Origin of the sequence: Shewanella pneumatophori, from assembly GCF_023283895.1 — a bacterium.
Classification (GTDB): Bacteria; Pseudomonadota; Gammaproteobacteria; order Enterobacterales; family Shewanellaceae; genus Shewanella; species Shewanella pneumatophori.
The window spans coordinates 288,357-346,027 of sequence record NZ_JAKILB010000003.1; the positions used below are offsets into that span (position 1 = coordinate 288,357).

The window sequence follows — 57,671 nt, forward strand, 5'->3', positions numbered from 1 at the left end:
GGGCTATTATCTGCAGCAATGCGCTCATTGGTTATGGGCACATCAAAACGCTTAGTCACACTTACTATCGTATTTGCAGGTATCGTTTCTAATACTGCTGCAGAGCTCGGATACGTGGTGCTAATCCCGATGGCGGCGATGATTTTCCACTCGTTAGGGCGTCATCCTCTAGCGGGTTTAGCTGCAGCCTTTGCCGGCGTGTCGGGTGGTTACAGTGCCAACTTACTTCTGGGCACGGTTGATCCATTGCTATCAGGGATCACCGAAGCTGCCGCGCAAATGATTGATCCAAACTACACCGTTGGCCCAGAAGCAAACTGGTATTTTATGTTTGCTTCTACCTTCATCATTACCTTTTTAGGTGCTTTTGTTACCGAAAAAATCGTTGAACCTAAGCTCGGAAAATACGATCCGACTCAAGCGGCCAATGACCTCGGCGAAGCCAAAATGGAGCAAATTAGTGCGCTTGAAAAGCGTGGCTTAAAAGCTGCTGGGATCGCAATCTTAGTGATGTCAGTGCTATTAGCGCTGACTGTTGTGCCTGAGGGGGCTCCTCTTAGAGATCCAAAAACCGGATTAGTCTCTGGCTCGCCATTTTTAAAGGGCATTGTCGCCTTTATCTTTATCTGCTTTGCCATTCCAGGCTTAGTTTATGGCCGTATCGTTGGCACGATGAAGCGTGATATCGATGTGATTAATGCCATGTCTCACAGCATGAGCAGCATGGGCATGTATATCGTGTTGGTATTCTTTGCCTCACAATTTGTGGCTTTCTTTACTTGGACCAACCTAGGCTCAGTCTTTGCTGTCGCAGGTGCTGATGCGTTGCAAGCAATCGGCCTAACGGGGCCACTCGTATTTGTTATCTTCATCGCTATGTGTGGCTTTATTAACTTAATGCTTGGCAGTGCTTCAGCACAGTGGGCGGTAACGGCACCCGTATTTGTACCTATGCTAATGCTCGTCGGTTATGCACCAGAAACCATTCAGGCGGCATACCGGATTGGTGACTCGGTAACTAACCTTATCACGCCGATGATGAGCTACTTTGGCCTCATTTTGGCTGTTGCAACCCAATACAATAAGAACCTAGGTATTGGCACATTAATCGCGACTATGTTGCCATACACTATTGTGTTCTTTATCGGCTGGACTAGCTTCTTCTTTATCTGGGTATTTGGTTTTGGCTTACCTGTAGGCCCTGGCGCAGCAACCTATTACACACCTTAATTTTTAAGTTGTGAACAAAAGGCTTAGCTATTTAGCTAAGCCTTTTTCCTGATTGGTACTAGCCTTACTTCACAGCCACGCAAACCTTTACAGACTATAATAAGCTCAATACTCATCGAACATGCTCTGATAGTAATCAAAGCTATTACCTGTAGAACAAGTCCTCGCTTATGAAACTATTTATCGCTTCCGATTTACACGGCTGCTTATTGGCAACCGAAACTATGCTAGCTCGCTTTGAAGAGTCTAATGCTAATCATCTTATTCTCTTAGGCGATCTGTTAAACCACGGCCCGCGTAACGCCATTCCTGACGGCTATAATCCCGTTGCAACCGCTGAAGCACTTAATGCTTATAGCAAAATGATTATTGCTGTGCGTGGTAACTGCGATAGCGAAGTCGACCAAGCCTTGCTGCAGTTTCCCATCACAGCTAGCTACGCTCATGTGCTGCTACCGCAGATGCGTTTATTCTTAACCCATGGCCATATTTATCACCCAGACAACCTACCACCACTGCAAAGCGGCGATGGTTTACTCTATGGTCATAGTCATATTCCCGTGGCTGAATATCGCGATGATATTTTGCTATTTAACCCCGGCTCAACCACTATCCCTCGCGATAATGGCCGAGCTTCATACGGTTTGATTACTGCCACAGAATGTCAGGTTCACGCTTTAGATAGCGACGAGATTTTACTAAGCTGCTCGATACGCCTTAAAAGATAGGTGCTAGGAAAAGCAAAACATAGATCCTAGGGGAAAGCTAAGACAGAAAAGCAACAGTCAAAAATATCAGGCTCAACGAGTCCTTTATGACGTTGCTTTTTGGCTTTAATCTTTTCCTCGCAGGCGCGCAGCACCATCCTCGTAGTGAGCCTGCGAACGCCCTAGAATCTAGGTCCTATCTTTAACAACAAAAAGCCCAGCATTTGCTGGGCTTTTTAGTGTTAGCGAATGAACTAAGTTACCTTGAGGTTACTTGTTCGCTTTCGCGGCTTTGGCTTCTGCCTTAGCTGCTTTCGCTGCATCTCGTTCGCGCTTACTGAACATACGCTCAACAATGACGAAGAAGATTGGGATAAAGAAGATCCCCATAAAGGTCGAGCTCATCATACCGCCGAGTACCGCCGTACCGATGGCGTTCTGGCTACCAGAACCTACACCGCTACTAATCGCTAACGGCACAACACCTAGACCGAATGCTAGTGACGTCATTAGAATCGGACGTAAACGCACTCGAACCGCGTGTAGCGTTGCTTCAACTAGGCCAGCGCCTTTCTCATAGAACTCTTTGGCGAATTCCACAATCAAGATGGCGTTCTTGGTTGCCAGACCCACAGTGGTTAGTAGACCTACTTGGAAGAATACGTCGTTTGGCAAACCACGACCATTCATCGCAATCAAGGCACCGATAATACCTAGTGGCACAACTAAGATAACCGCAAATGGTACAGACCAGCTTTCATATAACGCCGCTAGAACCAAGAATACTACTACGATAGACAAGGCATATAGCATAGGCGCTTGGTTGCCCGATAGACGTTCTTCATAAGAAAGACCGTTCCACTCGATACCAAATCCTGGTGGCAGTTTCTTAACCATAGCTTCGATGTCATCCATCGCTGCACCGGTACTGTAACCTGGCGCCGTACCACCTTGAATGTTCATCGCTGGCAAGCCACCGAAACGTTCTAGACGTGGAGAACCGTATTCCCAAGTTCCTGATGCAAATGCAGAGAAAGGTACCATTTCACCCTTATCATTACGCACATACCAAGAATCGAGATCCTCTGGTTGCATACGGTATTCAGCTTCACCTTGTACGTAAACTTTCTTCACACGACCGCGGTCGATAAAGTCATTTACATAGTTACCACCCCAAGCTGTGCCCAGTACGCTATTCACTGAGTCAATATCAACACCTAAAGCACGTAGCTTACCGTGGTCGATATGAACTTGATACATTGGCGCATCTTCCTGACCGTTAGGGCGTACACCCACAAGGTTTGGATTCTGCGCTGCCATACCTAGCAACATGTTACGTGCTTCAACTAGCTTGTCATGGCCTTGACCATTCTTATCCTGCAAGTAGAAGTCGAAACCGTTAGCCGTACCTAGCTCAATAACCGCTGGCGGTACAAAGGCGAATACAAAGGCTTCTTTCATCCCCATAAACATGCCCATTGCACGGTTAGCCACAGATTGTACGTCTTGACCTGGTTCGCTACGCTCTGCCCAGTCTTTTAGACCAACGAAGGCGATACCCATGTTTTGACCGTTACCCGCGAAACTAAAGCCCGATACGCTAAATACAGACTTAACGTTAGCCGCTTCATCGTTCAGGTAAAAGTCTGTCACACGCTCAAGTACTTGTTTAGTCTCTTGCTGGGTCGAGTTCACTGGCAAAATAGCCTGTGTAAACAAGATCCCTTGGTCTTCGTCTGGTAAGAATGCGGTTGGCATACGCATAAAGATCCAACCCACAGCAACAGTAATCGCTAGGTACACCATCATAGTGCGACCTGTGCGCTTAATCATTGCAGCAACGCTAGCTTCGTAACGTGATGTTAGTGAGTCAAACTTGCGGTTAAACCAACCAAAGAAACCCGTTTTTGCATGGCTTTCGCCTTTAGCAATTGGCTTTAACATGGTCGCACAAAGTGCAGGCGTTAGAATAATCGCCACCATTACCGATAGCGCCATCGCTGACACAATCGTAATCGAGAACTGGCGGTAAATAACACCGGTTGAACCAGACATAAATGCCATTGGCACGAATACAGCAGAAAGTGTTAAACCAATACCGACTAGTGCACCAGTGATTTGGTCCATCGACTTCTTGGTCGCTTCAATGGGGCTTAGCCCCTCTTCTTGCATAACACGTTCAACGTTCTCTACCACAACAATCGCGTCATCTACCAGAAGACCAATTGCCAGTACCATTGCAAACATGGTTAGCGTGTTAATTGAGAAGCCGGCAGCGGCCAAAATGGCAAACGTACCCAGTAGAACCACTGGCACCGCAATCGTAGGGATTAGCGTTGCACGGAAGTTCTGCAAGAACAGGTACATGATCAAGAATACTAAAACAACCGCTTCAAGCAGTGTATGCACAACACCTTCAATTGATTTCTCAACGAATGGGGTTGTGTCGTATGGATAAACAACTTCCATACCGTCTGGGAAGAAAGGCTTAAGCTCTGCAATTTTAGCGCGTACACCTTCAGCTGTAGCCAAGGCGTTCGCACCTGTTGCTAACTGAATACCAATACCTGCAGCAGGCTTACCGTTGTAAAACGATTCAACCGCATAGCTTTCAGCACCAAGCTCAACACGCGCGACATCTTCTAGGAATACTTTCGCACCAGAAGTGTCAGCCTTAATGATGATCTTTTTAAACTGCTCAGCTGTTTGTAAACGGCTTTGAGCCGATACCGTAGCATTGAGCTCTTGGCCTGCTAAAGATGGCGCGCCACCTAACTGACCTGCTGAAACTTGAGCGTTTTGCTCACGGATTGAGGCAATAATATCTTGGCTTGTTAGGTTATATTGCGTCAGTTTTAATGGATCTAGCCATATACGCATCGCATATTGCGCGCCAAACAGCTCAATCGTACCCACACCAGGAACACGACTTAACGGGTCCTGAATGTTAGAGCCTACATAATCGGCAATATCGTTTTTATCAAGTGAACCATCTTGTGATACGAAACCCGCTACCATCAAGAAACCTGCACTCGACTTACTTACGTTAACACCTTGCGCCTGAACTTCTTGCGGTAACAGTGGCATTGCAAGCTGTAGCTTGTTTTGCACCTGTACCTGCGCGATATCAGGATCCGCCTCAGCGTTAAACGTTAGCGTAATTTGCGCATTACCAAAGCTATCACTGGTCGATGAAATGTAACGTAAGTGGTCAAGACCTGTCATACGTTGCTCAATAACCTGAGTTACTGAGTCTTCCATCGTCTTAGCCGAAGCACCAGGATATACAGCACTGATCACCACCGATGGCGGTGCAATGCTCGGGTATTGCGATACCGGTAAGCCCACAATTGAGAGCACACCTGCCAGCATCACAATAATAGCGATCACCCATGCAAAAATAGGGCGATCGATAAAGAAACGTGCCATAACTCTGCCCTATTTCTGTTGTGTTTCTGGTTTCTTATCAGCGACCAAAGGACCCGCCTTTACTGGTGCGCCTGGACGAATTTTTTGTAGGCCTTCAACAATTAGCTGATCGCCAACTTTCAAACCATCAAGAATACGCCATTGATTATCAATCACTTCTGCTGTGGTTACGATACGTGCGGCAACTTTGCCGTCTTCAATCACCATGGCAACCGCTTGGCCTTTAGTGTTACGAGTAATCGCTTTTTGCGGTACTAGAATCGCTTCAGGATCGGTGCCAGTATTTAGCACTGCACGTACATACATACCAGGCATTAATGTACCATCCGGGTTAGGGAACTCTGCACGAATAATCACTGAACCTGTATTTTCATTTACAGTCACTTCCGCGAACTGTAATACACCTGTATGGCCGTATGGTGTTCCGTCTTCAAGGATCAATTCAACATTCGCATTGGCAGCCGCTTCAATTTGACCACGCTTTAACTGAGACTTAAGGCGTAACATTTGTGCGCTTGACTGAGCGATATCAATATTGATTGGATCTAACTGCTGAATTGTTGCCAATGTTTGACTTTGATTTGCAGTAACCAATGCGCCCGGAGTGACATCTGACTTACCGATGCGACCAGAGATAGGCGCAGTAACTTTAGTGTACTCAAGATTAATCGAGGCAGTGTTAATCGCCGCTTTAGCAACCGTTACACGCGCCATTGCTTCTTTGTAAGCCGCATCAGCTTCGTCATAATCTTGCTGACTGATTGAATTTAGCTTTATTAGTTTGGCAAAACGTAATGCCTTAGCTTTAGCAGAAACTAATGCCGCTTCTGCACTGGTTAGATCCGCTTTTGCAGAAACCAATGCCGCTTCATAGGTAGATGGTTCGATCTGATATAAAGATTGTCCTTTTTCGACATCTCTACCTTCAGTGAAACCACGGGTCATAATAATACCACTCACCTGAGGACGCACTTCTGCCTCTAGGTATGCCTTACTACGACCTGGTAATTCAACCATAATAGACTGTGGTTTGGCAGCAATGGTGATAGCGCCAACTTCCATAGGTCCACGCTGCTGCGGTCCCTGCTCTGGTTTTTGCTCACAACCACTTATCCATAACGCCACACTTAAAACAGAGGCAATTTTCACTATTTGCCGCATGAGAACTCCTAATAAAAGCCATCTACTCGGTAATATTTTTTTTGAAAGCAGAAAGTGCCGTCAAACCCACCTTTGGAAGCATATTTTTTTGTCGAATATTTAACGCACCTTTATCTCATAATGGGCGCATGCCAACAAGAAAAATGCCCGTAAAAATTGTAAGCTAATGAAAATTTACGCACAAAATCAGTTATATATGTTTATAAATTGTTAACACAACAGGCTTCAACTCAAACATGTTAGTCTCGAGTTTATGCGCAACCTATTAAGATATAGACTATTAACATTGACTTAGCATTAATTTAAAACCCACTAAAAATGTTAATTAGTATAGGGATAAGCTAGGTACTTTATGGGTTAAATCCTATTATCGCCCACACTACAAGCCAGTATTCGACTTATATCTGCCAAGCTTCTGCCTGACTCCTGTTGCCAATGATTAAACACCTCTTGTACCTGCTGCATACCTGCTTTTGAACTAAAGCCATAGTCCACTAGACCGTGCGTTTTTAAATAACCTTGCACATCATTGGTTAGTAAGAAGGTATCTTTGCCCATTGAGCGTAAAAAATAAGGCCCGGTATTACCACCTAACCGTGTGCCTTTACGTTTTAACTCAGCCCACAAGCCCGTTATGTTGTTACTTGGCCAAGCCGCTATAAACTGGGCAAAACTGCCATGCTCGCGAGCAATATCATTGACCATATGCGCATTATCATAGATAGCCATGGTCTTTTTCAGATGGCGAATAAGTTTTGGATCACTCGCACGATCTTGTAGTTGCTCAGGCGATAACATCAACACTTTGAAAGGCTCAAAGCCAAAGAAAGCTTTTTCGTATTCAGGCCATTTCGCTTCGACAATCCGCCACACAAAACCACTCTGAAATACCTTTTTACTGATCTCCGATAATAATTGAGCGTCGCTATATTGGGTTAACTCTTGAGAGCTCAAGCCTGCTGGTAACAAACTTTCTAAGCCTTCATCCCCCCCTTTACGTTGGGAGGCTCGAGCGTAAATAGCTGCAAATTTTTCAATATGATTCATAGTATTTCTCGTTATTTACATCTTGTGTTGTCGCGGCTAAGCATTTGAAGCTAAGAGTGATTACCCCAATCCTGGTTACCTTCGCTGAAACCCCTATGATTTGTAGCATTGAGAGACCTCATGTTAGCGACTAGAGTTAATATTAATCAATCCTTTTACGAACCGACGTAGGCTATGGATCTGTACTACCACCCACTGGCACGCCAGTCACAAAAAACCCTGATTGCGCTTTATGAAAAGCAGGCTAATTTCTATCCCCATGAGATAGATTTAAACAACGCATTCAGTAGGCGTAATTTACAGCAACTATCTCGCTCGCAACGCCTACCGCTATTACAGTTACAAACTGGCGAGTCATTTAACGATGCCACCATTATTATTGAGTACCTAGATAACTACATTAGTTCTGGCACGCAACTTATCCCCATAGAAAAGACCCAAGCGCTTTACGTAAGGCTCTATGACAGATTAAGTGACAATGTATTAGATAAAGCAATCGATGCTTGGCTTGCCTCACAAGCTCAATCTAATCAGCTAAAAACCAAGCAATTTGAAAAAGACTTGTTAAGTATTTTAGCTGACTTTGACCAACGCTTAGCTGATAACCATTGGGTATGTGGCGACAGTTTTACCTTAGCTGACTGCGCTTTTATTCCTTGCCTAAAAGCTTTAGAAGATAAGCTACACTTGTTGGATTATCAAAACATTGGTCGCTACTGGATCCAATCTAAATTGCGTGGCTCAGTAAACCAAGTAATAGAAGAAGTCGAGCTCACTTTAGCCACAGCAGGCCAAAGTGAACAACTAGCACAAACTTAACTCGCTGACTTAAACGCTATCGGTTCGTTGGCCGATGGCGGCAAGTTTTGCTCTTTCTTAAGCTGTAAAAACGCTTTCCACTTAATGACTTCCGCAGGCATTTCTGGCGCAGCTTGCTCAAAACCAACCTCAGCTAACATAGTCGGAATAGGTACTTGCTTACGCTTACAGACAAACACACCGCGAACATGGGCGATGCAGTGCAAACCACGCTCACTAACAAAACGCTGCTCGATATAGAAATATTTTTCGTCCCAACCCACCAGCTTGGTTTCAATATCAAACTTAGCAAACGGCTTAATATCACGAATATAGGTAAATTCTGCCGCATTGACTATCGGCATCCAGCCTAGCTTAATAAAACGCTTCAAAAAGCCCATTTCAGCCATCATATAGGTGCGAGCGAGATCCATAAAAGCCGGATAACGGGAGTTAGTCAGGTGGAAGTTAATATCGCAATCGCTAGGCAGCGCGCGATAGGTAATTTTGCTTGTACCTAGAAAATCGATTTTGTTGCAATGGCGCACACGCCATAAAAATAGCCACACCAGCCTAAAATACAGATTCATTTACAATACTACCTAGCATCCTTGAAAAGAATCGAAAGGCTAACAAAGGTCATACCAGATCACAAGTGAGAAACAGATCAACTACAAACGCCCACGATTACTGTAGGTGGTTCAAAACAAAAAAGGCGCCTAAAGCGCCTTTTCAATATGAGCTCACAAAATGGATTAGCCAGTAATACCACTGTGACGCAACAGTGCATCAGTTTGCGGCTCACGACCACGGAAACGCTTGAAAAGCTCCATAGGTTCTTCACTGCCGCCCATTTCTAAGATGTTTTCTAAGAAACGTTGGCCAGTCTCACGGTTGAAAATACCTTGCTCTTCAAACAGCGAGAATGCATCGGCAGATAACACCTCAGCCCACTTATAGCTGTAGTAACCCGCTGCGTAACCACCAGCAAAGATATGAGCAAAACTGTGTTGGAAGCGATTAAAGTCAGCAGCTTTAATTACCGCAACTTGCTCGCGCACTTCATCAAGCTTTTGCTGGATCTCAGCGCCTTTAGCTGGGTCATATTCAAGGTGCATTTTGAAATCAAAGAGCGAGAATTCAAGCTGACGCAACATCATCATGCCTGATTGGAAGTTCTTTGCCGCTAGCATTTTATCTAGAAGTGCTTTTGGTAACGGCTCGCCAGTTTCATAATGACCAGAGATCTCTGCTAGTGCTTCTTCCTCATAGCACCAGTTTTCCATAAACTGACTTGGTAGCTCTACCGCATCCCAAGGTACACCGCTAATGCCAGACACGCCGCCCACATCGATTTTGGTCAACATGTGGTGAATACCATGACCAAACTCGTGGAACAGGGTCGTCACTTCATCGTGAGTGAATAGTGCAGGCTTGCCTGCTACTGGCGCGTTGAAGTTACAGGTTAGGTAAGCAACCGGATCTTGTAAGCCGTTTGGCGTTGCGCGGCGAGCACGACAATCATCCATCCATGCACCACCACGCTTACCTTCACGAGCATACAAATCTAGGTAAAAACTACCACGGTGTTCGTTGTTGGCATCGGTAATATCGAAGAAGCGCACATCTTTATGGTAAGTGTCGAACGCTTTACGCTCAGTGACGGTTAAACCAAATAGACGCGATACGGTATAAAACAGACCCGATAGCACTTTGTCTTCAGGGAAGTATGGACGCAAGATCTCTTGTGAGATCTCATATCTGTGATGCTTAAGTTTTTCTGCGTAGAAACTCAAGTCCCAAGGCTCAAGCTCAGTCACACCACACTCTTTTTCAGCAAACTCGGTTAGCTCCGCAAGCTCTGTTTCACCCTGTGATTTTGAACGAGCAGCCAACTCAGTTAAAAAGTCTAAAACTTGTGCTGGTGATTCTGCCATCTTAGTTGCTAATGACTTATCGGCGAAACTGTCAAAGCCAAGCAGATTGGCTAACTCATGGCGTACAGCTAAAATTTCGTCCATTAGTGGGCCGTTATCAAACTCACCGGCATTTGGCCCTTGGTCAGATGCACGAGTCACAAACGCGCGGTAGCATTCTTCACGTAACTGACGGTTTTCGCTGTAAGTCATGACTGGTAGATAAGACGGGAAGTCCAACGTAAACAACCAGCCCTCTAATTCTTTAGCTTCTGCCATCGCTTTGGCTGCAGCAACTGCAGACTCTGGTAAACCAGCAAGCTCAGCTTCATCAGTAATTAACTTAGTCCAGGCTTGAGTTGCATCTAATAGTTGGTTTGAAAAGTTGCTGGTTAGCTCTGACATGCGCTTAACTAACTCGCCATAGCGTAATTTGTCGCTATCGCTTAAACCAATGCCTGACAGCTCAAAGTCACGTAGGCTGTTTTCAATCAGCTTTTTCTTGGCTTGTGAGTAAGTTGCAAATTCGGCAGATTCGGCAAGCGACTTATAGGCTTCATATAAGCCTTGGTGCTGACCGACAAATGTGCCGTACTCAGATAATAGTGGTAAACACGCATCGTGTGCCTGACGCCACTCTTCGCTACTCACTACTGAGTTCATATGTGAGATTGGCGACCAGATCTTGCCAAGTTCATCATCAACCTCTTCTAGAGGTGCGACTAAGTTGTCCCAAGTAAATTGACCTTGATGCTTTAGCACCTCTTCAATCTTGGTGCGACAATTAGCGATACCTTGCTCAACAGCAGGCTGAATGTGTTCCGGTTGAATACTTGAAAAAGGGGGAAGCTTGTTGCTGTTTAACAAAGGATTGCTCATCGATGATTCCTTAACATTCTATGTTGTTAGTTAAAGAGATAGGGGCTATTACGCCGATATTCAATGCAGTCTGCAGAATTCTTTGCAAAGTAAATATTAGCTATCAGCTCAAGCAGGGCATTTCTATGATAGATATCAAACTTTTCCAGTACAAACTTTATACAGAATGAGTATTGCAAACCATGTCGCAAACAAGAGTTGTTATCATTTACATTTCTTTACTAAAAACTACTATGTGACTGTAAACTTCCTTTCGCCAAAATTTCGAGCTATACCATGAAAAAAACTAGTCAATGTAGTGCTGTTATAGCGTTGCTAATGAGTGCTTCAGCATTTGCTGATACAGCGCCCAATATCGATGACTCCCACAACACCAAGGTTATTGAAACACCCGCCACGGATAATAGCGGTGAGATACAAGCGCTTGTCGACCTAGGTTGGGACTCTAAATATATCTCTGAGGGCCGTAATAACTTAGACAAAGGTGGGATCTATTGGGCAACTGCTGCCATTCAGAAAAACAACGTCAATGTTTATGCCACGGTGGGGCGTGGTGATAGTCAACATTATACTGAATGGAACTTTGGCATAGAGTACGGTTTCAATCTCACCGACAACTTGAGCGGTAGCGTCGGCTATCAACGACTTGAGTTTTATGGTGATGAGCGCGCCCACGATAACGAACTATTTAGCTGCCTAGAGTACAGCGCGGTTGACTGGCTAGTGCCATCGTTGAGCTACACCTACTCGACAGAAGCTAATGGTTACTTTGTTGAGCTTAGCGTACACAGTAACTGGGAATTAGCCCAGGGCTTAACGGTCAGCCCTTATATTACCCAAGCATTTGACTTTAAATACGCAACTGAACAACACGATGGCGCTAATCACTTTCAATTTGGTGTTGAAGCAGAGTATTTGCTGCCAAGCAACTTAGTGCTATCAGGCCATATCAGCCACACCATAGCCCAAGAAGATATCAAGCTAGAAGCGCGTAATAACGGCGTGACCGGCAGTTTAGACGAGACTTTTGCAGGGTTACACCTGAGCTGGAGCTTTTAATCGACTATAGTTAATAACTATTAGTGAAGTATCTACCGTGAAGAACTATCGTTAACCAATATCAGCAGATAACACGGAATGTTATCTGTAGTTAGAGGAACAAGGAATGTTGCATCTCAGCCTTTGCCTGCTTATCAGTCTCGCCCTGTTTTCTGTCAGTTCGGCCAGCCTTGCCAATGAACAAACTAGCAATCCCCTCCCCTTAGGCAGCATGCTCGATGATAAAGGCCGGCCGATTATTCATAGCAATAAAAGCTATACCGACTTACAGTTTTCAGTGCAAAAAGCCAAGTCAAAGACTCCAGCTCAGCCATTAAAAGCCAGCAGCAAAAAGCCTAAAACCACAAGCCGCAAACAACAACTTGCCAGCCGAAGCTCGGTAGCTAATAGTCCAAGCTGCCGCTGGCTCAATAGTCGTATGTCCTCACTAGAGCGTCAATTAGCCGTAGGAGTCAACGTTCGCAACTTGCATTATCAGCAAGAGCTGGATATTCGCCAAGGTGAATGGGAATGCATGAAATGCGGCGCCGAAGGCCCTGCCCAAGCCGACCACGCGACTTGCCAATATCGACGCTAATGCCATAACGATATAGCAATCATAAAGTACATCTTGCGAATAATCTGGCCGACATGAAAAGCAATCAACTAACTTGAAGTCCGGCGCTTCCATCTCCATCTGAATCATAGGCAAAGCGATTTGATTCAAGTGATAACCCATAATTTATTAGGCTGGATGGATTAAAAAATTCCCTCTACAATGGCTTGTTCTTGAACTGGCTAAAGCCGATTCTGTTAATTCGGCATTGATTGCTCGTCTTTTTAAGGCAAGCAACGTCTTAACCATAATTATCGTAATAAAGGCAGCCTTACTTTTAGCCTTTGTTGCACAGTTCGTAACTTATTGGAGATACACATGGCTCAACATTTTGATTATATCTGTCTTGGCGCGGGTAGCGGCGGTATTGCATCAGCAAACAGAGCAGCCATGCGCGGCGCAAAAGTGTTACTTATTGAAGCAAAAGAGCTTGGTGGTACTTGTGTAAACGTGGGCTGTGTTCCGAAAAAAGTCATGTGGTATGGCGCGCAGGTTGCCGAAGCTATGCACTTGTACGCTAAAGATTATGGTTTTGACGTTACCGTTAATAAGTTCGACTGGAGCACACTAGTTGCTAGCCGCGAAGCCTATATTGACCGCATTCACGGTGCATATGACCGCGGCTTAGAAAGCAATGGTGTTACTTTAGTGCGTGGTTATGGTCGCTTTGTTGATAGCCGCACAATTGAAGTCAATGGTAAACACTACACTGCAGACAATATCTTAATTGCCACTGGTGGCGCAGCAACGATTCCAAATATTCCAGGTGCTGAATACGGTATCGATTCTGACGGTTTCTTTGCGTTGAACGAGCAACCTAAGCGTGTTGCCGTGGTTGGCGCAGGCTATATTGCTGTTGAAGTTGCAGGCGTACTGCAAACACTAGGTAGCGAGACTCACCTATTTGTACGTAAGCACTCGCCACTACGTAACTTTGACCCAATGCTGAGTGAAGCTTTAGTGGAAGCAATGGCAATTGACGGCCCAACATTGCATACCAACAGCACGCCAGAGTCTGTTACTAAAAATGACGATGGTAGCTTAACCCTTAAAATTGAAAATGGTGAAAGCTACGATGTTGACTGCCTAATTTGGGCAATTGGACGTCATCCATCTACAGGTAACATTGGCCTTGAAAACACTAAGGTTGAGCTAAACGCAAACGGCTACGTGATCACTGATGACCAGCAAAATACCACTGACGCAGGCATTTACTGTGTTGGCGATATTATGGCGGGCGGCGTAGAACTAACACCAGTTGCAGTTAAAGCTGGTCGTTTATTGTCAGAGCGTTTATTTAACGGCATGACCGAAGCAAGAATGGATTACAACTGCATTCCAACGGTGGTATTTAGCCACCCAGCTATTGGCACTATGGGCTTAACAGAGCCAGAAGCTATCGCACAATACGGCGAAGAGAACGTCACTGTTTACACTTCAGGTTTTACCTCTATGTATACAGCGGTAACAGCTCATCGCCAAGCTTGTAAAATGAAGCTAGTTTGCGCTGGCGATAACCAAAAAGTTGTCGGTATTCACGGCATAGGTTTCGGTATGGACGAGATCTTACAAGGCTTTGGTGTGGCAATTAAGATGGGCGCAACTAAAGCTGATTTTGATGCCGTTGTGGCGATTCACCCAACTGGCGCCGAAGAGTTTGTTACCATGAGATAATCTACTGATTATTATAAAAAAGCCGCTTAATTAGCGGCTTTTTTTGTATCTAGCGTTTGTCGATGAATGCCTGAACCCCAGGCATTCATCGTTAGCATTAGCTCGGAGTATTTAATCTAGCTTGAATAGCCAGTTTAACTTCTTCTTGCGCTAATAATGCTTCTTCCTCTTCTTTGCTACGCATTAGCGCATCAAAGGCTACACGCGCTTCTTGAGCAAGCGTTGACGCCGCAAGTTTAGCTTCTTTCGCCTTCATCGAGTCATCTTCTAGCTGACGTAGCTTTTCAATAATTTCATCAGGCGCATCGCCTAAATCGATACTTGATTCGCCGCGTGATAGCGCCTCTTTACGTAGTTGCTTTTTCAGCATCCAAATCGCGTCGTTAGCTTCACGCTCAAGCTCTGCAGCTTCGATTGCGTTATCACGTAACTGCTCAAAACGAGCTAGCGCCTGACCTTCTTTGCTCCAAGGGTCCACATCTGGTAGATCAGAGATATTGATCACTGGATCCACATAATCATCTTGGTGTGCTAAGTCTAAGGTCGCCGCTTTAACACCAGAGATCATTAACATCACCGCGATAATCAATAGCGGTAAACCACCAACAATCGCTGCGGTTTGCAGTGTTGCTAGGCCGCCCATAAACATCAATGCTGAAGGCATAAATGATAGCGTGAAAGCCCAGAACAGACGGTTCCAACGCATTGGATCTTCTGTCACGTTAGTTTGTACAACTGACGCTAGGATGTAAGAGATAGAGTCAAAAGTCGTTGCCGTGAAAATGACACATAGCAAGGTAAACAGTGCGATGATCAAAGTGCTAAATGGTAGCTGCTCTAAAATAGCGAAGATTGCACGAGTTGCGCCCTCTGCATTAAGAATGCTTACCACATCTAATTGGCCAGACAACTGCAAAGATAGACCGTAGTTACCCAAGATGATGAAGTACATAGAGCAACCTAGTGAACCGAAGAATACGGCACCAGATACCATCTGCTTAATCGTTCTACCACGTGAAATACGTGCGACGAATAGACCCATACTTGGCGCAAACACTAACCACCACGCCCAGTAGAAAATCGTCCAATCTTGCGGGAAGTGAGTATCAGCAAATGTACCCATACCACCGAAAGGCTCAGCCCAAGTCGCCATCACAAAGAAGTTAGATAACATACGACCGATTGAGTCTAAACCGGTTTCCAACATAAAGATTGTTGGGCCACAAACTAATACAAACAGCAGTAAACCTAAAGCACCCCAGAAGTTAATATTACTTAAAATCTTAATGCCTTTGTCCATGCCCATGTAAGACGAGTAAGCAAAGATACCAGTACATACCATTAGTACTAGAATTTGACTGCCTGTCGTTGCTGGGATACCAAATAAGTAACTAATACCTTCGTTGATCAGTGGTGCTGCTAAACCTAGTGTGGTTGCCGCGCCGCCTAAAAGACCAAAGATAAATAGTACGTCAATCACTTTACCTAACTTACCAAAGCTGTTTGCTTCACCAATAACAGGCATAAGTGCAGCAGATACTTTAAGTACAGGTTGTTTACGTACATAGAAGAAGTAAGCAATTGGAATTGCAGGGATCATATAGATACACCAAGCAATTGGTCCCCAGTGGAACAAACCGTAAGTTGCAGCCCAACGAACTGCTTCTTCGCTACCGGCTTCTAATTGGAATGGTGGGTTTTGGTAGTAATAAGCCCACTCGATCGTGCCCCAATAAAGAATACTTGCACCAATACCACCACAAAATAACATCGCCGCCCAAGACGCTAATGCAAACTCAGGTTTTTCATCAGGATCGCCCAGTTTGATCTGACCAATATCAGAGAAAACGATATAAATCATGAAGAAAAATGCCGCTAAACCTAGGCCTAAATATGCAAAGCCTAGTTTGTCCGTCATAAATGTTTTAGCAACTGCAATCCATTCAGCCCCTTCAGCTGGAAATAGCAATAACGGGATCACTACTGCACAGAGCAGTAATAGCGCGCCGAAAAATGTCGGCTTGTCGATAAGCTCGAAGTGTTTTTTCATTTTTATTATCCGCAACAACCTAAAAACAGATTTAATTAAGTGCACGCCACAGACTGCTCCCCGTGCTGAAAAAGGTCAGACGGGTTTTCTACTGAGAGAAAGAGTATGAATTATGTGTGTGAACGGTTTTTTTTGTGAGTCTTATAACACTCGAAAGTTATCCAGATTACGATTAATTTGGACTAAGGATAAAATAATGTTAATTCAACTTGCTGTCGACAAACTTATGTCGCGAATAGACGTAATTTGTGACGTAGTTCTCATATATTCTAAGCCATTTAAAAACTACTGAATAATAAACAGTCGAATGTTAACAAAAGCCCGCCACAGCTTGATATGGGGATAGATGAAAACGATAAAAGCTACTAAGAAGAACATATGAAACACCTATAAATAAGCATTTCACTTAAATATAGGTCGAAGCTAATATAATTAACAAACTTATGATGGGAAAACTGAAGATTGCAGCTAGCTTATGCGGAAATCCCCAAGTAAAACCACAAGCAAAATTTGGTAATGAGTAGCAATACTCTCAGGAGGAGTTGACGCCAATTAGTTATAATTAGCATCAACATTATCTATTTGTTAGCGCTTTTTATATACCACGCAGAAATTGCCACGCTTGGTACGGCATTTTGAGCAGCGCTCACAATCCACCTCAGCCAAGCTGCCCTCTTGCCAGCGCTTGATTAAGTGCGGCTCGGCTAATAAGGGGCGAGACAGTGCAAAAAACTCAATACCGCTGGTTTTAGCAATCTCTTCAATCCCACAGATATCAGCAAGGCCGCCAACAGTGATCACCGGAATATCAAGCTCTTGGCTAACCACGGCGCCATACTCGCGGAAGTACCCCTGACTTTGAATGGTATAACCATCAAATGACTCACCTACCACTGTGTTAGCATTGCCATGGATATTGCCAGAGACAATAATCGCATCGACTCCCACTGATTCTAGCTTCTTACAGATGCTGCGAGTCTCAGCAAAAGTTAAACCACCATCGAAAAACTCAGATGCAGTTAACTTGACTAAAATTGGGTAATCATCACCAACTAGTTTGCGGATCTCAGCATAGATCTCCAGCAAAAAACGCATACGATTTTCAAGGCTACCACCGTATTCATCGTCACGCTGATTGTAATAAGGGCTTAAGAATTGGTTAATCAGGTAAGTGTGTGCCGCATGGATCTCAACCCCGTCAAAGCCTGACTCTTGAGCGCGGCGACTCGCCTCGGCAAACGCTTTAACTATGTAATCAATTTCGTCTTTAGTCATTGCCTTACCCATGGTTTGGGTACCACGCTCAGCAACAGCACTTGGCGCGAATATCACTCGCTCGCCAACATTGTAAGTCGTCTTAGTACCGCCATAAGCTAGCTGCATAACAATCTTGGAGTCATAGCCATGCACTAACTCGGTCAACTGTTGGTATTCAACAATAAACGAATCGTCATACATGCCCATCATGCCGGCGTTTGGTTTTTCTTCGGCAACGATATTGGCGTAACCCGTCACAATCAGTCCAACCTCGCCTTTGGCAAGCTCTTCATACACTGAGTACAACTTGTCTGTCATATGGCCTGTTTCGGTTGCCATATTTTCCCAGGTCGCACTTCTTACAAAGCGATTTTTCAGTGTCATGTTGCCAATACGGGCGGGTGAAAACAAAGTGCTCACGTGCAATCCTCTTAAATCATATTCAGTGCTACTCACAACCTTGCTAAACAGCAAGGACGCAGCAGGCGCCGGATAATACGCGCAAAATATAAGAATTACCTTAAGCTAGGTTCAGCTTTTGAGAATTAAGCTACTGAACAGTTTTTTTAGAGTAAAAGCCAATCTACTTTTTGTGTTATTATTAACCAGTCATTAGCATAAGTGAGGAATGGCATGGACACACAAACCTTTATTGGCGTTGCGATAACAACCTATATCGTTTTAGGCAGCATCATTACTATCATTGGCTACCGCTTTCTTAACCGTCGCCAATCAAAATAAACCTGTCGAAGTTTTCAATTATGCTAAAAACGGACTAAGTGATTAGCTCTCCAAATAAATCACATACAAGTTAATATCATAGCTAGCTGGATATTTTCCTTTGATAGCTATCCCCGACCCCAAACCCTCTCCTTGAGCGCTTGCAAGAGCACAAGGCTATTAACCACACAACAAACATGTTAAATTTAACCACCATAAGACAACCCTAATAAAACATTAATTGCCAATTTCAATAACGCGCAATTAGTGCCAACAATAATCCGGTTGCCTATAACAGAGATTGAAGCGTCCTTTATTGCTGAAACTATTGCAGCAACTCTGCCAAGCAGTAAATCTACGGATGCACTAAAGATACATTACCTCTGCATGGAGCTTTTATGATGCGCTGCTGTTTAACTGCTGCCTTAACTGTAACCCTTTATCAGCCAAAATCTCTTCCGTTTCGCTATCTAAAAACTCTATTGCCAAAGTCTTGGGATCTCATTGCTTTCCCACCACAGCGACTTTGAGCATGCCTTACAAATAAATCCATCGAAAAGGATGTCGTTGCCGTGTTTTCTGACCTCTAAAAAAACCGCCAACAACCTTAATCAACACAATTGAAACTAGATCAATAAGGATAAATGATGACCCGTTACTCACTTGCCGCTTGTATCGCTTTGGCGTTAGCAACTAATGCGCAAGCAACTCCCGTCGATGAAGAGCTTGCCGCATTAAAAGCTCGAATCGAGCAACTCGAAGCAGAGCAACAACAAGCAAAGGACAAAGCTGTAGAAGATGAGCAAAAAGCTCAACAAAGTAGCGTGAAATTCGGCGGTGCCGTGCGGGTTAATTATGCTTATGAAGATTACGATGATGACAATGCCGACCGTGGTGGTGACTTCGATTTTGACCTCTTTCGCATAGACGTTTCGGGTAACTATAAAGATCTGATCTTTTCTGCTCAATACCGCTGGTTTGAGTATATGAACGTCATTCAACATGCTTGGATTGGTTATAACTTTGATGAACAACAGCAGGCAAAGATTGGTGTCACCCAAGTGCCTTTTGGTCTGTTAACTTACGCATCTAATAATTACTTTTTCAGTTCAAACTTCTACCTTGGGTTAGAAGATGATCATGACATGGGTCTGAACTACACCTACAAAGGTGACAATAACCAGTTTGACTTCGCCTTTTATAAAAACGACGAACAAGGCGGTATTGATGGTTTTGTTTCTGATCGCACCGACCGCTATGCCTACGATGTAGTGGGCATTCGCTTAGATGGCGAAGATGCCTATGACGCACCAAGTGACGGCTACGCTGCAGGAGAGGTCAATACCTTCAATGCTCGTTACGCCCACACCTTTGCATTCAACGATGTAAGTGTAGAGTTAGGAGCATCACTGCAAGCTGGTCAGCTAGAAATTGAAAACGGCACTGACGGTGATAATGTTGCCGCCGCGATTCACAGCATGATTAATTATGATCGCTGGAACGTAAAACTACAGATGACCGACTACAAATACGATGTAGACGGTATGGATGTTGATCGTATTGTCGTAGCTGCTTATCACTTTTATGATTCTATTCCTGCTGAAGCGACCACCTATATTGCCAACCTAGCCTACAGTTTGCCGGTAGAAATTGGCCCTATTTCAAACCTAACTTTCTATAACGATTACTCGTTAGTAACCGACAAGCCTGCAGCAATGGCTGACACCTTTATGAATGTCACTGGCATGGCAATTAGCGCCGGTGGACTTTATACCTATGTAGACTTTGTGGTCGCAGAAAACCAACCCTTTATCGGCGGCACTATGGTTGGTGATGGTGGCACTAATACTCGCTTTAATATCAACTTTGGTTATTACTTCTAACTGGAAAGTCAGGATATTCAGTAATAATAGATCGATTTATTAACCAGTAAACCGATCTAAAAATGTTAGCTAACACCATGATTTTAAAAGATGATGGTGTTAGCATTCATTCCCTAAACACAACTTGCGATGCCCAGTCACGTTCCGATAAGAGATAACAATAATGTGCCTTAAGATGTTGCGCCTTACCTTAGCCTTTAGCTTAATATCCACTCTGACTTTACCGGCCTTTGCCGCAGATGAATTAACAGGTACTTGGCAAGGAACCTTAGGTAAAAGCAACATTCGTGTTTGCTTCAATGAGTACGGCACCGGTAGTTATTACTATCAGCGTTATTTAACTCCAATCAGACTTGAACAGGTCGATAATCACTGGCAAGAAGACAAACTGACTGGCTTCTGGAAGTTTGATAATGTCAGCGAGCAGCAGCTAATAGGCCGTTGGTTTAATAAAGAGTGGTCTAAGACAGAGCCAACTCAAAATCAGTCAGTTAAATCGTTAACTATTAAGCTCGAACGCCAAATCAGCCCTGATGGCATCAATGATTGCAGCAGCGATGCCTATAACCTGCCGCTAGAAACCAAGCCAACTGTTCGCCGTGGAAAGTGGCAGCAGTTTAACTATGCTGACGCAGAGCAGGCCAGCGCTAACAAAACTAACGCCAGCCCACTAAGCTATCGCCAACTCAGCTATCGTCAACTGAGCTATGGCGCAGAACTCGGCCTCGAGCTTAAAGGTGAGCAAACAGGTATCCCAGCAATTAACCAGTGGCTCAAGCAAAAGCTGACTAGCGAACAACAATTTGCCGAGACGATTGAAACCCGCCGCAGAATGCTAGCGCGGGTCGGTCAACCAATTGCAGACGAAACCGGAGCTGAAATTGACTTTATTAACCAAGATTGGCTTAGCATACGATTTTACCGCTGGGCAGCAGGTTATGGCGCTGGCGGTATAAGCCGCACCTATACCAGCTTTAATCTAAACGATGGTCAAGCATTCAACCCATGGCAATGGTTTAAACAAGGCGTTGCCCTTGATGAAATGCAACATCAACTACCAGAGGCGCTGCGCGAAAAGCTATTTGCCGATATGCAAGTGTATGAGGACTGTGACAACTCAGACGGCTCAGGCTATTTCTATCTCACCCTCAGCCCAAAAGGCATCGAGCTTTGGGAGACTCCAAACGGCAGCGGCTGTGAAAACGAATTCACCCTCAGCCCCAAACAGGCGATGCCGTTTGCCACTGAGTACGGTAAGAGTCAGCTTAAGCTGATGAATTAATCTCTATTGTTCACTCTGGTGCCTTCACCTTAAGGCACCTTTGAGTAAAAAATAAAATCAACGCTCAATGATTTCAATAGCTAGCGCTTATTCACCAAGCTCATCGTCTCGTACTCAATCAAGAGTAAAAGATAAAAAACAAAGGGATTAGAAAACCAATAAGCACCAACAATCCTTTCCTTCCTCTGGGACTATGTTTACCCTTAACCATAAATAACGCAGATGTTGCCAAAAAAATTAGCATCAGCGCATAGGCATCTGAAAATATAACCCACGCCTGTTTAGCCTCATTTAAATGCAGTCTATTTAAGTTTTTAAATATAATTCGCTCTTCAATGTGTTCAAATTCAATAGCACCACTCATTAAATCAGCCGTTAAGTTACTTCCATCATCTAAAAAAATTTTGAGTTCATTTTCACTCGGCCAGTAATTTGTTTTAATCCGCTGATTAAGATCAAAGCTATTCATCATAACGTCGACAATTGCTGTTTCGTTATTTAAACCAATTAAACTTGGAACTATATTTACTTTCCTTACAATACTGTAATTTGGATTCCAATCTCGCAGATGGTTAACTGCAATTCCTGATATCGCAAACACCAAGGTTAATCCTATGCATAAATATCCAACATCTCGATGTAAACTCCGATTTAAACGATACCAATTAATTTTTGAACCAGTGTGTTTGGCTTTAAAACCTCTTGGGTTAATCAAGAATTTTCACCCCAGTTGGCACCAATTGATAAAGTGTTAATGCCTCTGTTATCGACGCAGGATCAAACTCTTGCTGTTTGCGCTTTGCTAGCATAGCCAAATAACGCTTAGACTGTTCTAAATCTAAATTAATCGCGCTTAATAAGCCTGTTGCAATTGCTTTGCTGCCCTTGCTACTAATAGGAAAAACCATATCTCCATCCCGCACTTTTATGCGCAGTTTCTCATACCTTGCATCTGAAGCTAACTCCATCCAGCAGCCCCTTTTCTCACATACACCAATTATCGTTCCAGAGATAGTTACAGGCTGCTCAAGAAACGCTTCTGGTTGAGACAAGATTTTAGAAATAGGTACAAGTTGAGCCTCATTTATCTCATCACCAAACTGATACTCTTTAGCCTGAATATTTAAACTAAAAAATACGATAAATATTCCATAAATATATTTCATAATTCCCTTCCTTATATATTGAATAACAACCTAAATAACTAAATCTGGTATTGGTTACGTAAATAAAAAATAACTAAACATCAGTTTTGCAAACTAAATGTAAATGACTTGCATTCTCATTTGGGTGAAAGTAAATTGCAAGCGCTTTTTGAAGTTGAATAAAAAAGGATGTTTATGAATAAGCTCGCAAGTTTCTGTCTTATCCTGAGCGTAGTACCTTATAGCTATGCCGAGACAGTTGAAGCTAAACCCAAAAATAAAAACGAAAATGATCCCGAAGTCATCGTTGTTATTGGCACTAAATTAGATATGCAACAGCAAACGTTAGAAGTGCCAAGATCAATGACTGTGATCACCGATAAATATATTGAAGATACCCAAGCTCAAGAATTAACAGATGTTATTAAGCAAACACCCAGTATTAGTGTTTCTAATAATGATCGACCATTAATGGGGGAAATTCTTATTCGAGGCTTTGGTAATGAAAGAGTTAACTTGATTGTAGATGGTGTCAATTATCAGCAATATAGCGATGGCAGCAGCACTAGCACTTATGTTAGCCCACTCGATTTAGACCCGAGTATCGTAAAAGCCGTTGAAATTACTCGTGGTGCAGATGGTGTTACCCAAGGAAGTGGCGCCATTGGTGGTCAGATACGCGTTGTCTCAAAAGGAGGCTGGGATTATGGTGGTGTCGGTTCTGGTGTATTAGTACGAGGCGGATATGCTGATGCTAAAAATGCCCATCATTATGGTGTCACCGCATTTCACTCAAATGACGACCTTGCCCTCGCCTTACATGTTAACAAACGTCACTTTGGCAATATAGAGATCAATAAAAAAGATGGGGATGGTTCAGATAGAGGCCAAACTGCCGAAATTAAAAATAATGGTGATACAGAAGATTTTCGCCTTAAGGCCAATTTAGACACAGACTACGGTCGGTTTGACAGTAACACTTTCTATACCGAATCCACAATTGGAGACCTCCCCTTTCGTAACCAATCTCGCTGGGATACTCATCCAATAAGTGAACAGGAAACAGCGAAAAGATTCAGCCAAACATTTAGCCATCAATTCGATCCAAGCTCAGATTTTATCAACTTAAATAGCCGCTTTTACTATCAGCAATACAAAAAAGAGCGTCTTCAATCTGGTGATATTATTTTTCCTAACAAAACCTATAGTTTCGATAATATTGAAAACTTTACAGATGAAACCTACGGTCTATCACTTGAAAATAGCATAGTTAATGACTGGCAGAATGTGACGTCTGAATCCATTATTTTTGCAAGCTGGGAGCAGCAGAAATTTGAGGATGACAATCACGATAATCTAGCGCAAAAAGACTCTCAGTTATATGGTAAAAGTCGAGGTGATACTTTTGCTGGCGGTGTGTTAAATAACAGTCATTGGCAAACGTGGTTAAGTACTGAAGCAGGTGTCCGCTATGATCATTATCGTCGTAGCTCAGATAACTACAGTGAGTATGGCAACAATGAAGATGGCGAGTTTTCACTAAATGCTGGAGTAACACTAAGACCAACGCAGTGGTTGCGATTATATGCTCGTTATAACCAAGGTTTTAGAGGTCCGAATATCCGCGAGTTATATAAGTCTGATAACTGGGCTTGCCATCGTCCAACTAAAAACTGCTACTTAGAACCTCAACCTGATTTAAAAGCTGAACGCAGTGAAAATGTTGAGATTGGCTTAGGTCTCATCTTTGAGGATATGACTTGGGGAGATAAGTTTGTTTTTAAGCTCAATGGATTCGATACAGAAGTAAAAGACTTCATCGACAGCGCCCCTTTCATGTATAAGCTAGTTGATAACAAAAAGGTCTTCGCGACTCCAGAGCAAGCAACTCACAGAGATTACTCAAGTAAAAACATCAGTAAACTTTACTCTAAAGGTATTGAAGCTGAGTTAAGTTACCAGATTGCTAAGTTTGATCTATTTGCCAACTACAGCCGTGTCAGAATGGACGTACAGGGAGTACCTAACTTCTATTTAGGTACTATTTCAGATGAAACAGAGCCTTACGATCGTGCTCCACAAGATAAGATTAATCTAGGCTTTAGCTGGCAAGTTCTTGAAGAGCTGCGCGTGTCTGGAGTATCAAGCTATGCAATGGACATGGATAGATTACCAGAATGGCAACTAGAGCGAGAAATGAACGTAGAAGGATATCAGCTACACAACTTATATCTAACCTATAACCCTCTCTATCTAGATGATCTGGATATCCGTTTCGGTATAGAAAACCTAACTGATGAGACCTACTCAGTTTGGCCCGATGATGACGGCGCAACATTACCGGGAAGAAACTACAAAGTTTCGCTGAACTACCAGTTCTAACTCAAAAACCTGACAGGGCAGTTATTTTTTATAGCGGCCCTTTATTTCGTCTCACCTTATTATTCCAAGCCATTAAAGACCAAGTCACCAAACACAATTCAACAGCCACCAGCGAAAACAAATTCACTATCAGCACAAAAGAGGCGATGCCCTTGGCTACTGGGTGCGGTAAGAGTCAACTTAAGTTAATGGAGTAAGGCTCCAGTTCTAGGCCAAATGGTGGAACCTTGAAGCTACCTTTGAGTGCAAACTCAAATCAACTTTCAGTGGTTCCAATGGCCTGCGGCCAGCGCATGTGCAGATACTTCCTAGGCTCGCTTTTTCTCTTCATAATAGAACTGGCCCTGACCGCTCAACGAAAACAAACAACATCCCTATTTAAAGGCCAGTTCGGCATCCCTGCCTCTCGCTCGAGAGCTTGATAACTCCGTTATCTCTCACCATGTTTTCGAAAGCCTAAGCCGTATCTGCACCTAGTCAGAAAAGCATAATCATTTCACCCATTGAGTTCTCAATAGAAATGCGAGACTGACGTACATACTGAAGCAACAGAAAACACCAAATTCCCCATCGAAGTTGCCGAAGTACGCAGATAAAAATGCCGTAGAGCCATCATGGATGATGGTTCAGGCTCGGGAGGACATGGATGTCCCATATGAGCAGTTATAAAATACAATTCAAATAGTCTCTTACTAAGAGACTATAACTGGCACCTTGCAAAAGATGGAAACCTTTAGGTGCCTATTTTCTTTTTATGCCCATAGAGGGGAATTTACGCTGAAGAATTTGAATAGCTTCATTTTCAATATCAGCCATCTTGGTACCTTGAGGAAATTGTAGAGTAGGATTGGCTTCTAATAACTTGTCTAAAATTAATTGTGTACGTGCCACCTGAAAGTGCAACTCAACAATTTCATTTGCCACATCGACGTCACCGATTTTGATACTCATTTTGAAAACCCTATACCTGTCGTTCTTTTGTACAAACCAAGCTCCTTATTTGATCGTTCCAGACTATTCTCTAGAGCGTCAAGCTTGGCTTCAGAGCTAACTTTATACAATTGTAACTCTTCATTTTTCGTTTTTTCTTTTTCAAGTTGCTTCTCAAGAAGTACTATCCTTTCTTTTCTGATATTAGTAACTTCTGTTCGTACAGCTTCCTGTCCTACAACCTGACTAATTTTCGAATTCATGTCCCACATGGCACTAATAATACCGCCAAATACCATACTCAAGAAAATTGAAACAACTAGAATTAATAGGTCTTTAAACTTTCTATCAATATGAGTACTAACATTCGTACTTAAAGAGCCTCCATCACTGCTAGATGGAGGAGTAATCGTAATTCTTTCAGACACTGTTAGGCACCATTATCAATCTGCTTCTTGATTCCTAATAATACCTAAACAATCAAAATTAAACGAGCCATAATCATGCAGCTATATGTTTATAACTATTAAAATAATTGCTTAGTTTATTGGTATTCACTCTCTCACAGAAAACACCAAATTCCCCATCGAAGTTGCCGAAGTACGTTGGAAACTTTTTATAAACCAGAGTCACGTGAACCCGACAGGGATGTCGGGTTAGCTTTCGCGGGGCAGGATGCCCCATCGGAAGCGTTAGCGATTTATCCATAAGTATGAGGATCAACAACTTCGTTAGGGGCGTCATGGTGGATGCAAGGAGGATAAGGACGAGCAGTCCTCCTTGCCCGGGTGTGGGATGGAATCCCACGACTTTGGTCAGGCGCAGCCTGATAGAATTATCAAACGAAGTTTGATTGCTTTAAACGTTAGACGAAGTCTAACTCCCACCTTGCGAGCGCTTGACGCAAAAACCAAGCAACAAAAAAGGCTATGAACCTAAGCTCATAGCCTTAATCTAAACCCTGCTATATATAGCAAATAGTTTATAACGAACTATTTAGCCAAACACTGTTCAACAAGCGTCTGCCAGTATCTCAAACCAGATACCAAGATATTGTCGTTGAAGTCGTAAGTTGGTTTGTGTAGCGCCACGCTACCACAACCACAGCCAGCGCCGTTACCCACTAGGATGTAGCAACCTGGCGCTTCACGTAGCATGAACGAGAAGTCTTCACTGATAGTGAATGGCTGACAGCTGCCGTTAACTTTATCTTCGCCAACCACTGTCTCTGCTGCGCGAACAGCATATGCTGTTTCAGCTGGAGTGTTGATAGTTGATAAGAAGCTGTTGTTGAACTTGTAAGTGTAGTCAACGCCTGCTGACATACACTGACCAGCAACTACACGCTCAATTGCTTTCTCAATCTTGTTTAACGCAATATCAGTAAAGCTACGAGTATCACCTGTGATAGTCACTTTAGTTGGGATAACGTTAACAGTGCCGTTAGTGGCGAACTCAGTTACCGAGATAACCGCAGTTTCGTCAATTGCGCTTAGGTTACGCGAAACGATAGTTTGAATTGCAGTGACGATTTGCGCGCCAACAACGATAGGGTCTGTGCCCATATGTGGCATTGCCGCGTGGCCGCCAGTTGCTAGCACTTCAATTTCAAAGCTGCTTTCGCTTGCCATTACTGAGTGTGGGCGAGTCACGAAGTGACCTGCTTCAATACCCGGTAGGTTGTGCATCGCGTACACGCCGTCGATTTTCCAGCGAGTGAATAGGCCGTCAGCGATCATCGCTTTAGCGCCAGTACCACGCTCTTCATCTGGTTGGAAGATGAAGTAAACCGTACCGTCGAAGTTCTTAGTTTGTGCCAGCTCATGTGCAGCAGCAAGTAGCATTGCCGTGTGACCGTCGTGACCACAAGCGTGCATTGCGCCTTCGTTTACTGATGCGTAATCGAAAGTGTTCTCTTCATGAATATGCAGGGCGTCCATGTCGGCACGTAGACCAATTGAACGATCGCTATCACCACATTTTAAGATACCAACAACACCAGTGCCGCCGATACCTGTGTGCACTTCAATGCCAAACTCTTCTAGTTTAGCTGCTACAAATGCTGCGGTTTCATGTTCTTCGGTACCAAACTCTGGGTGCTGGTGAATGTGATGACGCCACTCAATAACTTTCTGTTCGATATTCATATGCTTTTCTCTTATAACAACAAACCGGTGACTAGGTCACCGGTGATAAAAATTGATTTAATTTGCTAACTGAATACTCAGTTATTGGCTACGACATGGCTTTGGTGCGATTGGCAGCTCTGCTTCAACCTCTTCCACTTTTGCCTTGTTCTTGTTACCAAGCTTCATGAAGGCAACCATCGAAGCAATAACCACAGCGATTGCAATCAAGCGCATTGGTGTTACCTGCTCACCTAGAGCAAATACCGCTAGGATGAATGAAGATAGCGGCATTAGGTTTAGCGCCATACCGGTACCGTCAACACCTACACGCTCCATACCGTAGATGTAAACTAGGTAGCTCATACCAGAGATACATACACCTAAGATAACGATACAAAGAATACGTAGTGGAGAGCTAAATACGTTCAATGCAGAGCTAAAGTCAGCGCCAACAACCAGCAGGTACAGACCAAAACCTAGCGAAGCGAACACGAACTGGTGGAACATAGTCGCAACTGAACCGTATTTGTCAGCTAGTTTTGCACGAGCGTAAGCCATAGTTGCAAAGCTTGCTGCTGAGCCTAAACAGATCAGGTGACCAATGTTGAAACCATTAGTTTCAGACTGTGGATCCATAACTAGAATCGCCACACCGATGAATGCACCTAGCGCACATAGCATCTGCATTGGAGTGAAACGCTCGCCGTGACGTAGGAAACCAACACTCAAGATAAGGATTGGGATCAAACCTTGGATAACACCGTTTTCAGAAGCGGTAATGTAGTCCAAAGATAGGAAAGACAAGAAACTGAACGCACCTTGACCGATAATACCGCAACATGCAGCCCAGAAGATGTCCTTACGGTTTGCCCAGTTAAGCTTGAAATCAGCTTTCTTAGTCATCTTGCCAGATGCAAGACCAATATTGAAAATCAAACCTAGTGTTATAAATGCAACAGTATAACGTAACCATACTAGAACCTGAGGATCCATCACCTCAAGAATTGGCGTACCAACGATCCATGGGATACCCCAAAGTAGACCAACGAAAATAGCAGCCATCCAACCTTTTTGTGTATTAGTCATTATAATTTTTCCAACAATATTTTTATCGGTAGTCAACAGCTTAAGCTGTTTGATTATTTAGTAGCTTGCCGTAGCCTGGACACATAGCAACGTTGCCTGTCAGGTGCATTGCATGCCAGAACATGGCTGAGTTACTGCACACAACTGGAATACCAAATTTGGCTTCAATCTCTTCGATGTAATCAAGTACACGTAAGTTAGTGCATGACATAAATACTAATTCTGCGTCAGAATCTTTTAGCATCTGCTCTAGCGCTTCGAACATAGATTCTTTAGCCACTAGGGTGATGTCTGTATCGCGTTCGATACCTAATGAACCTAGAGTCACTACATCAAAGTCAGCATCAGTTAGCTGCTGGTATAGCGGGTAGTTAACGCTAGTTGGGTATGGAGAGAACACCGCGATTTTCTTGGCGTTAAGGTGTTTGAAAGAGGCTTTCGCTGCTGTCCAAGGGTTGGTAGCAGGAATATCGCCACGGTTTTGAGTCAATAGACCAGCAACTTTTTGTTCGCCGATAATGATTGAAGCTGATGTGCAGCCAAATGCCATCACATCCATAGGTAAACCAGTTGCAATCAAATCAGATGCTTCAACGATGCCGTTAGCGATTTTATCAAGTGCTTCAGGGGTCATTTCGCTTGAGTAGTACACGCGTGAGCTAAATACGCCAGCTTGTGTACCTAATAACTTAGCCCAATCCATTTCAAGGCTGTGGTCTGTGCTTAACTGCACTAAACCAATATGAACACGGTTAATTCTTGGAGCCTGCTTATGTTCTAGCGGCTGTTCAAACGATGTAAAAGCTTCAAAACTCATCATAGTGAGATTCTCTTCAGTAATGGTTTCTCCAGTCCCCTCCAGAGAAACCAATGGCTATTAAAATTATTTGATGATCAATAGTTCTGGTTCAGCGCGTTGGCTTAACCACTCTGCGCCGTTTTCAGTGATCACGATGTTTTCTTCGTGAACCATTGACTTACCTGGTGCGTAAACCATGCCTGGCTCTAGTGTCATTACCATGCCTGGCACAAGTAATGTGTTGTCAGTAGCAGTGTTAGATGGACGCTCAGTTAGCTCCATACCTAGGCCGTGACCTAGACGACCTACGTCGTTACCTAGTGCACCGTTAGCTTCTAGTACTTTCCACATTGCGTTGTAGATGTCAGAAGTGGTGTTACCTGGGCGAGCAGCTTCAAAACCAGCAGTTGTTGCTTCGTAAGTTGCGCGGTAAGCCGCTTTAGTTTGCTCACTTGCGTGGCCGAATGCCCAGTTACGGTCGAAGTCTGAGAAGTAACCGTCACGTACAGCACCGGTGTCGATAATTAGTACGTCGCCGTCTTCAATCACGCGGTCAGTAGGACCCATGATGATGCTGTCGTAACCGTCTTGGCCTGAACCTGCGATGATGTATGGACATTCATCAGCGCCTTCCATCAGCATATCGATACCGAACTGCTTACAGATTTCACGCTCAGTCATACCCGCTTTTGCGTAACCAGGGATCTTGTCGAAGCCCACGTTAGTGATACGACAGATTTCGCGAACCTTGTCGATTTCAGCGACTGACTTAACTTGGCGCAACTCGTGGATAGCAAGAGATACGTCAACGAATTCTTTGCTTACTAAAGTAGTTAACTGTAAGTAGTTAGCTACTGGCATACGTAGGTGAGACTCAATACCTAGCGTTGCACCTACACGGCCAAAGCGTGAAGGTAGGCTGTTAAGTACGCTAGCTACGATGCTAATACCGTCGTCATCTGGACGTGGTGAAGCCCAAGTGTGGATATCTTCAACCCAAGTACCTGCCATGCCGCTAGCACCGATTTCAGGGATAACTGCGATTGGCTTGCCTTCTGCAGGAAGGATTAGGAACCATGGACGAGTCGGGCTGTGCCAGAACTGGGTGTGAAAGCCTGAAAAGTAACGTACGTTAGGCTCGGTAGTTAACAGAATCGCGTCTACTTCTAGCTCACGCATCTTCTGCTGTGCTTTAGTCGCACGCATTTCAAATTCAGCTGTTGTAAATCCACGCTGTAATATGCTTTTCATTTTTATCTCCACATCCACACAACTGGCCTATTTGCCAAAAGGTCACTAAAGTGACCGGAAAACTGTTTTAGTCAACTATCGTTAACTTGGTGCGCATCATACTGTTTGCTGGATTTAAAAATGTGACGCATATCTCATAGTCAAAATCTGTTAACTCAGGATATGCTGTTAAACAAAAAAATCATGACCAAAGTCAAATATTTTAAACCATAGTTAAATTTAACTTGCTTAAAACCGCAAAAAAACGTTCCATAGTTACATAAAGTTGATTCAAGGGTTGAATTGTTAACTCAAAAAGTTGACAATAACGGCATCTATAGTTCACAAAAGTAATCTGAAATGATCAAAGCGGCAGAACAGGCATTTAAAACGGAATTTACACCTAGAGATCGTGAGTTACTGCAAAGCTATTTCCATTTAGCTGAAAGCATGGCCGATTTAATAGGTCCTCACTGTGAAGTCGTGATCCACTCATTAGAGAGCTTTGAACAGTCAGTAGTAAAAATCGTTAACGGCCACCATACCGGCCGTAAAGTGGGATCGCCGATAACCGACTTAGGCTTAAAGATGCTACGCCAGTACGAACAAACCGGTGAGCTAACACCTAAGAGTTATTTCAGTAATAACAAAGGTGGCGAGATGTTGAAGTCGAGCACCTGCATATTACAAGGCGAGAAAGGCAGACCAATTGGCATGTTTTGCGTAAACATGAATTTGTCTTACCCGTTCCCAGAGATCATCAAGACACTGATGCCAGATACAACCCAGCATCAAAGTTTTGATATGACAGAAAACTTCAGCTCATCGGCTGGAGATGTGGTTGAGCAAGCGCTAACCCACGCGATTGCAGAAGTTGAGGCTGATGACAGCGTTAACCTGAAAGGTCGCAATAAAGCTATTACTAAGGTGTTGTTTGATAACGGCATCTTTGAATTAAAAGAAGCAACTAACATAGTTGCTAACCATTTAAGCATTACCAAACATGCGGTGTATAAGTACATCCGTGAATTTAAATCCTAATTATCGAGATAACAACGCTATGAAAACTGTAATCCATACTGAAAATGCTCCAGCTGCAATTGGTCCATACTCTCAAGCTCTTGCTTTCGACAAGTTAGTATTCACCTCTGGCCAGCTACCGCTAGATCCAGTAACTATGGCTTTCGTTGAAGGCGGCGTTAAAGAGCAAGCTTACCAATCTCTAAAGAACCTTAAAGCAGTTCTAGAACAAGCTGGCGCAGGTACTGACACTGTACTTAAGACAACTTGTTTCCTAGCTGATATGGAAGACTTCGCAGTATTTAACGAAGTTTACACTGAAGTTTTCGGCACTGACGCAGCTCCAGCTCGTTCATGTGTTCAAGCTGCTCGTCTACCAAAAGACGCGCTAGTTGAAGTTGAAGCAATCGCCTTCATCAAGTAATACCTGTTTTAAAAAGCCTACTGTCCACTTACCTTTAGTGAGTGGACAACTGCCCTCTTGTTCATAATTTATAGTGGTTATCATGCTAAAGCTGACTCAAAATGATTTCTTTAACGGCGAGACTTCTGACCTTTTCACAGCTCAAGTTGCTGAAAAAACTCGTCAATTCCACCAGCAGATCGAAGCTTACCAACCTACTCCGCTGATCTCTTTAGAGCAGTTAGCGGCGCGCCTTGGTGTTAAAGCAATTCTGGTGAAAGACGAATCGTACCGTTTCGGCCTAAATGCTTTTAAAGTATTAGGTGGTTCATACGCTTTAGGTAAGCAACTTGCTGAACACCTAAGTGTTGATATCAGCGAAATTGATATGAAAACTGTAGCAGACAAGCTAAGCGAACCTTTGGTTTTCGCTACTGCAACTGCTGGTAACCACGGAACAGGTGTGGCTTGGGCTGCACGTGAAATGGGCCAAAAAGCTGTAGTTTACATGCCAAAAGGTTCATCACAAGCAAGCGTAACTCGCATTCAAAACCTAGGTGCTGAGTGTATCGTTACTGATTGCAACTACGACGACACAGTGCGTATCGCTAACCAAACAGCGACTGAAAACGGCTGGATGCTAGTGCAAGATACAGCATGGGAAGGCTACGATAAGATCCCTACTTGGATCTCTCAAGGCTACATGACTATGGCTGTTGAAGCGCAAGAGCAAGTTGAAGCTATGGGTCTAAAACCGACTCACCTTATGCTTCAAGCTGGTGTTGGCGCTATGGCTGGCGGGATCTTGGGTTACTTCGCTGACAAAGTTGGCGCAAACAACTTCAAGACCATTATCGCTGAGCCTGCAAAAGCAGATTGTATCTACAACTCTGGTATTAAAGGCGAAATGGTTGCAGTAACTGGCGAGCTAAACTCTATCATGGCAGGTCTTGCATGTGGCGAGCCAAACCCAGTAACTTGGCCTATCCTAAAGCAGTGCAGCAGCTTCTTCGCTTCAGTTGAAGATGAAGTTACTGCAACGGGTATGCGCGTTCTTGGTAATCCACTAGCGGGCGATACTAAGGTTGTTAGCGGTGAGTCAGGTGCACTAACTCTTGGCCTACTATACATGCTAGCCAGCCGTGAAGATTACAGCGAATACCGCACTCAACTTGGTCTAGACCAAGATGCAGTAATCATGCTGTTCAGCACTGAAGGTGACACTAACCCAGACCGTTACCGTCAAATCGTTTGGGAAGGCATGCACAGCACTGCTAAATAAGTCTTAGACTTAGTCTCGATCTAAAAAGCCGCTTCTTAGCGGCTTTTTTGTTTTTAAAAGAAGGGACGGACTTCGTCCTGATAGGTCCTAGGGCGGTGCTACGCACCTGCGAGGACGCCAACAAGTTGGCTATTAGGAAAAAACAAAAACACTTCAAAAACAGAACGTTGCACTTTTTGCCTTTTACTTTTCCGTAAGCACAGTGTTCCGTCAGTGACGCAGTCACGTTCCCTAGGCCGCAGGCCGTCCGTCTTGGCTTTAAAAAAAGGACCTAAGTCCTTTCTTTGCCCTACCCTATAACTTCCTTAATATTCAATTTTACTTACGCTAACTGTCAGCACTATTTAATTTATTAAATAGTGCTGCAAGACTATAATTAAATGCCCAACTATAACCTTGTTAATAGCACCCACTGATGACCACTGACACAAGCAATAAAACCCCTAATAAAATCCACTTAGCGCTGTTTATTTTAATCGGCACTGCATGCTTGTTGCCTATGGTGTCATCTCCTGTAGCGCTTATTTTAGGGTTCACGCTTGCCAGCATTGGCTGGGCACCAGATCAAGTTCACCTTGGCGCACTGACCAAAAAACTGCTCGCTTACTCTATTGTCGGCTTAGGCTTTGGTATCCAGCTAGAAACCGCACTCAGTATTAGTATTGCCAACCTGCCGTTAATTTTAGGCTCTATTATCTTGACCCTAGTATTAGGTTTCGGCCTCACTAAGTTACTTAAACTGGATGCCAAAATCGGTCATTTAGTTGCATCAGGCACAGCAATTTGTGGTGGCAGCGCCATTGCAGCCGTATCGCCAGCGATTAGAGCCAATAGCGAACAAACCGCAATTGCATTGGCCACAGTATTTATTCTTAACTCGATTGCGCTATTTATATTCCCGGCCATTGGCCATGCGCTTTCAATGAGCCAACATGACTTTGGCGTATGGAGTGCAATTGCCATTCACGATACCTCATCTGTTGTTGGCGCAGCCTCAGCTTACGGCAGTGAAGCGCTAACGACTGCCACCACAGTTAAGTTGGCACGAGCGCTGTGGATTATTCCTATCGCATTTATCAGCGCCATGCTATTTAAAGGCGATAAAAACAAAATGGCGATACCTTACTTTATCGGTTTTTACTGTTTGGCGATTGCAGTGGCGCACTTTATGCCTGCTGGAGAGGTCGTTTACGGGGCGATTTTTGAGGTCTCTAAGCGTGTATTAGTTGTGTGCTTATTTTTAATTGGTGCTGGCATTACCATTCAAAAAATGAAATCAACTGGTCCTAAGCCGCTCATTCTAGGGGTGCTGTTATGGTTGGCAATTGGTAGCAGCTCGCTGGCGTATATTCTGGTCGTCCATTAGCCGAGTGGCTATGGCGGTTCAACAATCTAACCAAGATATAGCAGACTAAAAGCAGCGCATTAACGGCGCTGCTTTTTGCTTATATGACGCCAAATAAGTAACGAGAGTAAACAACTAAACGCGCCTAAATCGATAAGTGCTCGCGTTAAGCCGCTTGTTAGCAAAGAGGCGACAATTAGCACTGCGCAGCACAATAATATTAGCCAGTTATTCAATGTAATCTCCCCTCCTAGGTAAGTAAAATGAATCGCTATTATTGGTGCTAATGCTATTACTCGCCAAGATCCTTTATTACTAATAAATAGCTTTATCAGCTAAGGCTAGATGATTTACTTATATTAAGCTGACTTATAAACGGTTTAACCAACGGCATACGGATCATTGAGTGGATCATCGTTCCAGTCGTATTCTGTTAGTGTTTGAATACGTTTGGCTTCAAGTTCGCCATGCAAATGCTTAACCCAAAACAGTGCGGCATCAGTGCCTGCCGATACCCCTGATGAAGTAAGAAACTTGCCATCTAATACCCAACGCGCTTTGGCTTGCCAAGGTACATTGTCGTTCAATGAACTCACCCACTGAAATGCCATCTTATTGGTGGTCGCCTTACGGCCATTTAACACCGACGTCATCGCTAATAATGCCGTGCCAGTGCACACTGTAAACACATTTTGGCTACGGGCGATTTGTGCCACTAACCATTGCCTTAACTTAGTGTCATTCACTAAGCTGCGAGTGCCAATACCACCAGGGATCAATAACAGATCGCAATCATACGTCTCTGTCGTTAGGCAGTCTGCTACCACACGCGGGCCTTGATAGCTTTTGACGATTTCTGTCATCGCCACCAGCTTTATCTCACTATTGGGCATATGACCCAACATCTCTACTGGACCATGTAGATCTAAAGTTTCATAGTCATCAAATACCAGTGCCAACACCCGATATTTGCCCTCAGTAAATGGCGCATTAGTGGTTAATGATGACGTACTCACTGCCGCTTGCACTGCTGGCGCTATTGCACCTGTTGCCATTAGCACTGAAGCGCCTTTTATAAACTGCCTACGTTGCATTTCTTTCCCATCTATTTTCGATTGCTTGGGCGATTTTAGTCTTTAAGGATGGTAATTAATTCAATGATTAAGCTAATAAACGCCAAATCGTTCATCAAAAATAGAGATGGCGCAAATAATGTCAATTTGTGGGATCTAATACCAATCAGTATAAACAGTGATACGGCTAGATTTAAGATATAAAAAAGCGCCCATTTCGGGCGCTTCTTAGTAATGAATTATCAGTAGAACGGCGTTGGATCGATTTCTAAACTGCTTGGTGAGATCCCTTTTTCAATATTGAAAGAGGAACGACGCAAATCGACGATTTCAACCTTGGTATAGCAACGCTTGGTTACCGAATAAAAGCATTTCACTTTAGGGTGCAGTGCATCGCGACCTGTCGCTTCCCAGACGATACCTATACGTCCGTCAGACAGCTGCACTAACGAGCCAACCGGATACACACCAATACAACGAATAAATTCGTAAACTAACTTTTGGTCTAGATGGAAAGGAGTCAAACTGATTAAGATTTTAAACGCTGCCGCGGGGCTCATGGCCTCCTTGTAACAGCGAGTTGCCGTCAAGGCGTCAAAGATATCGACGATACAACTCATGCGACCATGCAGCGGTATTTCATCGCCTTTTAATCCTCGCGGGTAGCCGTTACCATCGAGTTTTTCATGGTGCATCAAACTGATGTCTTTACTAATCTGCGACAAACCTTTGGTTTGCGCCATAATCTCAACTGCATAAGTCTGGTGCAGCTTTACATGCTCAAACTCTTCTGCAGTTAATTTACCCGGCTTATTCAAAATATTGCTATCGATTTTGATCTTGCCTATATCATGCAAAATCCCACCAATGGCAATTTGCCGCAGCATATCGGTATCGAAATTTAAGTAACGGCCAAAGGTTACTAGCAAGAAGGCGACATTGATTGAGTGTTCTAGCAGATAGGCATCTTTCGAGCGCAGCGCCGACACACATTTGAGCGCATCAGCGTCTAGCATTACCGACTCAATCATATTGTCGGCTAAAACTTCAAAAGGCTGGACTTCAACCGCTTTGCCCTCGAAGGTTTCAGACAGAACTTTTTGGATGAGATCTTTAGCCTCAACCATCAACTCTTTTGCTTGTTTCTGTCTGATTACGCGGTCGACTTTTATCGCTTTAGCAGCAGGCTTTACAACAACCTCTGCTCGACCTAAGCCTAAATCGGGTGCAGAGCGCTCGCCATTCACCCATACATGGCTAATATGATTCTTGTGTAGCTTTAAAATTGCTTCTGCGCTACGAATTTGTCCGGCACTGGCAATATTGACCTTACTTTTATTACGGTCAATAGCCTCAACAAACATACCCACTTTTAATTCAGAAACAGCTATTTTAATTAAATGACTAGATTCAAGTGAATCACCCATTATCTCTTAGGTCCCCGGATGATTTAATCAAAAATACAGCTACTATATGTCACTGTACCCGTCATAGTTTGGTGATGTTTCGACTCCATAAACAACAGAGTCCATCTATTATTTTCCTACGACAATTAGACTATTCTATTCTGGGATTTGTTAAATCACCAGAGACAAAGTTAATTAATCTCCGCTAATGCAATTAAAATTTAAGCTAATCAGTAATGAATGCGTTAACTAACGCAAGTGCTAGCCACTGCAGCACTGCGCTTATGGCACTGAAAACTGCTAGGCTGCCAGCGACGATACATGCAGTTAAAACAAGAGCGCGCGACATTGTCGGTATGCTCATCTTCATCGTCACTTAAAAATACCGAACAATCTTTAGCAGCCTCTCGAGCTGGAGCATAGTCCTCGACACCAAACTTAAATTGCCATAAGTCGTTAACTTGAATAAACCATTGCTGCATCGCTTATACCTCTAGACCCTTTCGTATTAATAAGGCTTTAATTGCTGTTTAGTTGCGTTGCGCCACTCACCCGACTCATTACTTACTAATAAGGCAAATTGATGCTGGGTATACACGGCTTTGATTTGACCAGTTAAGCTAATCTGTTCATCGTGATTTAAAATTTCACCCGTTGTCGAAATCGCTGCTTGTAGGCCGGTTTGTTTAAGCATCTGTGCCACGCTCGGTTGCACAACTGCCGATTCATCATGATCTTCGCCTAAGGTTAATTGCCCTTTCACACGGCCATCTTGACCACTTAAACGTAAACCTAAGCCAGCTAAAGAGCCAATAATGCCCTGACCTGTGCCACCATGCTCTGACAAATCCACGCCTAGTTCTGCCGCCAATTGATAAGCTTGCTCTTTGGTTTTCACTTCAACTTTTGACTGCTTACCAAACGCGATTAACTGGCCGATATTGTAGTCAGACTCTAAGTCCAAAATCGCCAACCCGGGATCGGCCGCCGCCGCAGATTCTTGTTTTAAATGCGCGATACAAATGGCTTTGATCTCAGCAAAATCGAAGTCGGTTTCAACTTGAAAACACATGGCACTGTTGTGCGATGTATACGGAATATCTGGGTGTACAAATAACTGATGGCGAGTAACAAATCGCGTTATTGCTGGCCGTGCGTCTTGTGGCACTCGTGGTGCCAGTTTAGCTGCAATCTCTTCAGCAATTTCGCCAGTACCTTTAGTGCCAATATCGTCAGTGTCATCAATGCAGATCAACCAAGCTTTCATCTAAAACCCTTATTGTTATGTTGTCGTGGCAAGTAACGTGCTCACCGCGCAAATATGTTTGCGAATCTTGTTTGTTAACCTGTTACTCAGGCTTTTTCGGCAATAAATCGTGGGCGTGCAATCGCCGTAATACGGTTGGGATCAACAGCGCTGCCGCCACTGCAAATGCACCGCCTTGCACTAAGCTAAGGCCGAACTCTGCTAACGCCACTTGGCCGCTCATACCGACTAATAAGTTGCTCAGTAAGCCCTTGCCTGACCAAGCTAAACAGCCAATCAACGCCAAAATAATGCTCTGCCAGCGTAAACTGAATGCACCAGCCATAAACAATAAAGCTAAATCCATTGCCATTGCTGGTAGGCCAAACTTAAGCAAAATCATTGGTCCGCCTTTGCCAACGCTAAGCATCATGGCAACTAGGCCGGCTAATAAGCCGCAAGCCGTCATCGCACCAACGCGATTCACTACGCCGTAGCAAATAAGGTAGAAAAAGGTCATCAAAAACATCGAATGACCACTCAAGCCAAGCTTGAGTCGTAACATACTTTTCAAAACCACCAGCAAGGTGGCGCAAAAGCCAATAAATAACGCGTCTTGTAAATCGAACGGAGACTTCATTCTTCCTCTCTTTTTGCTGGCCAATGTGTTGGTTTACTCACACTGCCGAAATGGCGCAGTTTGGCTGCTTTTGCCATCTGCTTTGATAACTTAAGTAATTGAATTAACACTGGCAGCACAACGCAATAAATGAGCTCTGGCCAGTTTTTAGGATTACGCAATGCTTTAGGGGTGATGTTGGCGCCCCGTAAGCATTGAATGGCATAAATTTCTTTGGTTTCTTGCAGCATGTACGGCAACAATCCAATAGAGGCGGCAATAACAAATGCCCACTTGGCGGGCAAACCCCAGCTGAGCACTTCGCCAATTCTTTCAGGCTTTTGCGTCGCAGATAACCACCAGCCAGGCAGTAAGGCTAAGAACACCCGCAATACAACTATCACGCCTTCGAGCATCTGCCCTTCACCGTGGATCAGGTAATAAAGCGGCAAGGTTAGCGCCAGTTGCGCGACACCTAAGCGCAGTAACGCTGAGATTTTGTTTTTCAGATACACGCCGTGAATAACCAGCAAGGCATCAACCAAGATCAGCCAGCCTAGCGCGCTATTGGGCAAGAAAAATGCACCACTCGATAGCACTAAGCTCAGCAGCAGCGCAAAGGCGCAATATTGGGTGGCACTAATACGAAATACCGCCACTTTGTTTGCTTTACGCCCGTTAACCAACATTTGCTTGCTCTGTTATTTGTGCGCCATCACCTAGGTGACCATTTTCAATGAACCAGTAACGGTCAACAGCTAGAAATGGCAAGCCACGATGGCTCGTCAGTAAGATGCCACAGCCTTGCGCACTCAATTGCAGTAGAATTTGCACCACTTTGGCCACATGATATTTGTCTAACCCCGCAAAAGGATCATCGAGTAATAACAGCTTTGGCTGCAAACAAACCAGTGAAGCCAAAGCAATAATATGCTGCTGGCCATAAGACAGCTTGTGCGGAGAGCTATCGGCAAGTTTCAGCAAATCAAGTTCAGTGAGGATCTGCTCTGCTCGCGCCAGCGGTAATTTGAAACGCTTTAAACTAAATTGCAGCTCAGTTAATACGGTTTGCTCGAATAGCTGTCGATTAGGTCGCTGCATTAACAAGCCTAAGTCACTGCCATAAATCCCTAGTTGTGGGCGTTTTGCCATTACTGTTATCGGCAAATTAGTAATGTTGGCTTGAATGCCAGCTAAAGTTTTCAATAGGCTACTTTTACCGGCGCCGTTGTCGCCTACTAGGGCTACAATCTCACCACGGTGAAGCGATAACTCTTGCTCGCATTCAAACAGTGGTTCTTGGTCGATAAAACGAAATTGATGCGGCGCGATATTAACTAGGCATTCGCGATGACGAGGCTTACTACTCGGTCTGATATTAACCAGATCCGCGGTCTGGGCTTGTTGACGCTGACCAGCTCTAAGCTTGCCGCCTTCAAGTAACCAGAGATAATCAACTAAATCAGCGAAAGCACTTGGGTTATGCTCAACCATCACTATCGCCACGCCATCCTCTAGCAAGGCTTTTAATACACCGTTGAGCTCTTTGACACCATTATCATCAAGCTGCGCCCACGGCTCATCCAGTAATAACAATGACGGGTTAAACACCAGTTGCGCAGCCATCATTAAACGATATTTCTGCCCGAGAGATAACACCTCAACAGGTGTATCTAAGCTCGTATATAAACCGACTCGACGTAATGATTGCTGTACTTTTTCCACCATCAAATCAGCAGCAATACCTAGATTTTCTAGTGCAAACGCAATTTCGGCCCCAACACTTTGGCGTAAAACTTGAGCATTAGGATCTTGCATCACTAAACCAACCAATAATGATGGGGCACGATAAACGTCCCCCTCATAAGGTCGGCATTGCTCGCCTGCCAATATGTGCAACAAGCTCGATTTACCTGAGCCTGTTGCACCATTAATACAATGGCATTCACCACGATTAATCACCAAATTAAGATCGTCCAAGATCTCACTTTGGTGCGATCCATAGCCGAAATGAATCCCTTCTAATGCTATGATTTTCATACTCTTCCCCGAAAGCCCTAAAGCTGCCAGTTAATACCAACAAACACCTGACGGCCAGCTTGTGGCATAAAGTCGCTTTGATAATAAAGCTCATCAAATAGGTTTGTAGCGCGAACGTATAACTCTAAGTTGTCCTGCCAAATCTTCTGGCTCACACTAAGATCTACTAAGGTGTAATTATCTAACTCAACACCTTTCCCATTCACTTGATCAATTACGCGTTCAGCATTTAAACGTGTCGTTAAACCAAACGAGAGGTCATAGCTGGCTTGCAGACGCAAGTTGTGCGCAGGACGGTACTGCAGACGCTCATTGGTAGCACGGTCTTCGGTATCGATGTAGCTATAGGCAAACGTTAATCCTAGGCTGTCGAAATAACGATTCGTCATCTGCAAATCAACACCCATAAAGCGATAATCACCAATGTTTTGCTCTTGGTTGTTATCATCTTTAGCGATGTAATCATTAGCATCAGTAATATAGCTGCTGATATCTAATTGAGTGTCGAAAGGTAGAGATTGCTGTAGGCCTAGTTCGAACTGGTTAGCAATTTCTGCTTTTAGATTTACGTTACCGCTGTTAGGCGCGTATAGATCGCTAATTGATGGGTAGCGAACTTTACGAGCTAAACCGGTATGAATTCGGCTTGAGTCTGTAACTTGATAAAATGCCGATGCTTGAGCTGAGAAGTCTGTTTCGCTATTAACATCAAGATCGTAATTATGTACCGCAGCACCTATGCTGTAGCCATAAGTACCGTCATCTTGAAATTGGTATTCAGCAGCACCGGTATAGACCATCAAACTTTCATCGATATCGCCAGAGCCGCCTTGACCGCCGCCAGTACCACCACCGCTACCATTGCCTCTTACTAGGCTACGTAATGAAGTGGTATGCGATGACCAATCTTGTTTTTCAACAATGGCTGACGTAGTTAATACCGCGCCATAATCAAATTCACTAATGAATTGAATATTGGTACCACTAACTTTAGAAGAACTTTCAACAATGCTATTTAGGTTGTTCAGTCTATGGTTATAGAAGTTTTCCACCATATCGGTTTGGTTGTAGTAAACAAAACCACGAACAACATATTTTTCGCTGATTTCATGAGCCGCGCCAAGCTGCATGCTTTGCTCATTAAAATCTTCAACTCTTGAAGGTGTTTTCTTACGGTCAACAGTCGGCGATTTACCCCACACGCCATCGCGCTGAGTGTAGTTAGCCATTAACTTAGTTGAATCGTTGATGAAGTAACTGCCTTGGGCGTAATAGTTGGTTAACTTTCTGTCAGAGTTAAAACGAATGTCACCAACTTGATTGCGAGTATCTTCAAAATCATCAGGCATTGGCGTGCCATCAGTCTCTTGATGAGTCACACTCATAATACCTTGCCAGTTATCACCCGAGCCTGCTGCACTGATATCAGCATTTAAGGTATTGTCAGGTGCCGATTCAACTTTACCCGACAACGAAGGTGATGCATCACCTTGTTTAGTAATGATGTTAATTACGCCCGCACTACCGCCTGGTCCGTAAAGCACAGAAGTAGGACCAACTGAAACGTCAACACGTGCAATTTGGTTTGTAGGGATAACACTTGGGTCAAACTGACCGTCTTCAGTGCTGCTTGCTGGCACACCGTTAATTAAGAAAGTAATATGGCGTGTTTTTAGGCCGCGGATATCCACGCGAGGAGTAGAGTCACCACCTACGCGCACATAAATGCCAGGTACGTTTTCCAGCACTTGATCTAAGCTTTGTGCACCAGAAGCCTTAATTTCTTCCGCGTCTACGCTCCAATGGGTCGTCGCCGCTTCAGTTACCGAAGCGCGCTCACCGTGCACTACAATAACGTCGGTTACATCAAGAATTGGGTCTCTTTCAATTTCATCAGCCTGAACTTGATAAGCCAAGCTCATAGCTAGCGCTAAGCTAGACACTCTCAGCACTTTTTGTTGTTTTTTCATCTAGTTTCATCATCCTAACGACTTATTTCGCGCTATTTTTAAAGAGCACGGGTTATCGCTCAAGCAAATAAAACCATAAAACAAACCTAGATCGACTAATTTGGATAATAGGAAAGGCCACCAACAGCAACAAAGGTCAATTTGACCCACCGCGCACAACTAAAGGACAAAACGGGACATCTAAATCACACCCTTTAAAAGCAAGCTAAGCTTTGATGACACAGAAAAAATAAACCTAACGACAGAAGTACCATAGGCGACAATAGCCAACAACAAAGCCATGTTGTGATTTACTCAGGGAGAGCTCACATAGGTAGAGTGATCAACTTGACACTGTATGTTATGGCTATTACTTTGTGGTAAAGATTCTTATTACCAAAGTGCGATGGGTTTATCCTAGCTAGAGGTCGCTCCTCTAAGCAAACCCTAATGATATTTGTTTGGAGTACTTATTGACCATCCCCATGCTGCCTCAAGCTATTAAGTCCTTAACCGACAAAATCAAATCATTTACGCTTCAACCTAACAGTGATCCAATAGTCCAGCTGTCTGTGGCGGTTGCACCTATCCCGGTTATTGCTTGGTTAGCCGCACAAACTACTTATCCAAGAGTGTATTGGAAAGGTCGTGATACCGAAGAAGAGGTAGCCGCTATTGGCTGCTGCAAAGACTTCTTCTTTGGTGATGATGTTGACGACATAGCACTATCGCTTGAGTACCAAAAACAACGTTCACTGACCAGTAATCAAGATATTCGTTACTATGGTGGCGTAGCATTCGATCGTCGCAATGAAAGCTGGCAAGACTTTGGTAAAGCACACTTTGTGCTACCTAGAGTAGAACTGCGCCGCAGCGGTAATGAGTTCAAACTACTAGTAAACCTAAACTTTAGCGAGAATGAGTTCAGCACTGAAATCGACAATGCTTTGCAGTCACTGCAAGTACTCGACGCCCCTAAGCCATTAACTCCTCCAAACAAGGTGGCATTAATGGGCCGCAGTGACCGACCAGATCGCTACCGCTGGGACGAGTTAGTTAATCGGGTGACTCATCCAAAATTTATTGAAGACACACCAAAAGTGGTGCTTTCACGGGTGACTCAGCTTGAGATCAATGAAGAAGTCGATCCATGGACACTTCTTGCTTGCTGGCAAGGCCGCAATCCAACTAGCTTTCAGTTTGGTTTTCAATTTAGTCCAGCAAGTGCCTTTATTTCTTGTACGCCAGAGCGCTTATACCGTCGCCGTCAACGCGAATTGTTTACCGAAGCGTTAGCTGGCACCACTGTGCGTGGGCTTAATCAAGAAGAAGATAAAGCTCTTGCTCAAGAACTATTAGATGACACCAAAAATAGTCACGAGAACCAACTAGTACGCCAACACATAGTTAATGTGCTCAACCCACTTAGTAATTATGTTGGCGCCGAAGAAACACCGACCGTGTTTAAACTCAGCCATATCCAGCATTTACATCGCTCAATCCGCGCCGAGTTAAAGCCAGGGGTGAATGACTTTCAGCTGATCCAAGCGCTGCATCCAACTCCAGCGGTAGGCGGCTTGCCAAAAGAGTCGGCAATGAACTTTATTCGTCAACAAGAAGGCTATGTGCGCGGCTGGTACGCTGGCGCTTGCGGTTACTTCAATAAGTACGAAAGTGAATTTGCAGTGGCTATCCGCAGCGCCTTAATTGAACCTGGGCGTATTAACCTCTATGCCGGCGCAGGTATTGTTGCAGGCTCAGAGGCTGACAAAGAGTGGACTGAGCTTGAAAACAAACTCAGAACTATTTTGTCGATTCTAACCGAGCTATAAATAACTAAATCAAAAGATTAACCTAAGTCTTTAGCACCTGTGGTGGCTTAACAGCATAAGTCGCCACAATTTATCCTTGCTCAATTAAAAAACTGCTCTATAATTTGCCGCCCCCAAGCTTGGGGACAACCACTGTTTATTAACCAAAATTGTAAAATTATAGCGCTAGACGTTATTGCGGGTTCCCTAACCCCGCCCGATTTAACTAAAAAGGCCACAAGATGTTGATGTTATCCCCTGCACAGCTTCGCCGTGCATTGCTGCTATTAGCCAGCTTTCATATTGCTATTATTTGTGCCAGCAACTACCTAGTACAACTTCCATTTTTAATATTCGGCTTCCATACCACTTGGGGCGCATTTAGCTTTCCATTTGTTTATCTAGCTACCGATCTCACTGTACGTATATTTGGCCAACAAGCCGCGAGAAAAATCATCTTTCTAGCCATGCTGCCAGCGTTAGTGATCTCCTATTTAATGGGCGTTATTTTCCACCAAGGTAGTTTCCAAGGTGCTGAAGCGCTGCTGGAATTTAATAGCTTTGTATTTAGAATTGCATTCGCCAGTTTTGCCGCCTACCTTGTCGGCCAGTTGATGGATATTTTTGTGTTTGCCAAGCTAAGAGAGACTAAATCTTGGTGGGTGGCACCATCAGCGTCAACAATAGTCGGCAACCTAATCGATACTATCGTGTTCTTTGGCCTAGCTTTCTACGCCTCTACTGATGAGTTTATGGCAGTACACTGGCCTGAAATCGCCGCGGTGGATTACGGATTTAAACTGATCGTCAGTTTAGGCTTATTCTTGCCTGCTTATGGTCTGTTACTAAAGTTCTTACAAGATAAGATCTTACAGGATTCTGCTCACAAAAGCGCCGTCTGATAATAGTTAGCGCTTAACAACAACTGGACAGACCTGTTATAATTTCGCCAATTCGTTCACCTTTCAGCCAATGGTTTGGCTGTATCAGCAAGGTGAACTGGCGAAGTTATTGAGAGTGATACATGTACACCATCGAAATTGAAGCTGTAACTGAGTTTACGCCAGCAGTGCTTGAGCTTATCCAAACTGTTTACAGCGTTATCCCTGAATTTGAAAACGGCTATGCTAGCCAAGAGATCAGCCAGCGTTTACTTGCAGGCCCAGCGTTATTGCTTATCGCTAAGGTTGAAAGCGAGATCGCAGGCTTTAAGCTTGGTTACCAAACTGAAGATAACGTGTTCTATAGCTGGTTAGGTGGTGTAGCACCGGATTTCCGTGGTCTTGGCCTAGCAAAGAGCTTACTTGAATACCAAGAAAAGTGGGCAAAAGAGCAAGGTTATCAGCGTATAGACGTTAAAACTCGCAACTGCTTCCCTGCAATGCTAAATATGCTTATTAGCAGCCAATACCAGATCACCGCTATGGTTAGCGACGCTCAAAACCACAGCCAGAACAAGCTGCATTTACAAAAGCATGTTTAATACCAATCAGTATAAACATTTAGTCACTCAGCGAGAGTTTAGCGGTTTTGAGGCAAGGCAACGAGTGAAGAGCATAGTTGTTCTACATTCGAGCTCGTTAACACAACATCAGAATCGCTAAAACTCGCCATTCTGGAACGTTTTTGGCTGCCTACTTCTGCGTTGAATAGCTTTATAAGGGAATAACCATTATTGCAGCTATTCGTCTTGAATTAGTTTGCCAAAAATCGTTCTGAGTTGATCAAATTCTTATACTGATTGATATAACTGCTCGCTTTAATGTCTGCTGGTTCCCCCCCATCAAAGTAAAAAAACTTAATAGAATGTGACAAAAGTGTAGATAACACTTGCAAAGCTAAATGAGAATGATTATTGTTAACTCGCGTTCCAGAACTCGGAATTACGGATAAAGTTCTCATCATCTTTACCTGCATAGAGTTCTTTATGCCTTTGACCATCTTTGCGGTCAGGGGTATTAGCACGACATTGCTCACACACTCTTAAGTGGCCGGGATTCTTTCCCGGCTTTTTTTTGGCTTAATTTCAGCCAATTGCAAATATCAGAGCTTACAAGTAAAGCAGAACCTCATAACTCACTAATTAATAACAACTAAATCATATTTACATAATTTAGATTAATTTTTAGTGCATTATACTTGCACAATCAAATGATAATGATTATTATTTACATGCGTTCCAGAACTCGTAGTTACTTAAAGGCATCTCATCTCCTTAAAGTTAGAGTTTTATTAAGCACGACATTGCTCACACACTCTTTGTGGCCGGGATTTTATCCCGGCTATTTTTTTGCCTAGCATTTATTAATCCTAATTAAATCAATAAAATATTATCGGCAAAGCAGTAGCTTGCAGCGGAATAATAAGAGGCAAACAGTGGAATGTTAAGCAGCAAGTTAGGAATAAGCTGCTGCGAGGATAAGTTGCATAAGCGAGATTAGTCACCCGCTAAAAACAACAACGGGTAGCTACTTGGCTACCCGTCTAACTATCTAGCTAATCAATCTAACAACTTAGTAAGCTTAGCCTGTTCATTGTTAGTCTTTAGGTTTATCAAGGTGCTGACCATTAAACTGCAGACCTTCATAAGGCGTGTTAACTTGCTCCTCTATCGCTTTATGATACAGGCCAATAGTAAACAAGCTGCCTTTACCCACTGTAGAGCTCACCTCAATGGTGCCGCCAATACGCTTAATAATGCCGTAGCTGAGTGATAAACCTAAGCCAGTACCGTCTTTACGCGTGGTATAGAAAGGATCGAAAATGCGGTTAAGTTCCTCTTCAGGGATCCCCTTACCTTCATCTTCAACCTCAATTTTAACCCCTACAGGATCGCCGCGTTGCACCCAATCATAAGTGCGGATCCAGATCTGGCCTTTGCCATCCATCGCGTGAGCAGCGTTTACCACTAAGTTAATCAGTACCTGCAATAACTGCGGACGGTTAACTTGAATTGGATAGCTAGCATTAAGTTCTTGGTTGAGCACCACTTGCTGTTTTTGAATCGAATGACGCACCAGCACCAGCATCTCTTCGATAATCGGCGTGATCTGATGCATTTCAAGCGGCGCATTAAACTCACCTGGGCGGCTGTATTGCAGCAGGCTACGAATAATCGTGCTAATACGGCCAACTTGTTGAATAACTAGCTCAATTTCTTCTTCAACATCGGCAGCCCTGTCACCAAGCTCATACTTAAGCAGCTCCATATTGCCTAAGATCACTGCTGTTGGGTTATTGATCTCATGGGCAATACCCGCGGTAAGCTCACCGAGTGCTGTGAGCTTTTCGTTAATCACCAACTGCTGACGCGTTTCGTTAAGTAGTGCGACGTTAGCTTGTAGCTCTTCTGTTTTCTCTTGCAGGCTACGAGTACGCTCTTCAACCTTGACCTCTAGTTGCTCCGCTGCCGCCTGAATCTGACTATTTCGACGCTGCAATAAGTCCAACATGCGGTCAAACTGCTCAGCAAGATTAGACAACTCATTATCACTATCAAGACCTAATGAACCAATACGCAAGTTACGCCCAGATTGCACCGCTTTGACCACATGGTGAATACGCTCAATCGGTTGCAATAAGCTGTAAGCGCCGCGATAAACTAGCCAACCAGACACCAGTAGTACCAGCATTAAAATGGTACCTAACTCAATAATGTTTAACAGGTAATTATGGATAAACGGCGATTCGGAAAATCCGGTATAGATCATACCGATACGCTTACCATTAATATCTTCAAGCGGAGAGTAAGCCGAGATAAACCAGTCGTTAAATACAAAGGCTCGGTCAACCCATAGTAGCCCTTGGTTAAGCACTTTTTCACGTACCTCAGACGACACTAAACTGCCCAAAGCACGTCCCTTTTGGTCATCACCTTTCGGGAAAAAGTGCAAAGGTACGTTAGTACTAATACGGATATTATCAAGGAAGATAGTTACTGTGCCGATTGAGCGTTCAGGCAAGGTGCCTTTGTCGTAAACTAAGTCGCGAATATGGTCGACAATGCGGGTATCACGGTTAAGCATTATGCCGCCGTCGAGGTACCAAGCCACATTGCCATTTTTACCTACCACAGGTAATAAACTGCGGCTCAACAGGCCACGCTTCTCTTGGCCTTTAATCGGTTCATGGGCGCGTTGGGTTTTGATCACACTGATTTGTGCACGCTCGGCCAGCACGGGATCAATCCGTGCCAATCGGCTTGAATCTAGAACCATTAAGCCTGAGAAAGGCTCTACACCTTCAATATGCGGTAGCATCTGCCTAAGATCCGGATCTGCCGCCGCCTCTGATACACTGATCAGACGTAAAAAGTCCAAATTAAGATCTTTCTTCGCCTGCTCTAATACCAGCTGCAAATTAGCACGCTGCTCAATCGAGTCACGGCCCATCTGCCTAAAATCATTTTGAAACGGCCAAGATTCCATAACCAATTGCAGTTGGTTTTCTTGATTATCTTGTACCGTTATCAAGGTGCTGTTTGCTACAGTCAAATCGGCTTTGACCTTCATAAACAGCTGTTTGCCAGTGTAACTAATATTCCAATAGATGGTAATAAACACCAAGCTAACTAGGGTTAGCAAGATCGGCAACAAGGTTAAAATCAAGATGCGATAGCGCACCTTAGCTTGCATTTGCTGCCAACTCACACCAAACATATTGGAAAAAAACGACACCTAAACTCCCCTTAGAGTGATGTTAATAACACCAGTTAACTAACACTGAGCCGAAAAATGCATGCTCTGCTATTAGTCTTACTCGGCTTCACCACCGAACCACTCTTTATATTTACGATCGAGCGTCTTACGTGACACACCTAGGTCGCGGGCAGCAGCAGATTTATTACCGCCGTGCATATCAACCACTCGGGTTACATGGTCACGTTCAACATCTTTAAGCGCCCATTGTAATGGATAACCGGACTCGACCGCCATTTCTGCTTTCGGTTGTACTTTCCAATACTCTGCTGGCGGCTTGCCTAGCAAGATACAACGCTCGATCATATTACGTAATTCGCGGATATTACCAGGCCACTCGTGTTGTTGCAGTTTGAGTAGATCTTCATGGCTCCACACCACTTCTTTTACCCCCAATTCAGCCGCTAGCTGGCAGGTAAAGTGATGCGTTAACTCAACAATATCTTCAGGACGTTCCCGTAGTGGCGGAATAACAATATCGAGCACATTTAAACGATAGAAAAGATCGCGTCTAAAGTTTCCGGCCTCAACTTCTTCCGACAACTTACGGTTAGTTGCAGCAAGTACCCGTACATCAATATTGATCTCTTTTTCACTACCCACAGGACGAATAGTGCGCTGCTCAAGTACTCGCAGTAATGCAGTTTGCATCTTCAGCGGCATTTCACCGATTTCATCAAGGAAGATAGTACCACCTGAGGCAAAGCTAAATAGTCCCTCACGATTACCTTTAGCACCGGTAAATGAGCCAGCCGAGTGGCCAAAGAGTTCGCTTTCTAAAAGCTCAGGTGCAATTGCGCCACAGTTAACCGGTACAAATGGGCCTTGGCGGCCACTTAAAATATGTAGCTGGCGTGCAACCAGTTCTTTACCAGTGCCTGACTCACCCTCAATCAATACCACTGCATTAGTTGGCGCAACACGTTCAATAACATGTTTTACCTCAGTCATGGCATCACTTTGACCAATAATGGTCGATGATTGATTGAATGACACTTCACGGCGCAACATTAAGTTTTCGCGCTTAAGCAAACGACGCTCGATACAGCGGTCAACTGCCTTCATCATCTGCTCAAGGTGGAATGGTTTCATTATGAAGTCTGAAGCACCAGCGCGCAGCGCCTTAATCGCCACATCCATATCGGCATAGCCAGTCATAAAGATGATGTCAGAGCGTCTTTCTTGATCGTTTAGTGCTTCATGCCATTCAATACCTGAACGGCCAGGCAAGCGGATATCAACAATTAGCAGGTCAAAATGACAACGCGAGCGCAGTTGCTCAGCATCCTCAACGCTTGAGGCGGTTTCAACGAGAGCAAACTTTTTAGCTAAGGCTTTTTTCAAAAAGCTACGCATGCCCGGTTCATCATCAACAATCAATACAGATACAGCAGAAGGAAGTGGCTTCATATTATTCATTCTCTGTCCCAGCTTGTCGTTTGAGGGACATTTTGACTCATTATGTAATAAGTCTAACATTGAACTAGTCTAAATAGGTCACTATGAACCATATAATCGCGACCTTGGGACATAATGTCTGTGCTTTTTATGTCATCAATGCGATCTAGATCACAGCATAAAACACTAGTGTGAACTGAACGAATCCGATTACAGTCTGGCATCAAACTTGCTTTTAACGGGGGTATTCAATTTTGTTCAGACCCTCAGGTATCGAGAGGTCTATTTTATTTTCCATAGGAGCTAAAATGTTAAACCTTAAACGCGCTATTGGTCTTGCGGTTACCGCAGCACTGTTTGTTGGCATGCCAGTGCAAGCTACTGAAGTGATTAAGCTTGCTACCACTACCAGTACTGAAAACTCAGGCCTACTAAAGAACCTTCTACCTAAGTTTGAAGCAGAGTCTGGCTACAAAGTTCAAGTAATTGCTACTGGTACAGGTAAGGCGCTAAAACTTGCACGTCAAGGCGATGTTGATGTTGTAATGACTCACGCTCCAGGTGCTGAAGCTAAATTCGTTGAAGAAGGTTACGGCCGTCTACCACGTGGCATTATGGAAAACGATTTCGTTGTTCTTGGTCCTAAGAACGACCCAGCTAAAATCCGCTCAAGCAAAACAGCTGAAGAAGCGTTTGCTAAAATCGCTAAATCAGGTGTGCCTTTCATTTCTCGTGGTGACAACTCAGGCACCAACATGAAAGAACTACTTGTATGGAAAAACGCTAATATTACTCCAGACTTCAAAGGCTACACAGCAGTTGGTCAAGGTATGGGCAAAACGCTATTAATGGCTAGTGAATTAGAGGCTTATACACTATCTGACCGTGGTACTTTCGTTGCTTATTCAGGTAAAATAGACCTAGCAGTTGATTTCGATGGCGGCCCAGCTCTAGCTAACCCGTACCAAATCATCCTAATCAGCGATAGCAAGTACCCAACGCTAAATCACAAAGGTGCTAAAGCACTAAGTGACTGGCTGATCAGCGCTGAAGCGCAAGGCATGATCAATAATTACAAAGTTCAGGGAGAACAATTGTTCAAGGCAACATATAGCGAATGAATGAAGGCTGGTTAGCCCTTATACAGCAGGCATTAAGCCTGCTGTTTTCATTGGACCCCGAAGTGTGGTCCATTATTTCCGTTTCTTTTGCAGTATCATTTGCGGCATTAGCGATCACGCTGTTGCCATCTATGGTATTGGGCTTTCTCTTGGCCTTTACGCGTTTTCCCGGCCGCTGGTTAGTCACCAACCTTATCCAAACACTGCAATCTATTCCCACCGTTGTAATCGGCCTGTTGGTCTATTTGCTACTTACCCGTATGGGGCCTTTAGGGGATTTAAAGTGGCTATTCACCCAACAAGGTATGATTCTTGGCCAAATGCTAATTTGTGCACCTGTACTAGTTGCGATGAGCCAAGCTGCATTTACTAGTGTAGACCGCCGCGCTTGGGAAACCTCTCGCACCTTAGGCGCACCCGCTATGAGTGCTATTTGGGCGGTATGTAGAGAGCTGAAAGTGCCGCTATTATTAGCGATTGTAGCTGCCTTTAGTCGTATTTTGACTGAAATTGGTTGCTCGATGATGGTCGGCGGTAACATTGCAGGTGTGACCCGTAATATTCCCACTGCGATTGCACTAGAAACCAGTAAAGGTGATTTTGCTCAAGCCATCGCGCTTGGCTTAGTGTTACTCGTATTGGCGCTCATTTTGAACTTTGCTTTAGGTACGCTTAGAGGCAAAGCCGAGCCAAGGAGTCATTAACAACAATGGCCACTAACACAGCAAAAATCATTGCCAAAAATATCGAGATGCGCTTTGAAGATAAACACCTTTTTAGCGCCGATAAACTGGTATTTGAACAAAACAAAGTGATTCACCTACAAGGTGATAACGGCTGCGGTAAAACCACGTTGATGAAGCTACTTGCAGGCTTTAATCAACCTACCAAAGGGACGATATACGCCGAAGGCTTTGCCATCGCTCCTTGGTGGCGCAGTAACTCTATTACAGGTAAAGCCCTGTATTTACACCAGCATCCCTACCTGTTTGAAGGCAGCGTGATGTATAACCTCACTTACCCATTGCGATTTTTAACCGCAGATAAAGAGCAGCTAAGCCAACGTACTGAGCAAGCAATTGATAAAGCGCAGCTGCGTCACTTGCTCACCCAAGCGGCATCAAGCTTATCTGGTGGTGAGAAACAGCGTTTAGCCATTGCTAGAGCTTGGATTATTCAGCCTAAACTATTAATGCTAGATGAGCCGACCTCTAATATGGATAAGCACTCGCAGCATTTGGTGCTACAAATGATCGTCGACTTAAAACAACAAGGCACAGGTATGCTAATAAGTAGCCATCAGACTTGTTTGTTAACCCAAGTATGCGATCATGCTTGGCTGGTTAATAATAAAACCGTAACCACCGATTATGTGAGCGAATATACGCAAACAGATGATACGAGTAGTCAAATTTCAGCTACATTGAACGTATCGGTTGGCTAATACCTAATTCATTTTTAGTAAAAAACAGTAATAAACAATAGGGTAACAGTGATGGCAGCACAAGTTGATGCGGTAATCTTGGCAGGCGGTATGGCCAGACGCATGGGCGGTAACGATAAAGGTTTAGTTGAGCTGAGAGATCAGCCGATGATTAAACATGCGATTGACAGGATAAAACCTCAAGTTAAGGAGATCCTGATCAACGCAAATCGTAACCAAAACCGTTATTCTGAGTTCGGTTTTAAAGTGTTCAGTGATCAAGATAGCGGCTATTTAGGCCCATTGGCAGGTATGATTACCGCAATGAGCGAGACTGATGCGGAATATTTATTAGTCGTTCCTTGCGATTGCCCACTGTTACCAACTGATTTAGTCGCTAGAATGCTAGCAAAATTAACGGCTGAAGATGCCGAGCTTGCAGTAGCAAGTGACGGCAAGCGCGAGCAACCAGTAGTCATGTTGCTAAAGCCGAGTTTACGTGAATCAATGAAAGCATTTTTAGATGCCGGCGAACGCAAAATCGACTTTTGGTATGCCAAACACCACTATGTTGTTGCTGAGTTTTCTGATCAGCCCAATGCGTTTGTAAACGTAAACACACCAGAACAAAAACAGCAGCTAGGCGATGCCATAGCTAATGAAGAACATCACTAGAGGTGTAAATGAGCATACCTTTTACTAATCCGTTACCTATTCCTGTTCTCGGATTCTGCGCCTACAGCGGCACAGGCAAGACCACATTATTAAAGCAATTAATCCCTGAGCTTAATCGCCGCGGTGTGCGACTCGCAGTCATCAAGCATGCTCATCATAATTTCGACGTCGATATTCCCGGCAAAGACAGCTATGAAATGCGCAAAGCTGGCGCCAAACAGATGCTAGTAGCCTCACATGTTCGCTGGGCATTAATGACCGAAGACGCCAAAGACGGCGACCCAGAATTACCGCATTTGCTCAAACAGATTGAAGCCGACAAGGTTGATATCGTTCTCGTTGAAGGCTTTAAAAAGCTCGAACTACCAAAGATTGAACTGCACCGCGCCGCTCATGGCAAACCTTTCATCCACACTCACGATGACAACATTCAAGCCATAGCCTGCTGTGATGACACAGAATTACCGAGCGAACTGCGCCGTTTAGACATTAACAACATTGAGCAAATTGCTGATTACGTGGGCGAGTACATTGCCACATGGCAGCCTTGCCCTGTTGATCTACCAATGGCGCCGACTTGTGGCTGTGAATTAGATACCAGTACAACGCTGTCTGTACGCCAAGGTATTGATAAGATTTTATCTTACGTTAAACCAGTTACAGCTACCGAAGTGGTTGATCTGGACGAATTAGAAAACCGCGTATTAGCCAGCGATGCAATTTCACCTGTAGATGTGCCGCAGCACACCAATTCAGCGATGGACGGTTACGCATTTAAGCTAAGCGACAGCGCCGATGCATCATACAAGATGGTTGGTGAAGTCATGGCAGGCCACGCTTACAACGGCACCCTGCAAGCCGGTGAAGCTGTACGCATTATGACTGGCGCACCAGTGCCAGCAGGCGCAGATACCATTCAACTACGCGAGCTTGCCAACGAGCAAGACGGCGCAGTGCGCTTTGAAGGTGAGCTAAGCCTTGGTCAGCATATCCGCTTAGCCGGTGAAGACATTGCCCAAGGCGCAACCGCACTTGCAGCACATTCACGCTTACACGCTGCCGAGCAAGGTTTATTAGCCTCACTTGGTTTTGGCGAGCTACCAGTATTTAAGCGCCCTAAAATTGCCGTGTTTTCAACTGGCGATGAAGTTTGCCAACCAGGCGAGCCACTAAAAGCCAACTGCATTTTTGACTCAAACCGCTACACCATTAAATCAATGGCAAAAAAGCTAGGTTGTGAAGTCATCGACTTAGGCATTATTCAAGACTCAGAAGCGGCACTAGCACAAGCGTTAAAAGATGGCGCAGCACAGGCTGACATCGTCATCAGTTCGGGCGGCGTATCAGTTGGCGACGCCGACTACATCAAAACCGTGCTTGAGCAAGTGGGCCAAATTAACTTCTGGCGTATCAACATGCGTCCGGGTCGCCCACTAGCCTTTGGTCAAATCGACGATAGCTTATTCTTCGGTTTACCGGGTAACCCAGTAGCAGTGATGGTGTCGTTCCTGCAGTTTGTTCAGCCAGCCATTCGTAAGCTTGCCGGCGAGCAAAACTGGAGCCACACCATGGTGCCAGCGATTACCGACAAACCACTACGTAGCCGCACAGGCCGCACAGAGTTTACTCGCGGCGTGTACCACCTAGCGGCAGACGGCAAGTTACATGTAACTACAACAGGTGCTCAGGGCTCAGGGATGCTTAGCTCAATGGTAAAAGGAAACTGTCTCATCGTGATAAGCGAAAAAGATGATCAGTTAAATCCAGGTGACACAGTTTATATTCAACCTTTTGCCGACCTTCTATAGAGGTCATGTAGGTAGCTAGTATGAGTTTGATCGTTGACACTTTTGGTCGCACGGTAGAGTACCTGCGCCTTTCAGTCACTGACCGCTGCGATTTTCGCTGCGTGTATTGCATGACAGAAGACCCATGCTTTTTAGGCAAAGACCATGTGCTTAGCCTTGAAGAGTTAGCTTGGGTCGCACAAGCCTTTACCGAGTTAGGCGTAAAGAAAATCCGCCTAACCGGTGGCGAACCCTTAGTGCGCACCGACTGTGATCAATTGGTCAAACTACTAGGTAAGCTGCCGGGTCTTGAAGAGTTGTCGATGACCACCAACGGATCGCGTTTAACCCGTTTTGCTGCAGAGATGCACGACTCAGGCTTAAACCGCCTTAACATTAGTCTCGACACCCTAAAACCAGACCTGTTCACCAGCTTAACCCGCAACGGTAAAGTCGACCGCGTCATCGCCGGCATCGACGCCGCCATTGCCGCAGGATTTAAGAAGATTAAGATCAACGCGGTAATTCTGCGTGGGCAAAACGACGATGAAGTATTAGATCTCATCGAATTTTGCCGCGACCGCGACCTAGACATCGCCTTTATCGAAGAGATGCCATTAGGCGTGATTGATGAGCGCAAACGCAGCCGTCATTGCAGCAGCAAAGAGATCCAAGACATTATCAGTGAGCGTTACCCACTAACCGTATCAGATAGACGCACAGGCGGCCCAGCGCGTTACTTCACCATGCCGGGCAGCGATATTCACGTTGGCTTTATCTCGCCCCACAGCAACAACTTCTGCCACGAATGCAACCGCGTCCGTGTCACGGTAGAGGGCAGGTTGTTATTGTGTTTAGGCAATGAAAACTCAGTAGACTTGAAAGCGATAGTGCGTGAATTCCCCGGCAACATTGAAAAGCTCAAGACAGCGATTCTTGAAGGTATTCAACACAAGCCTAAAGAACATCATTTTGACCCAAATGGGGA

At 44.2% G+C, this 57,671-nt stretch carries 47 protein-coding genes (2 of these 47 cut by a window edge); 22 read left to right on the forward strand and 25 right to left on the reverse strand.

The genetic code is table 11. From position 1 onward, the window contains the following. Positions 1-1,230: the 3' portion of an AbgT family transporter gene (locus L2740_RS06625; RefSeq protein WP_248949303.1), read on the forward strand. It extends 390 nt beyond the left edge of the window; the window shows 1,230 of its 1,620 coding nt (coding positions 391-1,620); its start codon lies off the left edge, out of view; it ends in the stop codon at positions 1,228-1,230. 170 nt (positions 1,231-1,400) lie between these two features. After that, positions 1,401-1,958, forward strand: a complete 558-nt coding sequence (yfcE, locus tag L2740_RS06630) for a phosphodiesterase (protein WP_248949304.1) — start codon at positions 1,401-1,403, stop codon at positions 1,956-1,958. 249 nt (positions 1,959-2,207) lie between these two features. Here yfcE and L2740_RS06635 read toward each other — a convergent pair whose 3' ends face one another. The 3 genes from L2740_RS06635 to L2740_RS06645 all read right to left on the reverse strand — a co-directional run bounded on the left by L2740_RS06635 (position 2,208) and on the right by L2740_RS06645 (position 7,574). Next, the gene (locus L2740_RS06635) at positions 2,208-5,366 is read right to left on the reverse strand and encodes an efflux RND transporter permease subunit (RefSeq protein WP_248949305.1); all 3,159 of its coding nucleotides are present in this window, start codon (positions 5,364-5,366) and stop codon (positions 2,208-2,210) included. Positions 5,367-5,375: 9 nt separating this feature from the next. Next, complete coding sequence (locus L2740_RS06640; RefSeq protein WP_248949306.1) at positions 5,376-6,527, reverse strand: efflux RND transporter periplasmic adaptor subunit; 1,152 nt, start codon at positions 6,525-6,527, stop codon at positions 5,376-5,378. A 357-nt stretch (positions 6,528-6,884) separates the two neighbouring features. Continuing rightward, positions 6,885-7,574: a DNA-3-methyladenine glycosylase I gene (locus L2740_RS06645; RefSeq protein ID WP_248949307.1), complete on the reverse strand. Its 690-nt coding sequence runs from the start codon at positions 7,572-7,574 to the stop codon at positions 6,885-6,887. A gap of 174 nt (positions 7,575-7,748) precedes the next feature. Here L2740_RS06645 and L2740_RS06650 point away from each other — a divergent pair, with 174 nt between their 5' ends. Next, entirely contained in the window at positions 7,749-8,393 is a 645-nt protein-coding gene (locus L2740_RS06650; RefSeq protein ID WP_248949308.1) for a glutathione S-transferase family protein, read from the forward strand. Here L2740_RS06650 and L2740_RS06655 read toward each other — a convergent pair. Both L2740_RS06655 and prlC read right to left on the reverse strand, forming a co-directional pair. Further along, complete coding sequence (locus L2740_RS06655; protein WP_248949309.1) at positions 8,390-8,962, reverse strand: thioesterase family protein; 573 nt, start codon at positions 8,960-8,962, stop codon at positions 8,390-8,392. The two genes, L2740_RS06650 and L2740_RS06655, sit on opposite strands and share 4 nt — an antisense overlap. A gap of 165 nt (positions 8,963-9,127) precedes the next feature. Then, entirely contained in the window at positions 9,128-11,167 is a 2,040-nt protein-coding gene (prlC, locus tag L2740_RS06660) for an oligopeptidase A (RefSeq protein ID WP_248949310.1), read from the reverse strand. Positions 11,168-11,443: 276 nt separating this feature from the next. Here prlC and L2740_RS06665 point away from each other — a divergent pair, with 276 nt between their 5' ends. The 3 genes from L2740_RS06665 (at position 11,444) to gorA (ending at position 14,495) form a co-directional block, all read left to right on the forward strand. Next, positions 11,444-12,226 carry a hypothetical protein gene (locus L2740_RS06665; RefSeq protein WP_248949311.1) on the forward strand — a complete coding sequence of 261 codons (783 nt, stop codon included), beginning with the start codon at positions 11,444-11,446 and terminating at the stop codon, positions 12,224-12,226. Positions 12,227-12,332: 106 nt separating this feature from the next. Then, a complete protein-coding gene (locus L2740_RS06670; protein WP_248949312.1) occupies positions 12,333-12,803 on the forward strand; it encodes a hypothetical protein in 471 nt (156 codons plus the stop codon). A 336-nt stretch (positions 12,804-13,139) separates the two neighbouring features. Next, positions 13,140-14,495: a glutathione-disulfide reductase gene (gene gorA / locus L2740_RS06675; protein WP_248949313.1), complete on the forward strand. Its 1,356-nt coding sequence runs from the start codon at positions 13,140-13,142 to the stop codon at positions 14,493-14,495. A gap of 97 nt (positions 14,496-14,592) precedes the next feature. On the opposite strand, the gene L2740_RS06680 is transcribed toward gorA, so the two are convergent. Both L2740_RS06680 and L2740_RS06685 read right to left on the reverse strand, forming a co-directional pair. Then, on the reverse strand, positions 14,593-16,545 hold the full coding sequence (locus L2740_RS06680) for a BCCT family transporter (RefSeq protein WP_248949314.1): 1,953 nt from the start codon (positions 16,543-16,545) through the stop codon (positions 14,593-14,595). Between the two features lie 585 nt (positions 16,546-17,130). Continuing rightward, entirely contained in the window at positions 17,131-18,222 is a 1,092-nt protein-coding gene (locus tag L2740_RS06685; RefSeq protein ID WP_248949315.1) for an NADH:flavin oxidoreductase, read from the reverse strand. Between the two features lie 947 nt (positions 18,223-19,169). On the opposite strand from L2740_RS06685, the gene L2740_RS06690 reads away from it, so the two are divergent. Next, positions 19,170-20,405 carry a carbohydrate porin gene (locus L2740_RS06690; protein ID WP_248949316.1) on the forward strand — a complete coding sequence of 412 codons (1,236 nt, stop codon included), beginning with the start codon at positions 19,170-19,172 and terminating at the stop codon, positions 20,403-20,405. A 163-nt stretch (positions 20,406-20,568) separates the two neighbouring features. Next, positions 20,569-21,687, forward strand: a complete 1,119-nt coding sequence (locus tag L2740_RS06695) for a hypothetical protein (protein WP_248949317.1) — start codon at positions 20,569-20,571, stop codon at positions 21,685-21,687. Between the two features lie 118 nt (positions 21,688-21,805). Here the strand turns inward: L2740_RS06695 and L2740_RS06700 are convergent, their stop codons facing one another. Next, positions 21,806-22,402, reverse strand: coding sequence for a PepSY-associated TM helix domain-containing protein (locus tag L2740_RS06700; protein ID WP_248949318.1), 597 nt, complete (start codon positions 22,400-22,402; stop codon positions 21,806-21,808). Next, positions 22,395-22,853 (reverse strand): DUF4920 domain-containing protein, encoded by a 459-nt coding sequence (locus L2740_RS06705; RefSeq protein WP_248949319.1) that lies wholly within the window; start codon positions 22,851-22,853, stop codon positions 22,395-22,397. The genes L2740_RS06700 and L2740_RS06705 overlap by 8 nt, the downstream gene beginning before the upstream one ends. Before the next feature lie 174 nt (positions 22,854-23,027). Here L2740_RS06705 and L2740_RS06710 point away from each other — a divergent pair, with 174 nt between their 5' ends. Next, positions 23,028-25,214 carry a TonB-dependent receptor domain-containing protein gene (locus tag L2740_RS06710; protein WP_248949320.1) on the forward strand — a complete coding sequence of 729 codons (2,187 nt, stop codon included), beginning with the start codon at positions 23,028-23,030 and terminating at the stop codon, positions 25,212-25,214. Positions 25,215-25,955: 741 nt separating this feature from the next. On the opposite strand, the gene L2740_RS06715 is transcribed toward L2740_RS06710, so the two are convergent. From L2740_RS06715 to L2740_RS06740, 6 genes are all read right to left on the reverse strand, one after another. Beyond that, positions 25,956-26,165, reverse strand: a complete 210-nt coding sequence (locus L2740_RS06715) for a hypothetical protein (protein ID WP_248949321.1) — start codon at positions 26,163-26,165, stop codon at positions 25,956-25,958. Continuing rightward, entirely contained in the window at positions 26,162-26,572 is a 411-nt protein-coding gene (locus tag L2740_RS06720) for a hypothetical protein (RefSeq protein ID WP_248949322.1), read from the reverse strand. The genes L2740_RS06715 and L2740_RS06720 overlap by 4 nt, the downstream gene beginning before the upstream one ends. Before the next feature lie 564 nt (positions 26,573-27,136). Beyond that, a complete protein-coding gene (locus L2740_RS06725) occupies positions 27,137-28,291 on the reverse strand; it encodes a M20 aminoacylase family protein (RefSeq protein ID WP_248949323.1) in 1,155 nt (384 codons plus the stop codon). A gap of 81 nt (positions 28,292-28,372) precedes the next feature. Beyond that, on the reverse strand, positions 28,373-29,359 hold the full coding sequence (locus L2740_RS06730; RefSeq protein WP_248949324.1) for a DMT family transporter: 987 nt from the start codon (positions 29,357-29,359) through the stop codon (positions 28,373-28,375). A gap of 40 nt (positions 29,360-29,399) precedes the next feature. Continuing rightward, on the reverse strand, positions 29,400-30,179 hold the full coding sequence (locus L2740_RS06735) for a maleate cis-trans isomerase family protein (RefSeq protein WP_248949325.1): 780 nt from the start codon (positions 30,177-30,179) through the stop codon (positions 29,400-29,402). A gap of 63 nt (positions 30,180-30,242) precedes the next feature. After that, positions 30,243-31,409, reverse strand: coding sequence for a M24 family metallopeptidase (locus L2740_RS06740; RefSeq protein ID WP_248949326.1), 1,167 nt, complete (start codon positions 31,407-31,409; stop codon positions 30,243-30,245). A gap of 339 nt (positions 31,410-31,748) precedes the next feature. Here L2740_RS06740 and L2740_RS06745 point away from each other — a divergent pair, with 339 nt between their 5' ends. The 4 genes from L2740_RS06745 (at position 31,749) to L2740_RS06760 (ending at position 35,459) form a co-directional block, all read left to right on the forward strand. Then, entirely contained in the window at positions 31,749-32,429 is a 681-nt protein-coding gene (locus tag L2740_RS06745) for a helix-turn-helix transcriptional regulator (protein ID WP_248949327.1), read from the forward strand. A gap of 19 nt (positions 32,430-32,448) precedes the next feature. Beyond that, the gene (locus tag L2740_RS06750; protein WP_248470395.1) at positions 32,449-32,832 is read left to right on the forward strand and encodes a RidA family protein; all 384 of its coding nucleotides are present in this window, start codon (positions 32,449-32,451) and stop codon (positions 32,830-32,832) included. A gap of 82 nt (positions 32,833-32,914) precedes the next feature. Further along, complete coding sequence (locus L2740_RS06755) at positions 32,915-34,093, forward strand: diaminopropionate ammonia-lyase (protein ID WP_248949328.1); 1,179 nt, start codon at positions 32,915-32,917, stop codon at positions 34,091-34,093. 415 nt (positions 34,094-34,508) lie between these two features. Next, entirely contained in the window at positions 34,509-35,459 is a 951-nt protein-coding gene (locus L2740_RS06760) for a YeiH family protein (RefSeq protein WP_248949329.1), read from the forward strand. A gap of 359 nt (positions 35,460-35,818) precedes the next feature. Here the strand turns inward: L2740_RS06760 and L2740_RS06765 are convergent, their stop codons facing one another. The 8 genes from L2740_RS06765 to L2740_RS06800 form a co-directional block, all read right to left on the reverse strand. Then, positions 35,819-36,532, reverse strand: a complete 714-nt coding sequence (locus tag L2740_RS06765; RefSeq protein WP_248949330.1) for a DJ-1/PfpI family protein — start codon at positions 36,530-36,532, stop codon at positions 35,819-35,821. A 221-nt stretch (positions 36,533-36,753) separates the two neighbouring features. Beyond that, positions 36,754-37,938: an HD-GYP domain-containing protein gene (locus L2740_RS06770; protein ID WP_248949331.1), complete on the reverse strand. Its 1,185-nt coding sequence runs from the start codon at positions 37,936-37,938 to the stop codon at positions 36,754-36,756. A 224-nt stretch (positions 37,939-38,162) separates the two neighbouring features. Beyond that, a complete protein-coding gene (locus L2740_RS06775) occupies positions 38,163-38,399 on the reverse strand; it encodes a hypothetical protein (protein WP_248949332.1) in 237 nt (78 codons plus the stop codon). 26 nt (positions 38,400-38,425) lie between these two features. Continuing rightward, positions 38,426-39,184 carry a DNA-binding protein gene (locus L2740_RS06780; protein WP_248949333.1) on the reverse strand — a complete coding sequence of 253 codons (759 nt, stop codon included), beginning with the start codon at positions 39,182-39,184 and terminating at the stop codon, positions 38,426-38,428. Positions 39,185-39,266: 82 nt separating this feature from the next. After that, positions 39,267-39,803, reverse strand: coding sequence for a core component of ECF transporter (locus L2740_RS06785; RefSeq protein WP_248949334.1), 537 nt, complete (start codon positions 39,801-39,803; stop codon positions 39,267-39,269). Then, the gene (locus L2740_RS06790) at positions 39,800-40,471 is read right to left on the reverse strand and encodes an energy-coupling factor transporter transmembrane component T (RefSeq protein WP_248949335.1); all 672 of its coding nucleotides are present in this window, start codon (positions 40,469-40,471) and stop codon (positions 39,800-39,802) included. Before L2740_RS06790 ends, L2740_RS06785 begins: the two co-directional genes overlap by 4 nt. Then, complete coding sequence (locus L2740_RS06795) at positions 40,461-41,822, reverse strand: ATP-binding cassette domain-containing protein (protein ID WP_248949336.1); 1,362 nt, start codon at positions 41,820-41,822, stop codon at positions 40,461-40,463. Before L2740_RS06795 ends, L2740_RS06790 begins: the two co-directional genes overlap by 11 nt. A 17-nt stretch (positions 41,823-41,839) precedes the next feature. Beyond that, the gene (locus L2740_RS06800; RefSeq protein ID WP_248949337.1) at positions 41,840-43,792 is read right to left on the reverse strand and encodes a TonB-dependent receptor plug domain-containing protein; all 1,953 of its coding nucleotides are present in this window, start codon (positions 43,790-43,792) and stop codon (positions 41,840-41,842) included. A gap of 464 nt (positions 43,793-44,256) precedes the next feature. On the opposite strand from L2740_RS06800, the gene L2740_RS06805 reads away from it, so the two are divergent. The 3 genes from L2740_RS06805 to L2740_RS06815 all read left to right on the forward strand — a co-directional run bounded on the left by L2740_RS06805 (position 44,257) and on the right by L2740_RS06815 (position 47,065). Further along, positions 44,257-45,603, forward strand: coding sequence for an isochorismate synthase (locus tag L2740_RS06805; protein WP_248949396.1), 1,347 nt, complete (start codon positions 44,257-44,259; stop codon positions 45,601-45,603). 221 nt (positions 45,604-45,824) lie between these two features. Beyond that, on the forward strand, positions 45,825-46,484 hold the full coding sequence (locus tag L2740_RS06810) for a 7-cyano-7-deazaguanine/7-aminomethyl-7-deazaguanine transporter (RefSeq protein ID WP_248949338.1): 660 nt from the start codon (positions 45,825-45,827) through the stop codon (positions 46,482-46,484). A 122-nt stretch (positions 46,485-46,606) separates the two neighbouring features. Then, on the forward strand, positions 46,607-47,065 hold the full coding sequence (locus tag L2740_RS06815) for a GNAT family N-acetyltransferase (RefSeq protein ID WP_248949339.1): 459 nt from the start codon (positions 46,607-46,609) through the stop codon (positions 47,063-47,065). Between the two features lie 1,054 nt (positions 47,066-48,119). Here L2740_RS06815 and L2740_RS06820 read toward each other — a convergent pair. Both L2740_RS06820 and L2740_RS06825 read right to left on the reverse strand, forming a co-directional pair. Further along, a complete protein-coding gene (locus L2740_RS06820) occupies positions 48,120-50,258 on the reverse strand; it encodes a sensor histidine kinase (RefSeq protein ID WP_248949340.1) in 2,139 nt (712 codons plus the stop codon). Positions 50,259-50,336: 78 nt separating this feature from the next. Beyond that, positions 50,337-51,758, reverse strand: coding sequence for a sigma-54-dependent transcriptional regulator (locus L2740_RS06825; protein ID WP_248949341.1), 1,422 nt, complete (start codon positions 51,756-51,758; stop codon positions 50,337-50,339). A 227-nt stretch (positions 51,759-51,985) separates the two neighbouring features. On the opposite strand from L2740_RS06825, the gene L2740_RS06830 reads away from it, so the two are divergent. The 6 genes in view from L2740_RS06830 to moaA are tightly spaced (at most 51 nt apart) and all read left to right on the forward strand, a layout consistent with a single transcriptional unit that may run on beyond the window. Further along, positions 51,986-52,798 carry an ABC transporter substrate-binding protein gene (locus L2740_RS06830; protein WP_248949342.1) on the forward strand — a complete coding sequence of 271 codons (813 nt, stop codon included), beginning with the start codon at positions 51,986-51,988 and terminating at the stop codon, positions 52,796-52,798. Beyond that, the gene (locus L2740_RS06835; protein ID WP_248949343.1) at positions 52,795-53,502 is read left to right on the forward strand and encodes an ABC transporter permease; all 708 of its coding nucleotides are present in this window, start codon (positions 52,795-52,797) and stop codon (positions 53,500-53,502) included. The genes L2740_RS06830 and L2740_RS06835 overlap by 4 nt, the downstream gene beginning before the upstream one ends. A 5-nt stretch (positions 53,503-53,507) precedes the next feature. Then, the gene (locus L2740_RS06840; protein WP_248949344.1) at positions 53,508-54,242 is read left to right on the forward strand and encodes an ABC transporter ATP-binding protein; all 735 of its coding nucleotides are present in this window, start codon (positions 53,508-53,510) and stop codon (positions 54,240-54,242) included. A 51-nt stretch (positions 54,243-54,293) separates the two neighbouring features. After that, the gene (gene mobA / locus L2740_RS06845; protein ID WP_248470374.1) at positions 54,294-54,896 is read left to right on the forward strand and encodes a molybdenum cofactor guanylyltransferase MobA; all 603 of its coding nucleotides are present in this window, start codon (positions 54,294-54,296) and stop codon (positions 54,894-54,896) included. Between the two features lie 8 nt (positions 54,897-54,904). Beyond that, entirely contained in the window at positions 54,905-56,704 is a 1,800-nt protein-coding gene (locus L2740_RS06850; RefSeq protein WP_248949345.1) for a bifunctional molybdopterin-guanine dinucleotide biosynthesis adaptor protein MobB/molybdopterin molybdotransferase MoeA, read from the forward strand. Between the two features lie 20 nt (positions 56,705-56,724). Next, positions 56,725-57,671, forward strand: partial view of a GTP 3',8-cyclase MoaA gene (moaA, locus tag L2740_RS06855; RefSeq protein WP_248949346.1) — the 5' portion only. It continues 40 nt past the right edge of the window; only the first 947 of its 987 coding nucleotides appear in the window; its start codon is at positions 56,725-56,727; its stop codon lies off the right edge, out of view.

Coding starts and splice junctions, on each gene's coding strand:
- L2740_RS06640 (WP_248949306.1), bottom strand. CDS start 6,527: ATGCGGCAAATAGTGAAAATTGCCTCTGTTTTAAGTGTGGCGTTATGG.
- L2740_RS06815 (WP_248949339.1), top strand. CDS start 46,607: ATGTACACCATCGAAATTGAAGCTGTAACTGAGTTTACGCCAGCAGTG.
- L2740_RS06755 (WP_248949328.1), top strand. CDS start 32,915: ATGCTAAAGCTGACTCAAAATGATTTCTTTAACGGCGAGACTTCTGAC.
- yfcE (WP_248949304.1), top strand. CDS start 1,401: ATGAAACTATTTATCGCTTCCGATTTACACGGCTGCTTATTGGCAACC.
- L2740_RS06775 (WP_248949332.1), bottom strand. CDS start 38,399: ATGCAGCAATGGTTTATTCAAGTTAACGACTTATGGCAATTTAAGTTT.
- L2740_RS06730 (WP_248949324.1), bottom strand. CDS start 29,359: ATGACTAATACACAAAAAGGTTGGATGGCTGCTATTTTCGTTGGTCTA.
- L2740_RS06840 (WP_248949344.1), top strand. CDS start 53,508: ATGGCCACTAACACAGCAAAAATCATTGCCAAAAATATCGAGATGCGC.
- gorA (WP_248949313.1), top strand. CDS start 13,140: ATGGCTCAACATTTTGATTATATCTGTCTTGGCGCGGGTAGCGGCGGT.
- L2740_RS06680 (WP_248949314.1), bottom strand. CDS start 16,545: ATGAAAAAACACTTCGAGCTTATCGACAAGCCGACATTTTTCGGCGCG.
- L2740_RS06690 (WP_248949316.1), top strand. CDS start 19,170: ATGACCCGTTACTCACTTGCCGCTTGTATCGCTTTGGCGTTAGCAACT.
- L2740_RS06785 (WP_248949334.1), bottom strand. CDS start 39,803: ATGAAGTCTCCGTTCGATTTACAAGACGCGTTATTTATTGGCTTTTGC.
- L2740_RS06740 (WP_248949326.1), bottom strand. CDS start 31,409: ATGAAAAGCATATTACAGCGTGGATTTACAACAGCTGAATTTGAAATG.
- L2740_RS06735 (WP_248949325.1), bottom strand. CDS start 30,179: ATGATGAGTTTTGAAGCTTTTACATCGTTTGAACAGCCGCTAGAACAT.
- L2740_RS06760 (WP_248949329.1), top strand. CDS start 34,509: ATGACCACTGACACAAGCAATAAAACCCCTAATAAAATCCACTTAGCG.
- mobA (WP_248470374.1), top strand. CDS start 54,294: ATGGCAGCACAAGTTGATGCGGTAATCTTGGCAGGCGGTATGGCCAGA.
- L2740_RS06655 (WP_248949309.1), bottom strand. CDS start 8,962: ATGAATCTGTATTTTAGGCTGGTGTGGCTATTTTTATGGCGTGTGCGC.
- L2740_RS06790 (WP_248949335.1), bottom strand. CDS start 40,471: ATGTTGGTTAACGGGCGTAAAGCAAACAAAGTGGCGGTATTTCGTATT.
- L2740_RS06835 (WP_248949343.1), top strand. CDS start 52,795: ATGAATGAAGGCTGGTTAGCCCTTATACAGCAGGCATTAAGCCTGCTG.
- L2740_RS06645 (WP_248949307.1), bottom strand. CDS start 7,574: ATGAATCATATTGAAAAATTTGCAGCTATTTACGCTCGAGCCTCCCAA.
- L2740_RS06825 (WP_248949341.1), bottom strand. CDS start 51,758: ATGTTAGACTTATTACATAATGAGTCAAAATGTCCCTCAAACGACAAG.
- L2740_RS06770 (WP_248949331.1), bottom strand. CDS start 37,938: ATGGGTGATTCACTTGAATCTAGTCATTTAATTAAAATAGCTGTTTCT.
- L2740_RS06670 (WP_248949312.1), top strand. CDS start 12,333: ATGTTGCATCTCAGCCTTTGCCTGCTTATCAGTCTCGCCCTGTTTTCT.
- L2740_RS06715 (WP_248949321.1), bottom strand. CDS start 26,165: ATGAGTATCAAAATCGGTGACGTCGATGTGGCAAATGAAATTGTTGAG.
- L2740_RS06705 (WP_248949319.1), bottom strand. CDS start 22,853: ATGAAATATATTTATGGAATATTTATCGTATTTTTTAGTTTAAATATT.
- L2740_RS06725 (WP_248949323.1), bottom strand. CDS start 28,291: ATGAATATCGAACAGAAAGTTATTGAGTGGCGTCATCACATTCACCAG.
- L2740_RS06795 (WP_248949336.1), bottom strand. CDS start 41,822: ATGAAAATCATAGCATTAGAAGGGATTCATTTCGGCTATGGATCGCAC.
- L2740_RS06765 (WP_248949330.1), bottom strand. CDS start 36,532: ATGCAACGTAGGCAGTTTATAAAAGGCGCTTCAGTGCTAATGGCAACA.
- L2740_RS06650 (WP_248949308.1), top strand. CDS start 7,749: ATGGATCTGTACTACCACCCACTGGCACGCCAGTCACAAAAAACCCTG.
- L2740_RS06780 (WP_248949333.1), bottom strand. CDS start 39,184: ATGAAAGCTTGGTTGATCTGCATTGATGACACTGACGATATTGGCACT.
- L2740_RS06710 (WP_248949320.1), top strand. CDS start 23,028: ATGAATAAGCTCGCAAGTTTCTGTCTTATCCTGAGCGTAGTACCTTAT.
- L2740_RS06800 (WP_248949337.1), bottom strand. CDS start 43,792: ATGAAAAAACAACAAAAAGTGCTGAGAGTGTCTAGCTTAGCGCTAGCT.
- L2740_RS06850 (WP_248949345.1), top strand. CDS start 54,905: ATGAGCATACCTTTTACTAATCCGTTACCTATTCCTGTTCTCGGATTC.
- L2740_RS06805 (WP_248949396.1), top strand. CDS start 44,257: ATGCTGCCTCAAGCTATTAAGTCCTTAACCGACAAAATCAAATCATTT.
- L2740_RS06695 (WP_248949317.1), top strand. CDS start 20,569: ATGTGCCTTAAGATGTTGCGCCTTACCTTAGCCTTTAGCTTAATATCC.
- L2740_RS06635 (WP_248949305.1), bottom strand. CDS start 5,366: ATGGCACGTTTCTTTATCGATCGCCCTATTTTTGCATGGGTGATCGCT.
- L2740_RS06810 (WP_248949338.1), top strand. CDS start 45,825: ATGTTGATGTTATCCCCTGCACAGCTTCGCCGTGCATTGCTGCTATTA.
- L2740_RS06745 (WP_248949327.1), top strand. CDS start 31,749: ATGATCAAAGCGGCAGAACAGGCATTTAAAACGGAATTTACACCTAGA.
- L2740_RS06750 (WP_248470395.1), top strand. CDS start 32,449: ATGAAAACTGTAATCCATACTGAAAATGCTCCAGCTGCAATTGGTCCA.
- L2740_RS06665 (WP_248949311.1), top strand. CDS start 11,444: ATGAAAAAAACTAGTCAATGTAGTGCTGTTATAGCGTTGCTAATGAGT.
- L2740_RS06830 (WP_248949342.1), top strand. CDS start 51,986: ATGTTAAACCTTAAACGCGCTATTGGTCTTGCGGTTACCGCAGCACTG.
- prlC (WP_248949310.1), bottom strand. CDS start 11,167: ATGAGCAATCCTTTGTTAAACAGCAACAAGCTTCCCCCTTTTTCAAGT.